49 protein-coding genes, 1 tRNA gene and 2 pseudogenes (2 of these 52 cut by a window edge) are annotated in these 57,671 nt (G+C 69.1%); 29 read left to right on the top strand and 23 right to left on the bottom strand.

Annotated elements, in window-relative coordinates; genetic code table 11:
- The 4 genes in view from ACWCP8_RS14485 to ACWCP8_RS14500 are tightly spaced (at most 22 nt apart) and all read left to right on the top strand, a layout consistent with a single transcriptional unit that may run on beyond the window.
- Positions 1-776, top strand: the final stretch of a protein-coding gene (locus ACWCP8_RS14485) for a thiamine pyrophosphate-binding protein (RefSeq protein WP_451116182.1). The gene continues 886 nt to the left of window position 1, outside the view; 776 of the gene's 1,662 nt are visible here — the last part of the coding sequence; its start codon lies off the left edge, out of view; the stop codon is at positions 774-776.
- Complete coding sequence (locus ACWCP8_RS14490) at positions 773-1,738, top strand: PDR/VanB family oxidoreductase (protein WP_352264422.1); 966 nt, start codon at positions 773-775, stop codon at positions 1,736-1,738. Before ACWCP8_RS14485 ends, ACWCP8_RS14490 begins: the two co-directional genes overlap by 4 nt.
- A 22-nt stretch (positions 1,739-1,760) precedes the next feature.
- The gene (locus tag ACWCP8_RS14495; protein WP_030972714.1) at positions 1,761-1,982 is read left to right on the top strand and encodes a recombinase-like helix-turn-helix domain-containing protein; all 222 of its coding nucleotides are present in this window, start codon (positions 1,761-1,763) and stop codon (positions 1,980-1,982) included.
- A gap of 7 nt (positions 1,983-1,989) precedes the next feature.
- On the top strand, positions 1,990-3,063 hold the full coding sequence (locus ACWCP8_RS14500; protein WP_352264424.1) for an aromatic ring-hydroxylating dioxygenase subunit alpha: 1,074 nt from the start codon (positions 1,990-1,992) through the stop codon (positions 3,061-3,063).
- A gap of 167 nt (positions 3,064-3,230) precedes the next feature.
- Here ACWCP8_RS14500 and ACWCP8_RS14505 read toward each other — a convergent pair whose 3' ends face one another.
- A complete protein-coding gene (locus ACWCP8_RS14505) occupies positions 3,231-3,773 on the bottom strand; it encodes a MarR family winged helix-turn-helix transcriptional regulator (RefSeq protein ID WP_352264426.1) in 543 nt (180 codons plus the stop codon).
- A gap of 163 nt (positions 3,774-3,936) precedes the next feature.
- Here ACWCP8_RS14505 and pepN point away from each other — a divergent pair, with 163 nt between their 5' ends.
- The 3 genes from pepN to ACWCP8_RS14520 all read left to right on the top strand — a co-directional run bounded on the left by pepN (position 3,937) and on the right by ACWCP8_RS14520 (position 9,490).
- Positions 3,937-6,441, top strand: a complete 2,505-nt coding sequence (pepN, locus tag ACWCP8_RS14510; RefSeq protein WP_451116185.1) for an aminopeptidase N — start codon at positions 3,937-3,939, stop codon at positions 6,439-6,441.
- A 230-nt stretch (positions 6,442-6,671) separates the two neighbouring features.
- Positions 6,672-8,072, top strand: a complete 1,401-nt coding sequence (locus ACWCP8_RS14515) for a pyridoxal phosphate-dependent decarboxylase family protein (RefSeq protein WP_355993367.1) — start codon at positions 6,672-6,674, stop codon at positions 8,070-8,072.
- Positions 8,069-9,490 (top strand): lysine N(6)-hydroxylase/L-ornithine N(5)-oxygenase family protein, encoded by a 1,422-nt coding sequence (locus ACWCP8_RS14520; protein ID WP_352264430.1) that lies wholly within the window; start codon positions 8,069-8,071, stop codon positions 9,488-9,490. The genes ACWCP8_RS14515 and ACWCP8_RS14520 overlap by 4 nt, the downstream gene beginning before the upstream one ends.
- Positions 9,491-9,554: 64 nt before the next feature.
- Here the strand turns inward: ACWCP8_RS14520 and ACWCP8_RS14525 are convergent, their stop codons facing one another.
- The gene (locus ACWCP8_RS14525; RefSeq protein WP_451116188.1) at positions 9,555-11,354 is read right to left on the bottom strand and encodes a bifunctional metallophosphatase/5'-nucleotidase; all 1,800 of its coding nucleotides are present in this window, start codon (positions 11,352-11,354) and stop codon (positions 9,555-9,557) included.
- Between the two features lie 373 nt (positions 11,355-11,727).
- On the opposite strand from ACWCP8_RS14525, the gene pyk reads away from it, so the two are divergent.
- Positions 11,728-13,161: a pyruvate kinase gene (gene pyk / locus ACWCP8_RS14530; RefSeq protein WP_352264434.1), complete on the top strand. Its 1,434-nt coding sequence runs from the start codon at positions 11,728-11,730 to the stop codon at positions 13,159-13,161.
- 8 nt (positions 13,162-13,169) lie between these two features.
- On the opposite strand, the gene ACWCP8_RS14535 is transcribed toward pyk, so the two are convergent.
- A complete protein-coding gene (locus ACWCP8_RS14535) occupies positions 13,170-13,958 on the bottom strand; it encodes a helix-turn-helix domain-containing protein (protein WP_352264435.1) in 789 nt (262 codons plus the stop codon).
- 85 nt (positions 13,959-14,043) lie between these two features.
- Positions 14,044-14,127 (bottom strand) — tRNA-Leu (locus ACWCP8_RS14540).
- 101 nt (positions 14,128-14,228) lie between these two features.
- On the opposite strand from ACWCP8_RS14540, the gene ACWCP8_RS14545 reads away from it, so the two are divergent.
- On the top strand, positions 14,229-14,888 hold the full coding sequence (locus ACWCP8_RS14545) for an ANTAR domain-containing response regulator (protein ID WP_352264437.1): 660 nt from the start codon (positions 14,229-14,231) through the stop codon (positions 14,886-14,888).
- A gap of 73 nt (positions 14,889-14,961) precedes the next feature.
- Here the strand turns inward: ACWCP8_RS14545 and ACWCP8_RS14550 are convergent, their stop codons facing one another.
- The 8 genes from ACWCP8_RS14550 to ACWCP8_RS14585 all read right to left on the bottom strand — a co-directional run bounded on the left by ACWCP8_RS14550 (position 14,962) and on the right by ACWCP8_RS14585 (position 24,568).
- The gene (locus ACWCP8_RS14550; RefSeq protein WP_267005712.1) at positions 14,962-15,678 is read right to left on the bottom strand and encodes an ABC transporter ATP-binding protein; all 717 of its coding nucleotides are present in this window, start codon (positions 15,676-15,678) and stop codon (positions 14,962-14,964) included.
- Positions 15,675-16,568, bottom strand: a complete 894-nt coding sequence (locus tag ACWCP8_RS14555) for an ABC transporter ATP-binding protein (RefSeq protein WP_352264730.1) — start codon at positions 16,566-16,568, stop codon at positions 15,675-15,677. The genes ACWCP8_RS14550 and ACWCP8_RS14555 overlap by 4 nt, the downstream gene beginning before the upstream one ends.
- Positions 16,569-16,576: 8 nt before the next feature.
- Positions 16,577-18,361, bottom strand: coding sequence for a branched-chain amino acid ABC transporter permease (locus tag ACWCP8_RS14560; RefSeq protein WP_355993358.1), 1,785 nt, complete (start codon positions 18,359-18,361; stop codon positions 16,577-16,579).
- A 5-nt stretch (positions 18,362-18,366) separates the two neighbouring features.
- A complete protein-coding gene (locus tag ACWCP8_RS14565; protein ID WP_328889563.1) occupies positions 18,367-19,299 on the bottom strand; it encodes a branched-chain amino acid ABC transporter permease in 933 nt (310 codons plus the stop codon).
- A 106-nt stretch (positions 19,300-19,405) separates the two neighbouring features.
- Positions 19,406-20,629 (bottom strand): branched-chain amino acid ABC transporter substrate-binding protein, encoded by a 1,224-nt coding sequence (locus ACWCP8_RS14570; protein WP_352264443.1) that lies wholly within the window; start codon positions 20,627-20,629, stop codon positions 19,406-19,408.
- Positions 20,630-21,134: 505 nt separating this feature from the next.
- On the bottom strand, positions 21,135-21,515 hold the full coding sequence (locus tag ACWCP8_RS14575) for a hypothetical protein (protein WP_352264444.1): 381 nt from the start codon (positions 21,513-21,515) through the stop codon (positions 21,135-21,137).
- 173 nt (positions 21,516-21,688) lie between these two features.
- Positions 21,689-22,159: a PaaI family thioesterase gene (locus tag ACWCP8_RS14580; protein ID WP_267005716.1), complete on the bottom strand. Its 471-nt coding sequence runs from the start codon at positions 22,157-22,159 to the stop codon at positions 21,689-21,691.
- A gap of 108 nt (positions 22,160-22,267) precedes the next feature.
- Positions 22,268-24,568, bottom strand: a complete 2,301-nt coding sequence (locus ACWCP8_RS14585) for an FdhF/YdeP family oxidoreductase (RefSeq protein WP_451116193.1) — start codon at positions 24,566-24,568, stop codon at positions 22,268-22,270.
- 156 nt (positions 24,569-24,724) lie between these two features.
- Between ACWCP8_RS14585 and polA the strand changes: the two genes are divergently transcribed.
- Positions 24,725-27,433, top strand: coding sequence for a DNA polymerase I (gene polA, locus ACWCP8_RS14590; RefSeq protein ID WP_451116195.1), 2,709 nt, complete (start codon positions 24,725-24,727; stop codon positions 27,431-27,433).
- 87 nt (positions 27,434-27,520) lie between these two features.
- On the opposite strand, the gene ACWCP8_RS14595 is transcribed toward polA, so the two are convergent.
- Positions 27,521-28,393, bottom strand: coding sequence for a DUF4184 family protein (locus ACWCP8_RS14595; RefSeq protein ID WP_451116197.1), 873 nt, complete (start codon positions 28,391-28,393; stop codon positions 27,521-27,523).
- Positions 28,394-28,591: 198 nt separating this feature from the next.
- Here ACWCP8_RS14595 and ACWCP8_RS14600 point away from each other — a divergent pair, with 198 nt between their 5' ends.
- The 3 genes from ACWCP8_RS14600 to ACWCP8_RS14610 all read left to right on the top strand — a co-directional run bounded on the left by ACWCP8_RS14600 (position 28,592) and on the right by ACWCP8_RS14610 (position 31,560).
- On the top strand, positions 28,592-30,256 hold the full coding sequence (locus ACWCP8_RS14600; RefSeq protein WP_451116199.1) for a lytic transglycosylase domain-containing protein: 1,665 nt from the start codon (positions 28,592-28,594) through the stop codon (positions 30,254-30,256).
- Between the two features lie 143 nt (positions 30,257-30,399).
- Positions 30,400-30,537 (top strand): SPW_0924 family protein, encoded by a 138-nt coding sequence (locus ACWCP8_RS14605; protein ID WP_313936762.1) that lies wholly within the window; start codon positions 30,400-30,402, stop codon positions 30,535-30,537.
- A 12-nt stretch (positions 30,538-30,549) separates the two neighbouring features.
- The gene (locus ACWCP8_RS14610; RefSeq protein WP_352264454.1) at positions 30,550-31,560 is read left to right on the top strand and encodes a DUF3068 domain-containing protein; all 1,011 of its coding nucleotides are present in this window, start codon (positions 30,550-30,552) and stop codon (positions 31,558-31,560) included.
- Here ACWCP8_RS14610 and hrpB read toward each other — a convergent pair.
- Positions 31,547-34,054, bottom strand: a complete 2,508-nt coding sequence (gene hrpB, locus ACWCP8_RS14615) for an ATP-dependent helicase HrpB (RefSeq protein WP_451116202.1) — start codon at positions 34,052-34,054, stop codon at positions 31,547-31,549. The genes ACWCP8_RS14610 and hrpB overlap by 14 nt on opposite strands.
- Before the next feature lie 102 nt (positions 34,055-34,156).
- Positions 34,157-34,969 carry a class I SAM-dependent methyltransferase gene (locus ACWCP8_RS14620; RefSeq protein ID WP_352264458.1) on the bottom strand — a complete coding sequence of 271 codons (813 nt, stop codon included), beginning with the start codon at positions 34,967-34,969 and terminating at the stop codon, positions 34,157-34,159.
- 397 nt (positions 34,970-35,366) lie between these two features.
- Here ACWCP8_RS14620 and rpsA point away from each other — a divergent pair, with 397 nt between their 5' ends.
- Complete coding sequence (gene rpsA, locus ACWCP8_RS14625; protein WP_352264460.1) at positions 35,367-36,881, top strand: 30S ribosomal protein S1; 1,515 nt, start codon at positions 35,367-35,369, stop codon at positions 36,879-36,881.
- A 95-nt stretch (positions 36,882-36,976) separates the two neighbouring features.
- On the opposite strand, the pseudogene ACWCP8_RS14630 reads toward rpsA, so the two are convergent.
- Positions 36,977-37,932, bottom strand: a pseudogene (locus ACWCP8_RS14630) (right-handed parallel beta-helix repeat-containing protein).
- 338 nt (positions 37,933-38,270) lie between these two features.
- Here ACWCP8_RS14630 and ACWCP8_RS14635 point away from each other — a divergent pair.
- From ACWCP8_RS14635 to ACWCP8_RS14650, 4 genes are all read left to right on the top strand, one after another.
- Positions 38,271-39,794, top strand: coding sequence for a flavin monoamine oxidase family protein (locus ACWCP8_RS14635; protein WP_451116361.1), 1,524 nt, complete (start codon positions 38,271-38,273; stop codon positions 39,792-39,794).
- Positions 39,795-39,877: 83 nt separating this feature from the next.
- Positions 39,878-40,816 (top strand): PAC2 family protein, encoded by a 939-nt coding sequence (locus ACWCP8_RS14640; protein ID WP_267005726.1) that lies wholly within the window; start codon positions 39,878-39,880, stop codon positions 40,814-40,816.
- Positions 40,817-40,906: 90 nt separating this feature from the next.
- Complete coding sequence (gene coaE, locus ACWCP8_RS14645) at positions 40,907-41,509, top strand: dephospho-CoA kinase (RefSeq protein ID WP_352264462.1); 603 nt, start codon at positions 40,907-40,909, stop codon at positions 41,507-41,509.
- 68 nt (positions 41,510-41,577) lie between these two features.
- Entirely contained in the window at positions 41,578-41,946 is a 369-nt protein-coding gene (locus ACWCP8_RS14650) for a tetratricopeptide repeat protein (RefSeq protein ID WP_267005728.1), read from the top strand.
- Positions 41,947-42,015: 69 nt separating this feature from the next.
- Here the strand turns inward: ACWCP8_RS14650 and ACWCP8_RS14655 are convergent, their stop codons facing one another.
- A complete protein-coding gene (locus ACWCP8_RS14655) occupies positions 42,016-42,318 on the bottom strand; it encodes a DUF6343 family protein (protein WP_382831768.1) in 303 nt (100 codons plus the stop codon).
- 54 nt (positions 42,319-42,372) lie between these two features.
- Here ACWCP8_RS14655 and ACWCP8_RS14660 point away from each other — a divergent pair, with 54 nt between their 5' ends.
- From ACWCP8_RS14660 to ACWCP8_RS14670, 3 genes are all read left to right on the top strand, one after another.
- Positions 42,373-43,491, top strand: a complete 1,119-nt coding sequence (locus tag ACWCP8_RS14660; RefSeq protein WP_352264466.1) for an ADP-ribosylglycohydrolase family protein — start codon at positions 42,373-42,375, stop codon at positions 43,489-43,491.
- 65 nt (positions 43,492-43,556) lie between these two features.
- Positions 43,557-44,252 (top strand): class I SAM-dependent methyltransferase, encoded by a 696-nt coding sequence (locus ACWCP8_RS14665; RefSeq protein WP_451116205.1) that lies wholly within the window; start codon positions 43,557-43,559, stop codon positions 44,250-44,252.
- A gap of 117 nt (positions 44,253-44,369) precedes the next feature.
- On the top strand, positions 44,370-44,798 hold the full coding sequence (locus ACWCP8_RS14670; RefSeq protein WP_451116207.1) for a DoxX family protein: 429 nt from the start codon (positions 44,370-44,372) through the stop codon (positions 44,796-44,798).
- 30 nt (positions 44,799-44,828) lie between these two features.
- Here the strand turns inward: ACWCP8_RS14670 and ACWCP8_RS14675 are convergent, their stop codons facing one another.
- A complete protein-coding gene (locus ACWCP8_RS14675; protein ID WP_352264471.1) occupies positions 44,829-45,176 on the bottom strand; it encodes a hypothetical protein in 348 nt (115 codons plus the stop codon).
- A gap of 193 nt (positions 45,177-45,369) precedes the next feature.
- On the opposite strand from ACWCP8_RS14675, the gene ACWCP8_RS14680 reads away from it, so the two are divergent.
- The 3 genes from ACWCP8_RS14680 to ACWCP8_RS14690 all read left to right on the top strand — a co-directional run bounded on the left by ACWCP8_RS14680 (position 45,370) and on the right by ACWCP8_RS14690 (position 50,666).
- Positions 45,370-46,293, top strand: coding sequence for a slipin family protein (locus ACWCP8_RS14680; protein ID WP_352264473.1), 924 nt, complete (start codon positions 45,370-45,372; stop codon positions 46,291-46,293).
- A gap of 108 nt (positions 46,294-46,401) precedes the next feature.
- Positions 46,402-49,371 carry a DEAD/DEAH box helicase gene (locus ACWCP8_RS14685; RefSeq protein WP_451116210.1) on the top strand — a complete coding sequence of 990 codons (2,970 nt, stop codon included), beginning with the start codon at positions 46,402-46,404 and terminating at the stop codon, positions 49,369-49,371.
- Complete coding sequence (locus tag ACWCP8_RS14690; protein ID WP_451116212.1) at positions 49,368-50,666, top strand: SWIM zinc finger family protein; 1,299 nt, start codon at positions 49,368-49,370, stop codon at positions 50,664-50,666. The genes ACWCP8_RS14685 and ACWCP8_RS14690 overlap by 4 nt, the downstream gene beginning before the upstream one ends.
- 49 nt (positions 50,667-50,715) lie before the next feature.
- Here ACWCP8_RS14690 and ACWCP8_RS14695 read toward each other — a convergent pair whose 3' ends face one another.
- Positions 50,716-51,024, bottom strand: a complete 309-nt coding sequence (locus ACWCP8_RS14695) for a hypothetical protein (protein WP_451116214.1) — start codon at positions 51,022-51,024, stop codon at positions 50,716-50,718.
- Between the two features lie 199 nt (positions 51,025-51,223).
- Entirely contained in the window at positions 51,224-51,640 is a 417-nt protein-coding gene (locus ACWCP8_RS14700) for a DUF3574 domain-containing protein (protein WP_451116363.1), read from the bottom strand.
- A 320-nt stretch (positions 51,641-51,960) separates the two neighbouring features.
- On the opposite strand from ACWCP8_RS14700, the gene ACWCP8_RS14705 reads away from it, so the two are divergent.
- Both ACWCP8_RS14705 and ACWCP8_RS14710 read left to right on the top strand, forming a co-directional pair.
- Entirely contained in the window at positions 51,961-52,692 is a 732-nt protein-coding gene (locus ACWCP8_RS14705) for a DUF7873 family protein (protein WP_451116216.1), read from the top strand.
- A 32-nt stretch (positions 52,693-52,724) separates the two neighbouring features.
- Positions 52,725-52,810, top strand: a pseudogene (locus tag ACWCP8_RS14710).
- A gap of 290 nt (positions 52,811-53,100) precedes the next feature.
- Here the strand turns inward: ACWCP8_RS14710 and ACWCP8_RS14715 are convergent.
- On the bottom strand, positions 53,101-53,754 hold the full coding sequence (locus ACWCP8_RS14715; RefSeq protein WP_352264484.1) for a cysteine peptidase family C39 domain-containing protein: 654 nt from the start codon (positions 53,752-53,754) through the stop codon (positions 53,101-53,103).
- Positions 53,751-54,962: a pyridoxal phosphate-dependent aminotransferase gene (locus tag ACWCP8_RS14720; protein WP_352264486.1), complete on the bottom strand. Its 1,212-nt coding sequence runs from the start codon at positions 54,960-54,962 to the stop codon at positions 53,751-53,753. Before ACWCP8_RS14720 ends, ACWCP8_RS14715 begins: the two co-directional genes overlap by 4 nt.
- Positions 54,963-55,048: 86 nt before the next feature.
- Here ACWCP8_RS14720 and ACWCP8_RS14725 point away from each other — a divergent pair, with 86 nt between their 5' ends.
- From ACWCP8_RS14725 to ACWCP8_RS14735, 3 genes are all read left to right on the top strand, one after another.
- On the top strand, positions 55,049-55,717 hold the full coding sequence (locus tag ACWCP8_RS14725) for a winged helix-turn-helix transcriptional regulator (protein WP_352264487.1): 669 nt from the start codon (positions 55,049-55,051) through the stop codon (positions 55,715-55,717).
- Between the two features lie 111 nt (positions 55,718-55,828).
- On the top strand, positions 55,829-56,344 hold the full coding sequence (locus tag ACWCP8_RS14730) for a cupin domain-containing protein (RefSeq protein WP_352264489.1): 516 nt from the start codon (positions 55,829-55,831) through the stop codon (positions 56,342-56,344).
- 127 nt (positions 56,345-56,471) lie between these two features.
- Positions 56,472-57,119 (top strand): uridine kinase, encoded by a 648-nt coding sequence (locus tag ACWCP8_RS14735; RefSeq protein WP_451116219.1) that lies wholly within the window; start codon positions 56,472-56,474, stop codon positions 57,117-57,119.
- A 30-nt stretch (positions 57,120-57,149) separates the two neighbouring features.
- Here the strand turns inward: ACWCP8_RS14735 and ACWCP8_RS14740 are convergent, their stop codons facing one another.
- Positions 57,150-57,671, bottom strand: partial view of a carbohydrate kinase family protein gene (locus ACWCP8_RS14740; RefSeq protein ID WP_451116221.1) — the 3' portion only. It continues 375 nt past the right edge of the window; 522 of the gene's 897 nt are visible here — the last part of the coding sequence; its start codon lies off the right edge, out of view; the stop codon is at positions 57,150-57,152.

Below are 57,671 nucleotides of genomic sequence, written 5' to 3' on the forward strand. Positions count from 1 at the left end.
TCGACCCGGCCGCCCCCGGTCGCGTCTACCCGGCCACCTGCGCCCTGCGCGGCGACGCGGCCGCCGTCCTCACAGCCCTCCTGGAACGCATCAGCAGCAGCGGTACGGAGACGGACTGGCCGGCCCGCGTACGCAAGGCCCGGAACGACGCCCGCAGCGCACAGCGCCACGCGATCGGCCCGCAGGCCGCAGTCAACGACGCGATCCGCGACGCCTGCCCGCCCGCATCCGTCATCGCCCGCGACGTCACCATCCCCTCCTCCACCTGGGGAAACCGGCTGCTGGAAATCACCGACCCGGCGACCAACGTCTTCCCCCGCGGCGGAGGCATCGGACAAGGCCTCGCCATGGGCATCGGCGCCGCACTCGGCCGCCCCGACACCCCCACCGTCGTCATCGCAGGCGACGGCGGCCTCGCCGTCCACCTCGGCGAACTCCTCACCCTCGCCCAGGAGAGGCCCCGCCTCACCCTCCTCGTCTTCAACGACGGAGGCTACGGCGTCCTGCGCAACATGCAGGACACCCACTTCCCCCGCCGTTCCGGAGTCGACCTCACCACCCCCGACTTCGCCGCGCTCGCCGCCGCCGTCGGACTCCCGTACGCCCGGATCGCCACCGAAGCCGACGCAGGCCCCGTCATCAAGGAAGCCACCGCCTCCGACGGCCCCACCCTCGTCGAGATCGACCTCGCCGCACTCGGTCCGATGAACACGCCGTTCACCCCGCCCGTCAAGCTCCCCTCGACCGCCACCGGACAAGGAGGCGACCCGCGATGACCACCACCGGACAAGAACCCCAGCTCGACCTGCTCGTCCACCGCATGACCTGGGAAGCCGACGGCGTCCTCGGCATCGAACTCACCCACCCGGACGGCACCCCCCTCCCCGCCTGGACCCCCGGCGCCCACATCGACGTACACACCGGCGGCCACATCCGCCAGTACTCCCTGTGCTCCGACCCCGCCGACCCCACCCACTGGCGCATCGGCATCCTCAAGGAACCCGCATCCCGCGGCGGCTCCGCCCACATCCACACCCAGCTGCGGCCCGGCCAGACCCTCCGCGTCCAAGGCCCGCGCAACCACTTCGAACTCGACGCCGACAACAACGCCGGAAGCTTCCTCTTCATCGCAGGCGGCATCGGCATCACCCCGATCCTCGCCATGGCCCGCGAAGCGGCCCGCCGCGCCATCCCGTGGCGCCTCGTCCACGGCGGCCGCACCCGCACCTCCATGGCCTTCGGTGCCGAACTCACCGCACTCACCGAACTCCCCGGCGGATCAGTCGAGTTCGTCCCCCAGGACGAGCAGGGCCACCTCGACCTCGACGCCCTCCTCGGCGACCTCCCCGCAGACACCCAGGTCTACTGCTGCGGACCGGAACCCCTCCTCGCCGCCGTCGAGGAACGTTGCCCCACCGCCCGCACGGAACGCTTCGCCGCCCCGACGGCAGCCCCCCGCGACGGCGAGGACACCGGCTTCGACGTCGTCTGCTCCCGCACCGGAACCACCGTCCAGGTCGGCCCCGACACCTCGGTCCTGGACGCACTGGAAGGGGCCGGAATCTCCGTACCCTCCTCCTGCCGCGACGGCATCTGCGGCACCTGCGAGACCAAAGTCCTCGAAGGCACCCCCGACCACAGGGACTTCCTGCTCTCCGACAGTGAGAAGGCCGCCGGCGCCTCGATGATGCTCTGCGTCTCCCGCGCCTGCACCCCGCGCCTCGTCCTCGACCTCTGAACCACCCCCGAAGGGAGCCGACATGACCACCCCGCAGTACCTCAACCCCCACCAGGCACGCACCGCCGACCCCACGCCGTACGAGAAGAAACTCGCCGCGGTGATCGAGGACGTCTTCGGCAGCGGCGCCCACGACCTGCCCGGCCTCGTCGCCGGACTCAACGCCCGCGACCTGCCCGCCCCCGACGGCAACCCGTGGACCGAGGACACCTTCCGCACCGAGATGCGACGACTGGGAGCGTGAAACGACCATGACCACCGACACCGCAACACACACGGGCGAGACCACCCGGCCCTCCGAAGTCGCCCGCCCCGGCAACCGCACCGCCGACCGCCTCTTCACCACCGGCATACGCAACCAGTGGTACGCCGTCTGCCCCTCCGACTCCGTCCCCGCCGGCGGCATGAAGCGCCTCACCCTCCTCGGCGAGGAATGGCTCCTCTTCCGCCGCGCCGACGGCACCCTCCACATGCTGGAGGACCGCTGTCCCCACCGCGGCGCCCGCCTCTCGCTCGGCAAACACCTCGGCGACCGGATCGCCTGCTGGTACCACGGCGTCCAGGTCGACGGCACCGGCACCGTCGCCGCCGTACCCGGCCTGCCCGGCTGCAACCTCGAAGGCAAACAGCTCGTCGCCGCACCCCACGTCATCGAGGCCGGCGGCGCGATCCTCGCCTACTTCGGCGACAACGAACACCCCGAACCGGCCCCCCTCGTCCTGCCGGAACAGCTCACCGACCCCGACGTCTCGGCCTTCCTCTGCTACGCGGAGTGGAACGTCAACTGGCGCTACGCCGTCGAGAACCTCCTCGACCCCATGCACGGATCGTTCCTGCACCGCGACTCGCACAGCATGTCCGAAGGGCAGACCACCGCGCGCTTCCGGATCCGCGAGACCGAACGCGGCTTCTTCTTCGAGAAGACCGACCAGAGCGGCGTGAACTTCGACTGGGTCGAGCTCTGCCGCACCGGCATCGACTGGGTCGACCTGACCATCCCGTACCCGCCCACCGCCGGCCCCGGCGGCCCGTTCGGCATCGTCGGCATGGCCACCCCCATCGACGAGGACCGCTGCGCCGTCTTCTTCTGGCGCTACCGCCGCGTCACGGACTGGCAGCGCGACACCTGGCGCTTCCTCTACAAGACCGTGCTGGAGGACCGCCACTGGGACGTCCTCGAACAGGACCGGATCATGCTCGAAGAGCTCCGCAGCGACGCCGACCAGGCGGAGAACCTGTACCAGCACGACCTGGGTGTCGTCCGCGTCCGCCGCATGTACCGCACGGAAGCAGAGGCCCAGGCCCAGGCGAACACCACCGGCTGAGCCGCCTCGAACACAAAGATGTCCTCGATCGCCGGACGGGCCTGATTACCGAGCCCGTCCGGCGATCGAGGTTCACGCACGGGCCGGTCCGGGCAATTCCGAACCGTCCGGCAAATCGGTCCCATCCGGCGATCGATGACAAAGCGGGCCACGGATGCCCCCCCGCCCTACCTCTCCTCGCCCGCCCCCTCCTCCGCCGCCAGCACGGACCGCTCCAACTTCTCCAACAACCGCGCCAACTGCCGGCACTCCGCAGGAGTGAGCCCCGCCAGCATCCGCCGCTCGTTCTCCAAATGCTCCGAGAACAGCTCGTCGATCGTCGACAGACCCTCGTCCGTCAACCGCGAATGCACCACCCGACGGTCCTGCGGATCCCGCTCCCGCAGAATCAGCCCGTCCTTCTCCAGCCGGTCGATCCGCAACGTCACCCCGGCCGAACTGATCAGCCCGGAATCCGCCAGCTCACCCGCCGTACGACGGAACGGCGCACCCGCCCTGCGCAACGCGGTCAGCACATCGAACCCCGCCATCGACAGGCCCTTGCGCTCCACCGGCCGCGAAATCGCCGCGCTGTACCGCAGGAACGCCCGATGCAGCCGGCCGAACACCTCCAGCGGAGCCGTATCCAGATCCGGCCGCTCCCGCCGCCAGTCCTCGACGATCGACGCCACCGCATCCTGCCGCGTCGCGGAAGCCGTCTTCTTCGCCATCCCGGGCACCCTCCGTGCAGGAACACAATGGGTAAGAATCTTAGCCCTCAAAGGCCACCCGCAGCCGCGCAGCCACCCACCTGCACCGCACCCCGCCCACCGCGCACTCAGCCCTGCGAGAACCCCACTGCGGGCCCCGTACGCCATGCGGCAGCATGGATCCATGTCCGTACTGACGCGCAACGAAGCGCAGACCCGAGCCCAGTTCCTCGACGTACACCGGTACACGATCGACCTCGATCTGACCACGGGTGAGGACACCTTCGACTCCCGCACCGTCATCCAGTTCACCGCACTCGCGGCCGGGGACACCTTCGTCGAACTCAAGCCCGCCACCCTGCGCTCCCTCAGCCTCGACGGACACCCCCTCGACCCCGCCGACCTCACCGAGAACCGGTACCCCCTCACCGCACTCACCGCCGGTCCGCACGAACTGCGCATCGACGCCGCCATGCGCTACTCCCGCACCGGTGAAGGCATGCACCGCTTCACCGACCCCACCGACGGCGAAACGTACCTCTACACCCAGCTCTTCATGGAAGACGTCCAACGCGTCTTCGCCGCATTCGACCAGCCCGACCTCAAATCCGTCTTCGGCCTCACCGTCACCGCCCCCGAAGGCTGGACCGTCCTCGGCAACGGCATCTCCGAACACACCGGCAACGGCCAGTGGACCATCGCCCCCACACCCCTGATCTCCACCTACCTCGTCGCCGTCGCCGCAGGCCCCTGGCACTCCGTCACCACCGAGCACGCCGGACTGCCCTTCGGCATCCACTGCCGCCGCTCCCTCGCCCCCCACCTCGACGCCGACGCCGACGAAATCCTCGACATCACCCGCGCCTGCTTCGACCGCTACCACGAGAAATTCGACGAGCCCTACCCCTTCGACTCCTACGACCAGGCCTTCGTCCCCGAATTCAACGCCGGCGCCATGGAGAACCCCGGGCTCGTCACCTTCCGCGACGAATTCATCTACCGCTCAGCCGTCACCGACACCGAACGCCAGACCCGCGCCATGGTCATCGCCCACGAAATGGCCCACATGTGGTTCGGCGACCTCGTCACCCTCGCCTGGTGGGACGACATCTGGCTCAACGAGTCCTTCGCCGAATACATGGGCTACCAGACCCTCACCGAAGCTACCCGCTTCACCGACACCTGGGTCGACTTCGGCGTAGCCCGCAAGGGCTGGGGATACGACGCCGACCAACGCCCCTCCACCCACCCCGTCGCCCCCGACCCCGCTGCCGTCCCCGACACCGCATCCGCCATGCTCAACTTCGACGGCATCTCCTACGCCAAGGGCGCATCCGCCCTGCGCCAACTCGTCACCTGGCTCGGCGAAAAAGACTTCCTCACCGGCATCAACACCCACTTCGCCCGACATAAATTCGCCAACGCCACCCTCGCCGACTTCATCGACAACCTCGCCTCCGCCACCGACCGCAACGTCCACGCCTGGGCCGAACAATGGCTCCGCACCACCGGCGTGGACACCCTCACCCCCCACGTCGACGAATCCGACGGCGCCTGGTCCGTCACCATCGACCAGCACGGCCACCGCCCCCACCGCATCGCCGTCGGCGCCTACGACCACGCCCTCGACACCCAGCCGGGACCCGACCGCCTCACCCTGCGCGACCGGTTCGAACTCGACGTCCCCCACAACAACACCGCCAAGATCCACACCGGGCGCCGTCCCGCCCTCGTCGTCCCCAACGACCACGACCTCACCTACGCCAAGGTCCGCCTCGACCCCGAATCATGGAACACCGCCCTCCACACCCTCTCCGGCATCCCCGACGCCCTCACCCGAGCCGTCATCTGGAACACCGCCCGCGACATGGTCCGCGACGGCGAACTCCACCCCACCACCTACCTCCGCACAGCCCGCACCCACCTCCCGCACGAAACCGACCTCGCCCTCGTCCAAGGCGTCCTCACCTTCGCCGACACCCAGATCACCCGCCGCTACACCACCCCCGACAACCGCCCCGCCGCCCACGCCACCCTCACCGACCTCTGCCGCGACCTCATCCGCCGCACCGAGGACGGCACCAACCCCGGCCTTCGCCTCACCGCCGTACGCCACCTCATCGACGCCACCACCCAACCCGACACCATCCAGGACTGGCTCACCAACGGCAGCGTCCCCGGCGGCCCCGAACTCGACCCCGAACTCCGCTGGCGCATCCTCACCCGACTCGCCGTCCTCGGCGCCACCGACGAAACCACCATCGCCACCGAACTCGAACACGACCCCAGCGCCACCGGCCAGGAAGGCGCCGCCCGCTGCCGCGCCGCCCTCCCCACCCCCGAAGCCAAAGCCACCGCCTGGCACAGCCTGTTCAACGACGACACCCTCTCCAACTACCTCTTCAGCGCCACCGCCCAAGGCTTCTGGCAACCCGAACAGGCCGACCTCGTCCACAGCTACGTCCCGCGCTACTACCCCGAAGCCACCGCACTCGCCGCCCGCCGCGGCCCCGCCATCGCCGAAGCCGCAGGCCACTACGCCTTCCCCCACTACGCCATCGACACCGACAACCTCCACCACGGCGAACAAGCCCTGAACGACCCCACCCTCATCCCCGCCCTCCACCGCAAACTCACCGACCAGATCGACGACCTGCGCCGAGCCCTCGCCGTACGCAACGCCCTCTGACCCACCACACCGCGACACCCACACACCGCAGCACCCGTGCCCGGCGCCACCCCCACCACAAGGGGAGACGCCGGGCACACCCATACCACCGGCACCCCCGACAACCCCCCCACCCCCCACCGCCCGTCCCCCTTTCGGGTTCAGATCACCAGGCTCACCGGCCGCGCCACCAGAAACCCGGACAAGCTGGCATGTCCACCCATGCGCGCACCCGAAAGGCCCCACCACCCATGCCCACCCCACCCCTCGCCGGATCCACCACCGGACCCGACGCCCTCCGCCCCCTCCTCGACACCGTCCTCACCGCACTCCACGACGGAGCCCACCAACGAAACGGCCCCATCCCCGCCGGCGGACCCCCAACCATCACCCCCCGCATACGCGCCGCCACCCACCCCGTCATCCCCGACCACGGCACCGGCCCCCACCACGCCCTACGCACCCTCATCACCGCACTCGCCCAAGGCTCCGCAGACCCCGCACACCCCCACTGCGCAGCCCACCTCCACACCCCACCCCTCGCCCTCGCCACCGCGGCCGACCTCGCCGCCTCCGCCCTCAACCCCTCCATGGACTCCTGGGACCAAGCACCCGCCGCCTCAACCCTCGAAGCCGACACCACCACCGCACTCGCCCACGAGATCTACCCCCACCACCCCCACCCCGACGCCCTCATCACCACCGGCGGCACCGAAGCCAACCAACTCGCCCTCCTCCTCGCCCGCGAACGCCACGGCCCCGTACAAACCATCTGCGCCACCAACGCCCACCACAGCATCAACCGCGCCACCTGGCTCCTCGGCCTTCCCGAACCCCTCACCATCCCCGCCCCCACCGGGGTCATGGACCTCACCGCACTCGAAGAAACCCTCACCCGACACCACCACCAACGCCTCCTCGTCACCGCCACCGCAGGCACCACCGACACCGGCCGGATCGACCCCCTGAACGACATCGCCGACCTCTGCACCACCCACGGCGCCGAACTCCACATCGACGCCGCCTACGGCGGCCCCCTCCTCTTCAGCCCCACCCACCGCACCAAACTCCACGGCCTCCACCGCGCCCACAGCGTCACCCTCGACCTCCACAAACTCGGCTGGCAACCCGCCCCCGCAGGCATCCTCGCCGTCCCCGACCACCACCACCTCCAAGCCCTCCACCACCAAGCGCCCTACCTCAACGCCGACGACGACACCGAAGCCGGCCTCCCCGACCTCCTCGGCCGCTCCCTACGCACCACCCGCCGACCCGACGCCCTCAAAATCGCCGTCACCCTCCAAGCCCTCGGCCGCAGCGGACTCGCCGACCTCATCGACCGCACCATCAACACCGCCCACCACCTCGCCGACCTCATCACCCACACCCCCACCCTCGACCTCTACGACCGCCCCACCATCACCACCGTCCTCTTCCGCCCCACCAACACCGACGACCACACCGTCGCCACCATCCGCCGCACCCTCCTCACCAACGGCCAAGCCGTCCTCGGCCGCGCCCACACCCACAACGGCCTCTGGCTCAAAGCCACCCTCCTCAACCCCCACACCACCCCCAACGACCTCCAAACCCTCCTCGACCACGTCACCCACCTCACCCACGACCTCAAGAAAGGCAACACACCCCGATGACCGACCGACCCAACCCCAACCCCGACCAGCCACACGACCTCGTCGGCATCGGCATCGGCCCCTTCAACCTCTCCCTCGCCGCCCTCGCCCATGGCATCCCCGGCAACCCCCACCCCCTCGCCGCGACCTTCTACGAACAACGCCCCGCCTTCCACTGGCACCCCGGCCTCCTCATCGACGGCGCCAGCCTCCAAGTCCCCTTCCTCGCCGACCTCGTCACCCTCGCCGACCCCGCAAGCCCCTGGACCTTCCTCAACTACCTACGCAGCCGCGACCGCCTCTTCCCCTTCTACTTCGCCGAGCGCTTCCACATCCAACGAGCCGAATACGACGCCTACTGCCGCTGGGTCACCGACCAACTCCCCGGACTCCACTTCAGCCACCAGGTCGACGCCGTCCGCTGGAACCCCGAACGCCAACTCTTCGAAGTCGACTTCACCCAACTCGACACCCACGGCGAAGCCGAAGCCCTCGGCCGCGCCTACACCCGCCACATCGCCCTCGGCATCGGCACCGAACCCTTCATCCCCGACCCCCTCAAACCCCTCGCCGACGCCGAAACCGTCCCCGTCATCCACTCCGCCGACTACCTCCACCACCGCCGACAACTCCTCGAAGCCGAACACATCACCGTCATCGGCTCCGGCCAGTCAGGCGCCGAAATCTTCCTCGACCTTCTCCGCGCACGCCCCGCCGGACACGAAAAACTCCACTGGCTCGCCCGCACCCACGCCTTCGCCCCCATGGAGTACTCCAAACTCGGCCTCGAACACTTCACCCCCGACTACAGCCGCTACTTCCACGCACTCCCCGAACACGTACGCGACGAACTCGTCCCCCACCAATGGCAACTCCACAAAGGCATCGACGCCGACACCATCGCCGCCATCCACGACGAGCTCTACCGCCGCACCCTCCACGGCGGCTGGCCCGACACCACCCTCACCCCCGGCGTCCACGTACGCACCGCAGGCCGCCTCGCCAACACCCGCGTCGAACTCCACCTCGAACACACCCAACAAGGCACCCGAACCCGCCTCACCACCGACGCAGTCGTCCTCGCCACCGGCTACCGCGAACGCCCCCTCGACCGCATCCTCACCGGCCTCGCCCCCCACATCCGCCGCGACACCGGGGGACGCCCCCGCATCGACGACCACTTCCGCCTCGAACTCGACCCCACCGTCACCGGCAACGTCTACGTACAGAACGCCGAACGCCACACCCACGGAGTCGGCGCCCCCGACCTCGGACTCGCCGCCTGGCGCAGCGCCACCATCCTCAACAACCTCACCGACACCAACGCCTACCCCCTCCCACAACGCACCGCCTTCACCACCTTCGGCCTCACCCCCCAGAACACCCCAAAAATCCCCCACCAACACCCCGGCCTCATCCCCCTCGTACAAGGCAACTGACCCACCGCACAAAACAGAAGCGGCCGCCTCCCGGAAAGGAGACGGCCGCTCAACCAAAGAACCGCTAGAACACCGGCTTACCGTCCCGCGTCAGCCGCCAGTCCACCGAAGCGAACTGCGAACCGTCCACCGAACCCTTCGCCTGCACCCACGCAATGATCGTGTTGCGGATCTCCTCCGAATTCGCCCACAACTGCTTCGCACCCGGCACATGCGGGAAGTTACCGCCACCGCTCGCCCGATAGTTGTTCACAGCCAGCACGAACTGAGCCGCCGGATCGATCGCCTTGCCCTCGAACGACAGATTCACAATCCGCGAACCATTCGGCTTCGCAATGTCGATGTCATACGCCAGACCCGACACCGCGTCATAGTTGTAGTCCGGCGTGTTGTCCGCATTCGTCAACTTCGCCGTATCCACCGGAACGTCAGCCGCCGTCTGCACGTAATACCGCGCCGAGAACTCCAGGTAGTCCTTGATCTGCGCACCCGTCAACAACCGGGCCTCAAGCGTGTTCTCGAACGGATACAACCCCGCCGCATCCTTGATCGTCACATCGCCGGCAGGAATCTGCGCCGTACGCGAGAAACACGACGCCTGCGACAGCACCGGAAGCGACGCATACTCACCACCAGCCAGAGCAGCCTTCACCGTCTCCGCCTGAACCACATTGATCAGATCAATGATCGGCTCGTCCTTCCACGCCGCCTCCGCCGTCGTCATCGCCATCGTCGACGTACCGATGACCTGGTTGACGTACGCCACGACCTTCTTGTGCTCGTCGGCCAGCAGACCAGTGATCTTCGGGTCCTCAGCCACCGTGTTGGAGTTCAGCACCTTCGAACCCGCACGCTCCACCACCCAGCGGCCCTTCTCCCACACCAGATCGAAGTCGAACAGCGTCAGCCGCTGCCCCCACTTCAACGGCTCTGAGAGCACCACCTTCTTGCCCGTCTCCTTGTTCTCCACGAAGTACTCGGGGATCTCCAGATGCGCATGGCCGACCAGAATCGCATCGATACCCGGCACCTGCTCCGCCACCAGAGCCGCCGCGTTCTCCACATACGGAACCTGATCACCGTACGACGACGTCCCACTGGTCCCCGAGTGCGCCGACACGATCACGACATCCGCGCCCATGGACCGAAGCCGCGGCACAAACTTCGCCGCCTGCTCCTCCAACCCCGGGAACACCATCTTGCCGCTGACATTCGCCTTGTCCCAGATCGCGATCCCCGGATTCGTCAGACCCAGAATCGCCACGTTCACATCCGGACCGTGCGGCGTGCGCATCTGCTTGATCACATACGGAGCGAACGCCGGCCGCAACGTCTTCGCATCCAGCGCGTTCGCACCCAGCAGCGGGAAATCACACTGCTCCTCGAACTTCCGCAGCACCGGAATGCCGTAGTTGAACTCATGGTTGCCCAGCGCCGCCGCGTCGTACCCGATCGCGTTCATCGCCTGCGCCATCGGATGCACCGGACCACGCTTCGCCGTGATCGGATCGATCTTCGCGTAGTAGTACGACAGCTGCGTGCCCTGGATCGTGTCACCCGCATCGATCATCAGGGTGTTGTGCCGGCCCTTCTCCGCACGGACCTGGTCCACCAGCGTCGAGATCTTCGCCAGACCCACATCGTTGTGCGCCTTGTCGTCGAACTCCTTGTCCGTGAAGTAGTCCCAGTTGAAGACATTCCCATGCAGATCGGTCGTGCCCATCACCGTGAACGAATACCGCTTCGGCGGACGCCCATCACCACGACCACGAGCCTCGGCAGGCACAGCCACACCCCCAGCCATCGCCACGCCGGCCCCGGCCGCAGCCGAAGTGCCCAGGAACGTCCTACGGTTCAGCGGCATCTCTACTCCCACAGATCAGATCTCGCAGTACACAACGCGCGTAGATAATGACCCATCAGCCGCACCCGGCAACACCCCTCGCAGGTTTCTATCTGATGACCACACGAGTCACACCCCGATGCGACCGTGGACCCATCGACCCCCACGCCAGCCCCTACGAGCCCCCGCCCTCGACCCCGACCCCCAACGACACACCGTCCACGCCCAGGTGAACGCCCGCATTCACCAAGGCACCCCCAAAACTCTGAACAGAATGCTCATCAGAGCGCCCCCGTGCACAATTCAACACTTGTCAATAACCCTTCACCCAAAGGTTGTTGAGACGACACGCAGGCCCAATTCGCTACCCGTAGGTAAGGTCTAGGCTCAAACCATGCGCCGAGCAAAGATTGTCTGCACCCTGGGCCCAGCCACCGACACATACGAGCAGATCAAGGCACTCGTCGAAGCCGGAATGGACATCGCCCGCTTCAACCTCAGCCACGGCTCCTACGCCGATCACGAACAGCGCTACCGCCACGTGCGCAAAGCCTCCGACGAAACCGGACGCAGCGTCGGCATCCTCGCCGACCTTCAAGGCCCGAAGATCCGCCTCGGCCGCTTCCGCGAAGGCCCCGTACTCCTTGAACGCGGCGACACCTTCACCATCACCGTCGAACCCACCGAAGGCGACCGCAACACCTGCAGCACCACCTACGAAGGCCTCCACACCGACGTCACCACCGGCGAACGCATCCTCGTCGACGACGGCCGCGTCACCCTCGAAGTCACCCACGTCGACGGCCCCCGCGTCCACACCACCGTCATCGAAGGAGGCATGGTCTCCGACAACAAAGGCCTCAACCTCCCCGGCGTCGCCGTCTCCGTCCCCGCACTCTCCGACAAAGACATCGAAGACCTCCGCTGGGCCCTGCGCACCGGCGCCGACATCATCGCCCTCTCCTTCGTACGCAGCGGACAAGACATCGACGACGTCCACCGCATCATGGACGAAGAAGGCCGCCGCCTTCCCGTCATCGCCAAAGTCGAAAAACCCCAGGCCGTCGAGAACATCGACGACATCGTCGCCGCATTCGACGGCATCATGGTCGCCCGCGGCGACCTCGGCGTCGAAATGCCCCTCGAACAAGTCCCGATCGTCCAGAAGCGCGCCATCAAACTCGCCAAGCGCAACGCCAAACCGGTCATCGTCGCCACCCAGATGCTCGACTCGATGATCGACAACTCCCGGCCCACCCGCGCCGAAGCCTCCGACGTCGCCAACGCCGTCATCGACGGCACCGACGCGGTCATGCTCTCCGGCGAGACCAGCGTCGGCAAATACCCCATCGAAACGGTCCGCACGATGTCCCGCATCGTCGAAGCAGCCGAGGAAGACATCCTCGCCAAGGGCCTGCCCCCGCTCACCGACCGCAACAAGCCCCGCACCCAGGGCGGCGCGGTCGCCCGCGCAGCCGCCGAGATGGGCGACTTCCTCGGCGCGAAGTTCCTGGTCGCCTTCACCCAGAGCGGCGACACCGTCAAGCGACTCTCGCGCTACCGCTCACCCATCCCACTGCTGGCCTTCACCCCGGACCCGGCCACCCGCTCCCAGCTGAACCTCACGTGGGGCGTCGAGACCTTCCTCGGCCCGCACGTCGACTCCACGGACGCGATGGTCGCCCAGGTCGACGAGGAACTCCTGCGGATCGGCCGCTGCGAGAAGGGCGACGTCGTGGTCATCACGGCCGGCTCCCCGCCCGGCGTCGCGGGATCGACGAACCTGGTACGCGTGCACCACATCGGCGAGGACGACAGCCCCAAGTAGATCGGTCGTCAGTGCTTCGGCCCGACGTGAGCGTCCATGAGCGCGACGGACGCCCGTCGGGCGACGGAGATGTTGTATTTCTTGCCTGCGCGCGTGCAGTGCTTCCACTCGACGCCCAGCTTGTCGAGGGTGTCGGTGTAGAGCTGCCTGATGTCGTCCGAGACGTTGGTGAACCAATACCTCGGGTACTCGTAGCGCTTCTGCTCGCCACCGACGATGCGGGTGGTCCAGTTGGTGATCCGGCAGCCGTCGGAGTGGATGAGCCCCCGGATGAATGCCCAGGGATTCGCATCGACGATGTTCTGCTGCCAGGGCTCCAGAGCGATGTCGCGTTCGTGCTTCTTCCCGCGCCCGTGCTGTGGGAACAGGCAGAGAAGGTGCTTCGAGTAGACCTTGATGTTGTGGCAGCCCGTCTTACGGACCCGGCAGGTGGCGTTGTGCGGGAACACATCGCGCATCGCGGCCTCGGCCTCGTCCTGAATGCCGGGCCAGGAGTCGTCCAGAGTGATCATGAGGCTGGGCACTCGATGCTGCGAATACTGGCTTACATGGCCGTCCCCCAGGTAGAGGCCCAGAAGGTACGCATAGGCGATTGCGTCGAGATCGACGCCGTCACACCGATGGCACTTCGGGTTGTGTGACCCCGGACACTCGCCCCGCTTGGAGCGATCAACATGGAGCCAGTACGAGACGGTGCCGCGAGGCACATTCAGCTGACGTGCGACGTCCGCGCCCTTTGCGCCGGACCGGAGGAGGTTGAGCGCCTTCTGGCGCACTTCTATGCCGTGAAAGTTCACACCACTACCCTGCGTGACAAGCTGTGGCAGTGAGCAGCAAAAAGCGGATGTTCACGAGAACGTGAACATCCGCTTCGGTACTGAGTGCCCAGTGTGGGATTCGAACCCACATGCCCAAAGGGCACGGCATTTTGAGTGCCGCGAGTCTAACCAGTTCCTCCAACCGGGCAAGTTAAGGGAGCTAGGCAGCAGTGTACCGGTTCCCTGTACGCCCGCGCCGCTAGGTAGGCTCTTGGCAGCAGCACATGCCCGGCCGCAACGAGGAGCCCCGTGACCACGCCCGAGTCGCCCCAGCCCGTCGCCGACGACGACAAGTCGCACGTCCCGCCGCTGACGACCCGCGTCGTCATCGCCGAGGACGAGGCTCTCATCCGCCTCGACCTCAAAGAGATGCTCGAAGAAGAGGGCTACGCGGTCGTCGGCGAGGCCGGAGACGGCGAGAAGGCGGTCGAGCTCGCCCGGGAGCACCGGCCCGACCTCGTGATCCTCGATGTGAAGATGCCGATCCTCGACGGCATCTCCGCCGCCGAGCGCATCGCCGAGGAGTCCATCGCGCCCGTCCTGATGCTCACCGCGTTCTCGCAGCGCGACCTCGTGGAGCGGGCCCGGGACGCCGGGGCGATGGCGTACCTCGTGAAGCCGTTCAGCAAGAGCGACGTGGTGCCGGCCATCGAGATGGCCGTGTCCCGGTTCGCGGAGCTGAAGGCGCTGGAGACCGAGGTCGCGGATCTTGCGCAGCGGCTGGAGACGCGGAAGCTGGTGGATCGGGCGAAGAGCATTCTGCAGACGGATTACGGGCTGTCGGAGCCGGCTGCGTTCCGGTGGATTCAGAAGACGTCGATGGATCGCCGTCTGTCGATGCAGCAGCTCGCCGAGGCGTTGATCGAGGACGCCGAGGAGAAGCGGCGGGCGTCGAAGGACGGCGAGTAGTCGCGTAGGTACGTACGGAAGAGGCCCGCACCCCGGATCGATCGGGGTGCGGGCCTCTTCCGTACGAAGGGGGTCAGTCCTCGCCGAGGTACGCCTTGCGGACGGACTCGTCGTGGAGGAGGTCCGCGCCGGTGCCGGAGAGGACGATGTTGCCGACCTCCATGACGTGACCCTGGTCCGCGAGGGAGAGTGCGGCCTGGGCGTTCTGCTCGACGAGCAGGATCGTGGTGCCCGCTGCCTTGAGTTCGACGATGGTCTCCATGATCTTCTGCATCATGATCGGTGAGAGACCCATGGAGGGCTCGTCGAGCATGAGCAGTTTGGGCTGGGACATGAGTGCGCGTCCCATGGCGAGCATCTGCTGCTCGCCGCCGGAGAGGGTGCCTGCGGCCTGCTTCCTGCGCTCCCCGAGGATGGGGAAGAGGTCGTAGGCGCGCTGGATGTCCTTTTCGATGCCTGCCTTGTCGGAGCGCAGGAATGCTCCGAGTTTGAGGTTTTCGGCGATCGTCAGCCGGGGGAAGATGTGGCGTCCCTCGGGGGAGTGGGCGAGGCCCAGGGAGACGATCTTGTGGGCGGGGATGTTGGTGAGTGGTTTGCCCTCGAAGCGGATCTGGCCGCCGATGGGCTTGAGGAGGCCGGAGAGGGTGCGCAGGGTGGTGGTCTTGCCGGCGCCGTTGGTGCCGATGAGGGTGACGACCTGGCCGGCTTCGACGGTGAAGGAGATGCCTTTGACGGCTTCGATCTTGCCGTAGGCGACCTTGAGGTCTTCGACCTCGAGCAGTGCGGTCACTGGGCGTTTCCTTCCGTGCTGGTGTTGCTCTGTGCTCCGGAGGCTTCGGCGGCCTCGACTTCGGCGACTTCTTCGGCGCCGGGGGCGCCCTCGAAGGGGGTGCCGAGGTAGGCGGCGATGACACGGTCGTCGCCCTGGACGACTTCCGAGGTTCCCTCGACGAGCTTTTCGCCTTGGACGAGGCAGGCGACGCGGTCGCACAGGTTGAAGATGAAGCGCATGTCGTGCTCGATGACGAGGACGGCGATGCCCTGGTCCCGGATGGCGAAGATGAGCTCTTCGGTGACGCGGGTTTCTTGGGGGTTCATGCCGGCGGTGGGCTCGTCGAGGAGGAGGAGTCCGGGGTCGCTGGCGAGGGCGCGGGCGATCTCCAGCTTGCGCTGGTCTCCGTAGGGGAGGTTGCGCGCGAGGTGGTCGGCCTTGTCCTGGAGGCCGGTGAACTCGAGGAGTTCCATGGCGCGTGCGTGGGATGCGGCTTCGGCTTTTTTGAAGCCGGGGCCGCGCAGGAGGGCCGACCAGAGGCCTTCCTTGGTGCGGGTGTGGCGGCCGACGAGGACGTTTTCCAGGACGGTCATGTTGGCGAAGAGCCGGATGTTCTGGAAGGTGCGTGCCACGCCGGCTTTGGTGACCAGGTGTGGTTTGGGCGGGAGTACGGAGCCCTTGTAGCTGACGGTGCCTTCGGTGGGGATGTACAGCCCGGTGAGGCAGTTGAAGAAGGTGGTCTTGCCGGCGCCGTTGGGGCCGATGAGGCCGACGATTTCGCCTGCGTTGACGGTGAAGTCGACGTTGCGTACGGCGGTGAGTCCGCCGAATCGCATGGTGACTCCGGTGGCCTCAAGGACGGGGGTGCCGGGCTTGGGGTCGCCTTCGGTGATGGTGTCGGTGGTCATTTCGGCTGTCACGCCCCCGCCTTGGTGATGCCGGCGCCGGTTTCTTCGGACTGCCGTGGTTCTGGTACGTCGATGGGGTCGGTCTCGTGGTATTCGAGTTGCTGTCGCTTGTTGGCGACGACCCCTTCGGGACGGAAGCGCATCAGGAGGATGAGCGCGAGGCCGAAGAAGAGCAGCTGGTAGTCGTTGAGGAACTGCAGCTTGGTCGGGATGACGTACAGCAGCGTGGCGCCGAGCAGGGGTCCGGTGATGGTTCCCATGCCGCCGAGGATGACGGCGGCGAGGAGGAACGCGGAGCTGGGCGGTACGGGTCCGGCGAAGACGTACATCTCGGGGACGACGGTGTGCTGTACGTGGGCTTGTACGGTGCCGGCGAGGCCGGCGAGGGTGGCGCCGAGTGCGAAGGCGATGAGTTTGACGCGGAAGCCGTTGATGCCCATGGCGGTGGCGGCTGTTTCGTCTTCGCGGATGGCGACCCAGGCGCGGCCGATGCGGGAGTTGCCTGCGCGGGCGAAGATCGTGACGACGAGTGCTGTGCAGAGCAGCATCAGCCAGAAGTAGTTGGCGTAGGAGCCGAGGGTGAAGCCGCCGATGGTGTGTTCTGCGCCGAAGTCGTATCCGAAGAAGTCGAGGTCGGGGATGTTGGGGACGCCGTTGGGGCCGTTGGTGACGCTGGGGCCGGAGGTGCCGTCGAGGTTGCCCATGGTGATTCGGAAGATTTCTCCGAAGCCGAGGGTGACGATGGCGAGGTAGTCGCCGCGCAGTCGCAGGGTGGGGGCGCCGATGAGGACGCCGAAGATCAGCGATGCGGCGGCGCCGGTGAGGGCGGCGGCCCAGAACGGGAAGGTGACGCCGAAGGTTGAGGCGGTCGATCCGGAGACGAGGGCGGCGGTGTAGGCGCCTACGCCGAGGAAGGCGACGTATCCGAGGTCGAGCAGTCCGGCGAGGCCGACGACGACGTTGAGGCCGAGGGCGACGGTCGCGAAGATCAGGATGCTGACGGCGAGGAGGGTGAACTCGTCGGTGTTCTGGGTGAACGGGAAGGCCGCGGCTGCCGCGAAGGCGGCGATGACGGTGACCTTGCGGTGTTCGGTGGTGAGTGCCTTGAGGCGGGCGCTCAGTCCGGAGCGGGAGAGCGTGGCGACGCCGAAGGCAGCGAGGATCAGGAAGCCGACGAATTGTTCGCTTTCGGCCTGGAGTCCGTAGGAGGCGACGAACAGGCCGATGGCGAATGCGGCGGCGATGACGAGGATTTGGGCCCAGGAGGGGAGTGTCTTGGGCCGGGCGAGCTTGGTGCCGCCGATGCCGAATACCGCGGCGAGGGCCTTCTTGAGGCCGCTGCTGGCGGGGTCGGTGTCGCGGTGGAGCGGCAGTCCGAGTGCGGCGAGCAGGGTGATGAGGGAGGCTGCCGCGGCGACGAATCCGCCGGGTTCCAGGTTGGCGATGCCGCCGAGTTCCTGGGCGATGGCGATGACGGTGTACCAGGTGGTGCCGAAGGTGCCGAGTGCGATGAGCAGCAGGGCGTTGTTGCTGCCTGCGGGGTTGAGCCAGCCGAAGCCGCGTACGCCGTGGCCTGCGAGGGCGAAGAGCAGGGTGAGGGCGGCGCCGACGAGGGTGATGACCTGGAGGCCGCCGGGGTAGCCGGTGACGGTGAGGTTGCCGGGGAATTCGTCGGTCCATGTCCAGGCGAGGAAGGTGCTCGCGAGGGTGGCGATGGCTCCGACGGTGGTGGCGATTCGTGCGCCGGCCTCGGGGAGCGGGATGACGGGGGTGGTCTCGTGAGTGTTTGTCATGGGTATCACGCCCTGTCCGCGACACGTTCGCCGAGCAGGCCTTGTGGCCTGACCAGGAGGACGACGATGAGCAGGACGAACGCCCAGACGTTGGCCCAGGCTCCGCCGCCGAGCTTGTCCATCCCGGGGATGTCCTGGATGTACTGGATGGAGAGGGCTTCGGCGAGGCCGAGTACGACGCCGCCGAGCATGGCGCCGTAGATGTTGCCGATGCCGCCGAGGACGGCTGCGGTGAAGGCCTTGAGGCCGGCGATGAAGCCCATCTCGTAGTTGATCTGGCCGTACTTGAGGCCGGAGGAGACCGCTGCGACCGCGGCGAAGGCGGCGCCGATGGCGAAGGCCATCACGATGATGCGGTTGGTGTTGATGCCCATGAGCTGGGCGGTGTCGGGGTCCTGTGCGGTGGCCTGCATGGCGCGGCCGGAGCGGCTCTTGGCGACGAAGACGCCGAGGGCCAGCATGCACAGGGGTGCGGCGACGAGGAGGAAGAGGTCTGCGCGCTGGATCTGCAGGTTGTCGGTGATCTTGAAGGCGTCGCCGGTGAATTCGGGGAAGCTGCGGGCCTTCTTGGCGTCGGGGTAGAAGCCCCAGACGATCTGCTGCAGTGCGATGGAGAGACCGATTGCGGTGATCAGCGGGGCCAGGCGGGGCGCGGTGCGCAGTGGCCGGTAGGCGAATCTTTCGGCGGCGGTGGCGATGGCCACCGAGGCTATGACGCCGCCGATGAGCATGAGCGGGATGGCCATCCACAGGGCTGTTCCGCTGGGGAGCCAGAGGTAGATGGTGAGGGCGCCGAAGCCCCCGATCATGAAGATCTCGCCGTGGGCGAAGTTGATGAGCTGGACGATCCCGTACACCATGGTGTAGCCGATGGCGATAAGGCCATAGAGGGCACCGAGGGTCAGGCCGTTGGCCAGCGTTTGCGGCAGTTCGTGCACCGCAGGCCTCCGATGAGCGTGTCGGATATGACACCGCGCGAGGGCGCTGTTGCGCCCTCGCGCGGTCTGGTTCAAGTAGTGCGGGTCGAGCCGGGTGCTGCGGTGGTCAGTCCTTGAAGGTCTCGCTCTTCACGGACACCCACTCGCCGCCCTTGACCTCGTACACGGTGAGCTGCTTGTTGGTGGTGTCGCCGTACTGGTCGAAGGCGACCTTGCCGGTCACGCCGTCGAAGGAGACCTTGGCCATGGCCGCGGTGATCTTGGCGCGGGCGTCGTCGGGCAGCTTGCCGTCGTTGTCGGCGACGACGGACTTGACGGCCTGGATGATGGACCAGGCGGCGTCGTAGGAGTAGCCGCCGTAGGCCGCGTAGGGGTCCTTGTAGCCGCCTGCGGAGTAGTCGGCGATGAACTTCTTGGCGGTGTCGAGCTGCTCGACCGGGTAGCCGACCGAGGTGGCGAGGTCACCGTCGTTGGCGACGCCGGACGCCGAGATGAAGGCGGGGTCGTAGATGCCGTCGCCACCCATGGCGGGGATCTTTGCTCCGGCCTTCTTGATCTGGTCGGAGAGGAGGCCGCCCTCGGGGTACTGGCCGCCGAAGTAGACGGAGTCGGCGCCGGAGTTCTTGACCTTGTCGGCGGTGCTGGAGAAGTCGGTCTCCTTCACCGTGATGTGGTCGGTGCCGACGACCTTGCCGCCGAGGCGCTCGAACTCCTTGGAGAAGATGGCCGCGAGGCCGGCGCCGTAGGTCTGCTTGTCGTCGACGACATAGACCTTCCGCTTCTTCGCGTCGTTGTAGTAGTACTGCGCGGCGAAGCGGCCCTGGATGACGTCCGTGGTGGCCGTACGGAAGTAGGTGTCGAAGGGGCGCTTGAGGTCGCCGCTGCCCCAGTTGTCGCCCTGGCTGAGCGCCGGGTTGGTGTTGGCCGGCGAGACCTGGGTGAGGTGGGCCTTGGCGAAGTCGCTCTGCATCGACTGCGATACGCCGGAGTTCAGCGGGCCGACGACGCCGAGGACGTCCTTGTTGGCGACGAGCTTCACGGCGTTCTGGTGACCGGTGGCCGGTACGGCCTGGTCGTCCAGCTCCTGGATCTTGAAGGTGACGCCGGGGACTTCTTTGTTCTTGTTCGCCGTCTTGGCGGCGAGGTCCACGGAGTTCTTGATGCCCTGGCCGAGGGCGGAGAGCGAGCCCGTGAGCGGGGCGTCCACGCCGATGATCACGGTGGTGTTCTTGTCGCTGCCCTTGTTGTCGTCGCGCGAACCGCAAGCGGTCAAGGTAAGAGCACCGGTGGTCATCACAGCGGTGAGAATGATCAAGGAACGGTATCGCACGGTGAATCCTTTCCCAGGCGCGGCCCCCTCTGCTGAGGTGCCGTTGCACTCGCCGGGCCGTGCTGGTGCGTGGAAGCGCCGCGATCTCAGTCGCGCCCGGCGGCGCGGTGACTGGCCGTGACTCTAGGCGGAGGTGGAGGGGTAGGGGACCAGGGAACGGAAGGATGTGACTGTCTTGTTATGCCATGGGTGAGTCCGAGGGGGTGATGTGCGGCTTTTCGTAGGGACGCCGATGACCACATGCTGAGAACGCGCAGTTCGGTTAAGGGGCTTGGGGCGATCATGGTGCTGTCACGGGGTGGTGCGCCGGGCGGGTCGGGGCGGGGTCTTCTGCATGCATGAGTTGGGTTGCACCACCTTGATTCCCTATTGCGCCCTTGTTACGGAGTGTTACGTGCGGGAGCAGGGGTTCGGCTTCGGGCGGTGCGGGGGGTGAGTGGTCGGGTTCGCGTCAAGAGGTGGGATGCGGAGGTTGTGGGCTCCCGTGGTGGAGGTCCGGTGTGGCTCAGGTCGGCGGGCGCCAGTTCTCGGAGCTTCCGGTGGCGCCGTGTTGGGCGGTGCACCGCTCGCGCGTCTGACGTTCGATCAGTTTCTGTGCGGCGGCTGTGCCGTGGCGTTTTTGCTCGATTCGGGCGGCTCTGACCACGTTCTCGTGGAGGGCGTACTGCTCGTTGGAGAGACCCTTCTGTTCCCAGTCGATGCCGGACTGTGGACTGCCCTTGAGGGTTTCGAGAGCCCAATAGGTGACCAGGCGGGTGCAGATGTCGGCGGGGGTGCTGGGCTGTGCGGCCGGGGCGCGAGGGGGGTCGGAGCAGCCGGAGAGGGCCGCGGCGGTGAGGAGCGCGGCGAGGGTGAGCGCGGCCGGACGGTGCGACACGTGGCGCATGCAGGCAATTTAGGTCGTCACGGGCAGTCACGCAACAGGTCGCGCACGGCTGGTGGGCCCATGTGCAGGGAGGGTCCGGACGCGCCACTGCCCGGCCGGTGCGCGGGGTGCGTGCCGGCCGGGCAGCGAGGTGGTGGTGCCCTGGTGCGGGTGCCGTCGGTTTGCGTGGTGCGTCAGGCGGCTGCGGGCTTGGGGGCGTCGCGGAGCATGCAGGTGAGGCGTGCGGTGCAGACGCGCTTGTCCTGTTCGTCGGTGATGACGATCTCGTACGTGGCGGTGGAGCGGCCGCGGTGTACGGGGGTGGCGACGCCGGTGACGAGCCCGCTCCGTACCCCTCGGTGATGGGTGCAGTTCAGGTCGACGCCGACGGCGAGCTTGGTGGCGCCGCCGTGGAGCATGCTGCCGACGGAGCCGAGGGTCTCGGCGAGGACGGCGGAGGCGCCGCCGTGCAGGAGTCCGTAGGGCTGGGTGTTGCCTTCGACGGGCATGGTGCCGACGACGCGGTCCGCGGAGGCTTCGACGATCTGGACGCCCATGCGTTCGCCGAGGTGGCCGGCGGAGAAGAGGGCGGGCAGATCGACGCCGAGTGCGGCGTACTCGTCGATGATCTCCTGGGGGAACTTGGGTGCGGTGTGCTCGCCCATGGGGTCCGGCTCCGATCGTCTGCGGTGGTTCATAGCTTTATTGCTGTGTGCATCGTTCTTATCAGACGACTGAGCGAACGCTTAGCGGGATGTGGGTGAGAATTCTCCCTATATGTCCTGTTCTTGGACGCTCCGGCCCTGGATGTTCTCGAAGCGGATGACGACGGACTTGCTGGCGGGGGTGTTGCTGGTGTCGGCGGTGGAGTCGAGGGGGACCAGCACATTGGTCTCGGGGTAGTAGGCGGCGGCGCAGCCGCGGGCGGTGGGGTAGTGGACGATGCGGAAGCCGGGTGCCCGGCGTTCGGTGCCGTCCTTCCATTCGCTGACGAGGTCGGTGTATGCGCCGTCGGCAAGGCCGAGGGTGCGGGCGTCGTCGGGGTTGACCATGACGACGCGGCGGCCGCCCTTGATGCCGCGGTAGCGGTCGTCGAGGCCGTAGATCGTGGTGTTGTACTGGTCGTGGGAGCGCAGGGTCTGCAGCAGCAGCCGGCCTTCGGGGAGTTCGGGGTATTCGACGGGGGCCGCGGTGAAGTTGGCCTTGCCGGTGGCGGTGGGGAAGCGGCGGGAGTCGCGCGGTGGGTGCGGGAGGGTGAAGCCTCCGGGGTGGGCGACGCGGGCGTTGAAGTTCTCGAAGCCGGGGACGACGCGGGAGATGCGGTCGCGGATCGTGGCGTAGTCCTTCTCGAACTCTTCCCAGTTGGTGGCGGATTCGGGGCCGAGGACGGCGCGGGCGAGACGGGCGACGATGGCGGGTTCGGAGAGCAGGTGGGGGCTTGCGGGGGCGAGGTTGCCGCGTGAGGCGTGGACCATGCTCATGGAGTCCTCGACGGTGACGAACTGCTTGCCGCTTGCCTGGATGTCCTTGTCGGTGCGGCCGAGGGTGGGCAGGATCAGGGCGCGGCGGCCGGTGACGGCGTGCGAGCGGTTGAGTTTCGTGGAGACGTGGACGGTGAGGCGGGCTCGGCGCATGGCGGCTTCGGTGACGTGGGTGTCCGGGGTCGCCGCGACGAAGTTGCCGCCCATGGCGAAGAAGATCTTTGCGTCACCGTCGCGCAGGGCCTGGATGGAGCGGACGACGTCGTAGCCGTGGTGGCGCGGTGAGGTGATGCCGAATTCCTTGTCGAGGGCGTCGAGGAATTCGGGTGAGGGGCGTTCGAAGATGCCCATGGTGCGGTCGCCCTGGACGTTGGAGTGGCCGCGGACGGGGCAGACTCCGGCGCCGGGGCGGCCGATGTTGCCGCGCAGCAGAAGGAAGTTGACGACTTCGCGGATGGTGACCACGGAGTGCTTGTGCTGGGTGAGGCCCATGGCCCAGCACACGATGGTGCGCTTCGAGGCGAGGATCATGGTGAGGGCCTGCTCGATGGTGGCGCGGTCGAGGCCGGTGGCGGTGAGGGTCTCGTCCCAGTCGGCGGCGCGGGCGGCGGCCGCGAACTCTTCGTAGCCGTGGGTGTGTTCGGTCACGAATGCGTCGTCGACGGCGCCTTCGGTCTCCAGGATCATTTTGTTGAGGAGCCGGAAGAGGGCCTGGTCGCCGCCGATGCGGATCTGCAGGAACAGGTCGTTGAGTGCGGTGCCCTTGATCATGCCGTGGGGTGTCTGGGGGTTCTTGAACCGTTCCAGCCCGGCTTCGGGCAGCGGGTTCACCGAGATGATCCTGGCGCCTGCGGCTTTGGCCTTCTCCAGGGCGGAGAGCATCCGGGGGTGGTTGGTGCCGGGGTTCTGTCCGGCGACGATGATCAGGTCGGCGTGGTGGAGGTCTTCGAGGGAGACGCTGCCCTTGCCGACGCCGATGGTTTCCATGAGTGCGGAGCCGGAGGACTCGTGGCACATGTTGGAGCAGTCCGGCAGGTTGTTGGTGCCGAATTCGCGGGCGAACAGCTGGAGCAGGAACGCGGCCTCGTTGCTGGTGCGGCCGGAGGTGTAGAAGAGCGCTTCGTCGGGGGAGTCGAGGGCGCGCAGTTCCTCGGCGATGATGTCGAAGGCGTGTTCCCAGGTCACCGCTTCGTACCGGTCGGCGCCTTCGGGCAGGTACATCGGCTGGGTGATGCGGCCCTGCTGGCCGAGCCAGTACCCGCTGCGGCCGGCGAGGTCGGCGACGGGGTGTGCGGCGAAGAAGTCCGGGGTGACGCGGCGCAGGGTGGCTTCTTCGGCGACGGCCTTGGCGCCGTTCTCGCAGAATTCGGCGGTGTGCCGTTTGTCGCCCTCGGGCCAGGCGCAGCCGGGGCAGTCGAAGCCGTCCTTCTGGTTGACCTTGAGGAGGGTCTGGGCAGTGCGGCGGATGCCCATCTGCTGCTGGGCGATGCGCAGGCTGTGGGCGACGGCGGGAATTCCGGCGGCCGAGTGCTGGGCCGGTTCGACGTGTGGTGCGTCCTGGACCGGGTCACCGGTGGGCGGCTTGGTGGCCATTGTGCTCCCCTTTGAGCCAGCTGCGAACCTGCGCGGTGTCGCTGCATGCGTTTCTGTGGTTGTTCCTGTCTTCGATCGTGTCACGCGGCGCGGGGCGTGTGCCGGGTGAGTGGTCTGCGGTCCGGATTGTCAGTGGTCCGTGGCAGGATCGGGGGCGTGGCTGAGACGGCATCGAAGAAGACGGCAGACAACCGACCGCGCCTGCTCCTGATGGACGGGCACTCCCTGGCGTACCGGGCGTTCTTTGCGCTGCCTGCGGAGAATTTCACGACGGGGGCGGGGCAGCCGACGAACGCGGTGTACGGCTTCGCGTCGATGCTGGCGAACACGTTGCGTGATGAGGCGCCCACGCATTTCGCGGTGGCGTTCGATGTTTCGCGCAGGACGTGGCGGTCGCAGGAGTTCCCCGAGTACAAGGCGAATCGTTCGAAGACGCCGGACGAGTTCAAGGGGCAGGTCGAGCTGATCGGCGAGCTGCTGGACGCGATGCACGCCGATCGTTTCGCGGTCGACGGCTTCGAGGCGGACGATGTGATCGCCACGCTGGCGACGCAGGCGGAGGCGGCCGGGTTCGAGGTGCTGATCGTCACCGGTGACCGGGATTCGTTCCAGCTGATCACGGACAACGTCACGGTGCTGTACCCGACGAAGGGCGTCTCGGAGCTGACGCGGTTCACTCCGGAGAAGGTCGAGGAGAAGTACGGGCTGACGCCGCAGCAGTACCCGGATTTCGCGGCGCTGCGCGGGGATCCGTCGGACAACCTGCCGGGTATTCCGGGCGTCGGGGAGAAGACGGCGGCGAAGTGGATCAACCAGTTCGGTTCCTTCGACGACCTCGTCGCGCGTGCGGACGAGGTCAAGGGGAAGGCCGGGCAGAACTTCCGGGACCATCTGGAGTCCGTGAAGCTGAACCGGCGGCTGACCGAGATGGTCCGTGACGTGGAGCTGCCGAAGACTCCGCAGGATCTGGAGCGCGCGCCGTACGACCGCTCGGCGGTCACGGGTGTGCTGGATGTGCTGGAGATCCGTAACCCGAGCCTGCGAGAGCGGCTGCTCGCCGTGGACCCGGGGGCTGCGGAGGACGAGGCTCCGGCGCCTGCTGCGGGCATCGAGCTGGAGGGTGCGGTGCTGGCCGCGGGCGAGCTCGCGCCGTGGCTGGCCGAGCACGGCGGGCAGCCGCTGGGTGTCGCCACGGTCGACACCTGGGCGCTGGGCACCGGCAGTGTTATGGAGATCGCGCTGGCCGCGGCCGGTGGGGCGGCGGCATGGTTCGACCCGGCGCAGCTAGACGAGGCGGACGAGCGGGCGTTCGCCGCGTGGATCTCGGACGCCGGGCGGCCGAAGGTCATGCACAACGCGAAGAGCGTGATGCGGGTGTTCCCCGAGCACGGCTGGCAGGTCGAGGGCGTCACGATGGACACGGCGCTGGCCGCCTATCTGGTCAAGCCCGGCCGCCGTTCGTTCGCGCTGGACGCGCTGGCGGTGGAGTACCTGGGCCGGGAGCTGGCCCCCGCGGCGGCGGACGGGCAGCTGGCGTTCGGTGCGGACGACCAGGCGGAGGCCGATGCGCTGATGGCGCAGGCCCGCGCGGTCCTGGACCTCGGGGAGGCGTTCACCGCCCGGCTGAAGGAGGTCGGTGCGGCCGAGCTGCTCCACGACATGGAGCTGCCGACGTCCGGGCTGCTGGCCCGGCTGGAGCGGCACGGCATCGCGGCCGACCGCGAGCACCTCGAATCGATGGAGCAGCAGTTCGCCGGCGCCGTGCAGCAGGCGGTGAAGGAGGCGCACGCGGCGGTGGGCCGCGAGTTCAACCTGGGCTCGCCCAAGCAGCTCCAGGAGGTCCTCTTCGGTGAGCTGGGCCTGCCCAGGACGAAGAAGACGAAGACCGGTTTTACGACGGACGCGGACGCGCTCGCGTGGCTGGCCGCGCAGACGGAGCACGAGCTGCCGGTCATCATGCTGCGCCACCGCGAGCAGGCGAAGCTGCGGGTCACGGTCGAGGGCCTGGTCAAGACGATCGCGGCGGACGGCCGTATCCACACCACGTTCAACCAGACGGTGGCGGCGACCGGCCGGCTCTCGTCGACCGACCCCAATCTGCAGAACATCCCGGTCCGCACCGACGAGGGCCGGGCGATCCGGCGCGGCTTCGTCGTCGGCGACGGGTTCGAGACGCTGATGACGGCCGACTACAGCCAGATCGAACTGCGGGTGATGGCCCACCTGTCGGAGGACGCGGGCCTGATCGAGGCGTTCACGTCCGGCGAGGACCTGCACACCACGGTCGCGTCGCAGGTCTTCGGCGTCGACAAGTCCGCCGTCGACCCGGAGATGCGCCGCAAGATCAAGGCCATGAGCTACGGACTGGCGTACGGGCTCTCCGCGTTCGGTCTCTCGCAGCAGCTGAACATCGAGGCGGGCGAGGCGCGCGGCCTGATGGACACGTACTTCGAGCGGTTCGGCGGTGTCCGTGACTATCTGCACCGGGTGGTGGAGGAGGCCCGGGCCACCGGCTACACGGAGACGGTGTTCGGGCGTCGCCGCTACCTCCCGGACCTGAACAGCGACAACCGGCAGCGCCGCGAGACGGCCGAGCGGATGGCGCTCAACGCACCGATCCAGGGCACGGCGGCGGACATCGTCAAGGTCGCCATGCTCCATGTCGACCGGGCACTGACCGACGCGAAGCTGACGTCGCGGATGCTGCTCCAGGTCCACGACGAAATCGTGCTGGAGATCGCCAAGGGCGAGCGCAAGCAGGTCGAGGAGATTCTGCGCCACGAGATGTCGACGGCGGTGCAGCTGCGTGCCCCGCTGGACGTCTCGGTCGGTGTCGGCGCGGACTGGGAGTCCGCGGCGCACTGACGCGGCACCCGCCGCGGCGCCCGCACGCGCAGGGGTGTGCCGGCGGGCTTGTCATCAGGTCTGTCCGGCCCGGCCGGCCGGACACCCTCAGGGTCTGTCCGGCGGGCTTGTCATCAGGTCTGTCCGGTGGCCGGGTGGTGCGGTGGCGGTGGGTGGCTCGTCCCGGGGCCGGGCCCGGAGCCGTATCCACGTTCCGTACAGCACCAGGCCGACCGCAAGGCCTGCTCCGGCGCCGAAGCAGGCGGTCGGGATGATGTCCAGCGGTGTGTCGATGTGCCCGAAGTACGCGTACCAGCGGGCGCACCGGTGGACGATGCCGAGCAGTACGCAGACGCTCAGCAGGGCGCCCGCGCACCACCGTGCCGGGCGGTCGAGGACCGGTACGGACGGTGGGACGGGCCGCGCCCCGGTCCGTCGCAGCCCGGACGCGGTGAACCGGACGAGCACGGTCAGTGCCACCGCCGAACTGCCGTACTGCACGCACTGGAACACCGGAAAGCCACCGACGTTCTCGTTGAGGACCGGCACCAACCGGGTGCCCCACCGGTCGTGATGGGTGAACGCGTCCCACACCACGTGTGTGCCCGCCCCGACGGCCGCCGACACGACGAACCACGCGCCGTCCCGCACCCCCCACGGGCCCTGCCGCTCTCCGCGCACGAAGGTGTGCACGCGTCCCTGCCAGGGCCCCGGCAGCAGCGCCACCAGCGGTTCGCGCAGCAGCAGCCACAGCGCCACCACGGCCGCGGTGATCAGGACGTCCACCGTGAACACGCCCCACACGGCATGGGTGACCTGCCCGAACTCCATTGCGCCCGGGATCGCCGTATCCGCGTAGTACGTCACGTCGGGGGCGAACGAACCCGCGACGAGCGCCGAAGCGAACAGCGGCCCGCGCGCGGTGCCGTTGCGTCGGACGACCGGCAGCACGGCAGCCGCGTGGCTGAGGGTGAACGGCATGGCCGCAAGTATGCGCGAGCACTGTGGTGCGGATCCGATGGACACCCGACACCCGCCGTTCAACTTGCAGTCCGGAACGTGAAATACCAATAAAAATCGGTCAGGTCACTGTGTTCGGGCGGCGCAAGTTGCCGTAGGGTCGCCTGAGTCCTCGCGCTGGGGAGCGCGGGCAGCCGTCGATGGGGAGGGACCAGACGTATGGCAGCGCAATTCGGTCGCCGACTGCGCCGAGGGGCGACCACCACTGCGGTGGCCGCAGTTGCTGTGGCGGCGCTCTCCGCCTCACAGGGCCCCGGCGCAGTGCTTGCATCGGACGGTGGCGGCGGTGACCAGCGCACAGCCGGGTCCGCACCGTCCGACGACAGCGCGGCCACCGGCAACTCGCCGTACTACACGGACCTGCCGCCGCTGGTCACCCCCAACAAGCCCGGTACGTCGACCAGTCTGCCGATCACCAGCAGTGCGGAGTCCGGCATACCGGCCTCGGTCCTGGCTGCGTACAAGAAGGCCCAGCAGTCCATCGCGAGCAGCGACGCGGCCTGCCGGCTGCCGTGGCAACTCCTCGCCGCGATCGGCAAGGTGGAGTCAGGCCAGGCCCGCGGCGGCCGGGTCGACGCGAACGGCACCACGTTCTCCCCGATCCTAGGCCCGGTCCTCAACGGCCAGGGCTTTGCGATGATCAAGGACACCGACAACGGGGCGTACGACGGGGACTCGACGCACGACCGTGCGGTCGGCCCGATGCAGTTCATCCCGTCGACATGGGCGACGTGGGGCCAGGACGGCAACGACGACGGCCGCAAGGACCCCAACAACATCTATGACGCGGCGCTCGCCGCCGGGCACTATCTCTGCGCCGGCTCCCGCGATCTGGCGATCGCGGCCGATCTCGACCGGGCGGTCCTCAGCTACAACCACTCGAACGAATACCTCCGTACGGTCCGCTCCTGGTTCGACTACTACAAGCGCGGCACGCACGAGGTCCCCGACGGCACCGGCGTCGTCCCGCCGCCCCTCGACGGTGGTACGGACCCGAGCCCGAACCCCGGAACCTCGCCGTCCCCGACCCCGCCCGCGAAGCCGAAGCCGAACCCGAAGCCGTCGAAACCGGGCGGCGGTTCGACCGATCCGAAGCCCTCCACCCCGCCGCCCACCCCGCCGCCCAAGCCGTCCCAGACCCTCGCCGGTGTGGAGAACGCGGGCACCGGCGCGCTGACCGCCACTGCGGGCGACGCGTTCGCCGAGCGGGTCAAGGTGCGGGCGAAGAACAGCCTCGGCGGATCCCTCGCCAAGGTGTCCGTGACGTTCACCATCGCCGGTGACACGGACGCCCGGTTCGAGGGCGGGAAGAACGCGGTCACCCTGGCCACCGGATCCGACGGCACGGTGACCGCACCGGTGCTGCAAGCGGGCGAGACAACGGGCGAGTTCACGGTCCGCGCCATCGCCACCGGCCGCTCGCTGCCGGCCGTCACCTACACCGCGACCGTCACCGCCCGGCAGGCCGACGCCATCGCCAGGACCGACGACAAGGCACTGACCGCGGCGCCCGGAGCCGAGTTCGCCGACGCCGTCGAGGTCAAGGCCACCTACAAGGGTGCGATCGCGTCCGGTGTCGCCGTCACCGCCACGATGATCACCGACGGGGACGCTCCGGCCGAGAGCGACAAGGGCCCGTACTTCAGGGACGCGGACGGCAACACGGTCCGCACCCTGACGGAGCTGAAGACCGACGCCGACGGCACGCTGCAGCTCCCGAAGATCTACGCCGACGACACCGCGGGCACGTACAGGCTCCGCCTGACCACCGAGGGCGGCGCCACAGTCGTCATCGAGCTCACGGTCGAGGCCCCCGCCGCCTGACGCCCCCGCCCGCGTTCACCGAGCAGCCCCTGTGCCACCACCCGGCACAGGGGCTGCTCCACGTGTTCTCATCTCGCGCCTGCGTTGCTACGGTGCCCCAATCCTGACGACCCATCAGATCAGCGCTCTCCGGGAGGCCGAGCATGCGTGCCGTCATCGCCGCCGCCATCGGGCTGGCCGCGGCCCTCGCCCTCGTGTTCACCATCAGCGCGATCGGCGCACCGCCCGGCGAGACCTCGCCCCGACCCCTGCTGACCACCGTCCCCGGCCCCAAGAAGTAGAGGGAGGGCGCCATGCGCCGCCGAGCCGGCCTCGTACTCCTGGCCTTCGCCGTGTTCTTCGCCGCCCTGTCACCCCTGCTGCGCTGGTACGCCTTTCCGAGGCTGGCGAAGATTCCCCCGAGCCAGTACCAGGAGATGGTGCTGGAGGCGAAGCCCGCCACCCTCCTCGACTACAACGACGGCATGAAGGTCAAGCAGGTCCCCAAGGTCACCATCGTGCAGACCCTCAAGGGCAATGTGGAGGCGTCCGAGAAGATCGAGCGCAGCGCAGGCCGCGACGTCGTCGTCTGGGACGGCCTCAGCTACGTCGTCGACCCGAACGGCAGGATGGTCTCGGAGATCCCCGAGCGCTACATCTTCGACGCGCACAGCCAGGCCCCCGTCCACGCCACCGGCGAGATGGTCGACGGCGACCCGGTGAAGCGCCAGGGCATCGAGTTCAAGTGGCCGTTCCTCACCCAGAGGCGCGACTACGAGTACTTCGACGCCCAGAGCCGCACCACCTCGCCCATCCACTACAAGGGCACCCGGAAGTTCCGCGGCATGGACGTCTACTACTTCGAGCAGACCATCCCGTGGACCGAGGTCCCGATGCCGAAGAAGATGCCGATCAAGGGCGTCACCGCCGAGCAGGTCGCCAAGACGGGCATGACCCGCTGGTACACCACCAAGAGGATGTTCTGGGTCGACCCGGTCACCGGCGCGCCCGTCAACGGCGAGGAGATCCACAAGGAGGAGCTGCGCAACGCGAAGGCGATGGGCATGCCCCAGGACACGGTGACCGCGTTCGCCGGGCACGTGAAGATGCGCGAGGACTACATCGAGTACACCGTCGCCCTGGTGAAGTCCCAGCGGGCGCTGATCCTGCTGCTCACCTCGTACCTGCCGTGGGGCTTCCTGGTGCTCGCCGCCGGGCTGCTCACGCTCGCGCTGTGGCTGGAGGCGCGGTCCCGGCGGCCGGGCGGCCGGCTGCCGGAGCCGGCCGCCGCACCCGCCCCGGATCCGGCGCCTACTCCCGCCTGAGCCGTGCCGACGTGTACCGGGTCGCCTCCACCGTCGTCGGGTCCTCCGGCCACGGATGCTTCGGGTAGCGGCCGCGCAGCTCCGCCCGCACCGCCCGGTATCCGTCCCGCCAGAACGACGCCAGATCCGCGGTGACCGCCGCCGGGCGGCCCGCGGGGGAGAGCAGATGGACGAGGACGGGCACCCCGGCCACCCTAGGTGTCTCGGTGAGACCGAACAGCTCCTGGAGCTTCACCGCAAGTACGGGCTGCTCGCCGCCGTACTCCACCCGGATCCGCGACCCGCTGGGCACCTCGATGCGCTCCGGTGCCAGCTCGTCCAGCCGGGCCGCCTCGCCGGTCGCCCACGGCAGGAGCCGCCGCAGCGCCTGCCCGGCGTCGATCCTCGCCAGGTCGGAACGGCGGCGGGCCCGGGACAGTTCGGGCTCGAGCCACTCCTCGGCACGGGCCAGCAGCGCACCGTCCGACACATCCGGCCACGGGGTGCCCAGCGCCCGGTGCAGAAAGGCGAGCCGCTCGCGCAGCTGTCCGGTCTCCCGGCTCCAGCGCAGCAGCCCGAGCCCCTCGCGCCCGAGCCCGTCCACCAGCGCCGCCCGCACCAGCTCGGGCCTCGGTTGCTTCAGCGCGCGCACCGACAGTTCGACGGCGCCCAGCCGTTCCACCGAGCGCGCCACCACATCGCCGTCCACCCAGCGGACCTCCTCACCGGAGAACCGCAGATGCCCGGCGGCCAGCCGCGCCGTGTCCTCGTCGATGACGGCGGCGAGCCGCACCCGGGCGGACGGCGCGTGCGCCGGCCGGTCCGCGACCGCGACGGCCAGCCATGGCGCACTGCGCAGCCGCGACCCGTCCCGCAGCTCCGCGCCGGTCCCCGACGCCATCAGGAAGGCCCCTTCTCCGCGGGCCCGCGCCACCCGCTCCGGAAACGCCAGCGCCGCCACCAGGCCGACGGCCGCATCGTCCGAACCACCCCGGCCGGAACCCTCGCCGCTGCTCTCGATGGACGACGACAGCCGCCGTACCTCCTGCCGCCAGCGCGCCGCATAGCCGTCCCCGCCCCGTCGTGCGGTACGCAGTGCGGCCGCCAGATCGTCCCCGTACTCCCGCGGCGGCTCCTCGCTCAGCAGCGCCACCACCTCGGCCGCCCGGCGGCCGCCGACCTCGGCCGCACCGTCCAGAAGCGCCCGCGCGAGCCGCGGATGCAGACCCAGCCGGGACATCCGTACGCCCCGGTCGGTCACCCGGCCGTCCGCGTCCACCGCGCCGACCGCCGTCAGCGTCTCGCGGGCCGCGCCCATCGCGCCGGCCGGCGGCGGATCCAGGAGCGCCAGACCCGACGCGTCCGGATCGCCCCAGCACGCCGCCTGCAGCGCGAACGCCGCCAGATCGGCCACCTTGATCTCCGGCGACGGGAAACGGGCCAGCCGCCCGTCCTCCCCCTGCTCCCAGCACCGGTACACCGCGCCCGGGGCCTCACGCCCCGCCCGGCCCGCCCGCTGCCTCCCCGCCGCCTGCGAGGCCCGTACGGTCGTCAGCGCGCTCAGCCCGCGCGCATGATCGGTACGCGGCTCCCTGGCCAGGCCCGAATCGACGACGATCCGCACCCCCGGCACCGTCAGCGACGACTCGGCGACGGAGGTCGCGAGCACCACCCGGCGGCCTTCCGACGAACCCGCCAGCACGGCGTCCTGCACCGCCGCCGGAGCCCGCCCGTGCACCTGCAGAACCTCTGCGGGCACCCCGGCCAGTTGTCCCGCGACGCGGCCGATCTCACCGACGCCCGGCAGGAAACACAGCACATCACCGTCCCGCTCGGCGAGCGCCCGGCGCACCACCGAGGCGACATGCGTCAGCAGCGCCGGGTCGACCCGCATCCCGTGCGGCGGCCTGACCGGCCTCACCGGCGGGGCCCACACCACCTCCACCGGGTGCGACACGCCCTGCGCCTCGACCACCGGTGCGTCGCCGAGCAGTCGGGCCCAGCCCTGCGCGTCCGTCGTCGCCGACGCGGCGACCAGCCGCAGATCGGGCCGGATCGCCTCCCGTACATCGAGGAGGAACGCGGCGACCGTGTCCGCGTCCAGATGCCGTTCGTGGCACTCGTCGATGATCACCGCATCGACCCCGGCGAGCTCCTGGTCACGCTGGAGCCGTTGCAGGAGCACGCCGGTGGTCACGACCTCCACCACCGTGTCGCGCCCCACGACACGCTCCCCGCGCACGGTGAACCCGACGCGCCGCCCGGTCTGCTCCCCGAGGAGCCACGCCATCCGCCGTGCAGCCGCCCGGGCAGCGATCCGGCGCGGCTCGGCGACCACCACACGGCGCGCCGGGCCACCGCCGACCAGGCCCGCGAGGACCAGCGGGACCAGCGTCGTCTTGCCGGTGCCGGGCGGTGCGCAGAGCACCGCGACACCCCGGTCGTCGAGCGCCTGCCGGAGCGCGGGCACGGCGGTACGGACGGGCAGCCGGTCGAGGGCGTCGGTACGGATCACGCCCCCAGTCTCGTACGACCGGCGCCCGGTACCGCACGGCGGGCGCCCAGTCCCCTACGACCCGGCCGGCGCACGGTCCCGTACGCCGTGCGGCAGGAGTGCTCAGTCGCGTACGCAGACGAAGATTGCCGTGCCCGGGATCAGGTTTCCGCGCAGCGGGGACCAGCCGCCCCACTCCTGGTCGTTCCAGGCCGGCCACTCCGGCTCGACCAGGTCGACCAGCCGGAACCCGCCGGCCACCACGTCCCGCACCCGGTCGCCCACCGTCCGGTGGTGCTCGACGTACACGGCGTTGCCCTGCTCGTCCTGTTCGACGTACGGAGTGCGGTCGAAGTACGAGGCGGCGACCGACAGGCCCTCGGGGCCCGGCTCGTCGGGGAACGCCCAGCGGATCGGGTGCGTCACCGAGAAGACCCAGCGGCCCCCCGGGCGCAGCACCCGGTGCACCTCGCGGAAGACCTGGACCGGGTCGGCGACGAACGGCACCGCACCGTAGGCGGAGCAGGCCAGGTCGAAGGAGCCGTCCCGGAACGGCAGCATCCCGGCATCCGCCTCCACGAGCGGCACCCCGCCGCCGATCCGCAGTGCGTGCTGGAGCTGGCGGTGGGAGAGGTCGAGGGCGACAGGGCGGGCCCCGCGGGCCGCCAGCCAGCGCGAGCACTGCGCCGCGCCCGCGCCGATCTCCAGGACGGCCTGGCCGCTCAGCGACTCGGCGGGGCCGAGCAGACCGGCGTCGGCCTCGTCGAGACCCTCCGGACCCCAGACGAAACGGTCGTCGCCGAGGAACGCGCCGTGGTCGCTCTGGTACTCGTCGGCGTGCCGGTCCCACCAGCCGCGACTGGCCCGGCTGCTCTCCGCTTTCCCGGCGCTGCGGCGTGTCGCTTCGGGTTCGGCGGTGTAGATCTCTTGGCTCATCGTGTCCGTCGTTGTAGTTTGCCTTCACCCCGTTGCACGCGGTACGTACCTTGGGGGTACTTGTGAGTACGGAACCGTACTCACGCAACACGGCCGGGGCCGATGTGGCCTCGGAGAACAAGAATTGTGTCGGATTTGGGCCTTTATGCCCCGGGTGTGCGCCTTCGCGCATTGACCCTGCCCGGCTGCCCCCGTATGCTACAAGTTGCGCTGCGAGCCTGCGCGCCTCAGACCTAGCAGGCCGCGCTTGCGTCTGTTGTATGTCCCCTCGGTTCACGAGGCGCCTCCCGCTCGCGGGTCGGGCGTTTCCCAGGCTGTCCGGCTTCTGCAGAGGCGATACGGGCTCTCGGCGTAGCAGTACCTACGACTCACTGTCCGTACCGGAGCCCTTTCCCACATGACGAGCAGCACCGAGACCACCGCCACCACTCCGCAGGTTGCGGTCAACGACATCGGCGACGCGGACGCGTTCCTCGCGGCGATCGACGAGACGATCAAGTACTTCAACGACGGCGACATCGTTGACGGTGTCATCGTCAAGGTTGACCGGGACGAGGTTCTCCTCGACATCGGTTACAAGACCGAAGGCGTCATCCCGAGCCGCGAGCTCTCGATCAAGCACGACGTCGACCCGAACGAGGTCGTCAAGGTCGGCGACGAGATCGAGGCCCTGGTTCTCCAGAAGGAGGACAAGGAAGGCCGCCTGATCCTCTCGAAGAAGCGCGCTCAGTACGAGCGTGCCTGGGGCACCATCGAGAAGATCAAGGAAGAAGACGGCATCGTCACCGGTACCGTCATCGAGGTCGTCAAGGGTGGTCTCATCCTCGACATCGGCCTCCGCGGCTTCCTCCCGGCGTCGCTCGTCGAGATGCGTCGTGTCCGCGACCTTCAGCCCTACGTGGGCAAGGAGCTCGAGGCGAAGATCATCGAGCTGGACAAGAACCGCAACAACGTGGTCCTGTCCCGCCGTGCCTGGCTCGAGCAGACCCAGAGCGAGGTCCGTCAGACCTTCCTCACGACCCTGCAGAAGGGCCAGGTCCGCTCCGGCGTCGTCTCCTCGATCGTCAACTTCGGTGCGTTCGTGGACCTCGGTGGCGTCGACGGTCTCGTGCACGTCTCCGAGCTCTCCTGGAAGCACATCGACCACCCCTCCGAGGTTGTCGAGGTCGGCCAGGAAGTCACCGTCGAGGTTCTCGACGTCGACATGGACCGCGAGCGCGTCTCGCTGTCGCTCAAGGCGACGCAGGAAGACCCGTGGCAGCAGTTCGCCCGTACGCACCAGATCGGGCAGGTCGTTCCCGGTAAGGTCACGAAGCTCGTTCCGTTCGGTGCGTTCGTGCGCGTCGACGAGGGCATCGAGGGTCTGGTCCACATCTCCGAGCTGGCCGAGCGCCACGTGGAGATCCCGGAGCAGGTCGTCCAGGTCAACGACGAGATCTTCGTCAAGGTCATCGACATCGACCTCGAGCGTCGTCGCATCAGCCTCTCGCTGAAGCAGGCCAACGAGTCCTTCGGTGCCGACCCGGCGTCGGTCGAGTTCGACCCGACCCTGTACGGCATGGCCGCGTCCTACGACGACCAGGGCAACTACATCTACCCCGAGGGCTTCGACCCCGAGACCAACGACTGGCTCGAGGGCTACGAGACCCAGCGCGAGGCGTGGGAGACGCAGTACGCCGAGGCGCAGCAGCGCTTCGAGCAGCACCAGGCCCAGGTCATCAAGTCCCGCGAGGCCGACGAGGCCGCTGCGGCCGAGGGCGCTGCTGCCCCGGCCGGCGGTACCCCGGCTGCTACCGGTGGCACCGGTGGCGGCGGCTCGTACTCCTCGGAGTCCGCGGACACCTCCGGCGCCCTGGCGTCGGACGAGGCCCTGGCTGCCCTGCGCGAGAAGCTGGCGGGCGGCCAGAGCTGACGCTCTGACCCTCCGGTCGGTCATCGACTGCAGTAGCTGACAAGTGAGGCTCGCTCCCTTCGGGGAGCGGGCCTCATTCGTTTCCGCGGCCGGGGTTAAGGCGTGACCGTGATGTTGGTCAGGCCGTTGCCGCCGGTGACCGTGTTGCTGTTGTAGACGGTGGTCGGGCAGCTCGCGCTGTAGTGGGTGACGTTGAAGGCGATCCGCTTGTCGCCCGTGGAGCCGGACAGGTCCGAGGTGTTGTCGCGGAACACGGTGCCGCAGCCCCAGCCGCTCTGCTGGGTGTGGGTCTCGTAGCCGTTGTTGGTCGTACGGGAGCCCGTGTTGCCCTCGACCAGGACGTCATTGCCCTTCACGTCGACCCAGGAGTCGTCGTAGTTGGCGCCGGTCAGTCCGCTGCCGTCGAAGGTGTTGCCGATGATCTTCGCTCCGGTGGTGCCTTCCTTGATGTCGACGTTCTCGCCGCCGACGCCCGGCCCGATCGTGTTGTTCAGGATCTGCACCTGGTCGCTCCGGTCGGTGAGATCACCGGCCGTGCCGACGTAGATGCCCTCGCCCATGCCGCGGCCGCCGTGCCCGGTGTCGTAGATCCGCGAGTTCTTGATGACGCCGTTCGCGCTGGACTTACGGAAGTGCACACCCTCCATGTCCAGGTCGTGCACGGTCACCGAGTCGATGACGACGCCGTTGGCGGCGTCGGCCATGATGCCCTTCTGGCCGCCGGTGACGCCCTGGACGGTCCAGTAGGAGGCACCGTTGAGGTGGAGCCCGTAGCCGCCGCCTGCGGTGAGGACCGCCCCGGCCGAACCGGTGAGGGTGATCCGGGCGGAGGCGGTGCCGGGGACGGCCGCCTTGAAGTTGCCGGTGTACGTGCCGTCGGCGAGCCGGATCGTGTCGCCGGGGACCGCTGCGGCCAGGGCTGTCTTGAGCTGGGCGCGGTGCTCACGTCGATGACCGTGGCAGCGCCGGCGGCGGTGGCGGAGGCGAGAGTCAGGCCTCCGGTGACGAGCGCCGTGGCCAGCAGGGCGGGGAGCGGCGTGCGGGTGCGCATGGGGGTGCCTTCCCGTCGAAAGAGTGCGAGACGTTCTCGTACATGAATATGGGGCGCATGTCTGAACGTGCTGCCCAATGACGGTAGGGATGGGACGTGTTCCTGTCAAGGTCTGGACCATTGTTCGCCGGCTGCCGTCGCGCGGTGAACAGAGAGAAACGTGCGGGATACACGAGTAACTGACGGGCCGTAACACGCGCTTGTCAGGATCCCGGCAACGTCAAGATCTGAACGGGAGCCGGGACATGACGCACACTTCGAACAACTCGCCCGTGGCGACGGGCGCGAGCCGCCGCAGCTTTCTGCGCCAGGTCGGGATCACCGGTGGGGCGGGCGCAATGTTCGCGACCATGGGTGCCCTCGGCCTCGCCCCCACTGCCCAGGCCGCACAACGCGAATCCGCCTTCCATGCCCCGAGCAGGGGCGACTTCACGCTGAAGGGGAAGGGGGCGGCCAAGATCGTCGTCGTCGGCGGCGGCATCGCCGGACTCGCCGCCGCGTACGAGCTGGGCAAGGCCGGCTACGACTGTACGGTCCTGGAGGCGCGGAGCCGTACCGGCGGGCGCAACTTCACTGTGCGCGGCGGCGATTCCACCACCGACACCTATGGAAACCGGCAGACCGCCCGCTTCGGCGACGGGCAGTACATGAACGCGGGACCCGCCCGGATTCCGCAATGGATGGTCACCCTCGACTACTGTCGCGAACTCGGCGTCCCCATCGAGGTGTTCACCAATGTGAACGCCAACGCCTATATCTTCAACGAGAAGGCCGGTATGAAGGCGCCGGTCCGCTACCGCACCGCCAAGGCCGATGTGTACGGCTATGTGGCCGAACTCCTCGCCAAGGCCACCGACAAGGGCGCCCTCGACCGGCAGATCACCGTGGACGATCAGGAGCGACTCCTGGAATTCCTCAAGGACTTCGGAGACATCGGCGACACGCTCGACTACACCGGCAGCGCCCGGCGCGGATACCGCGTCGACCCCGCTGCCGCCGGAACCCCCGGCGAGGAACTCGGCTCCGTACCGTCCGCCTCCGAGGTCTTCGCGAGCGGCGTCGGACGCTACTTCTCCTTCGAGTTCGAGTACGACCAGGCCATGCTGATGTTCCAGCCGATCGGCGGCATGGACCGGATACCCGCAGCCCTCACCCGGGCGATAGGTGAGCGCAGGATCCGCACCGGAGCCGCCGTCAGCAAAATCACCGACACGGCTCACGGCGTCACCGTCACGTACACCCAGGGCGGACACACCCGCACCATCGACGCGGACTACTGCATCGCCGCCCTGCCGCCCAACATCCTCGCCAAGACCGCCCACAACCTCGGCCCCGCCGTACAGACCGCGCTGGAGGCCTGCAAGCCGTCCTCGGCCGGCAAGATCGGCCTGGAGTACCGCAGCCGCTGGTGGGAGACCGACCACCGGATCTATGGCGGCATCACCGAGACCGACATGGATCTGTCGCACATCTGGTACCCGTCGTACGGTCACAACGGCGCGCGCGGCACTCTCATCGGGTACTACAACTACGGTGCGCAGGCCGACGCGTACGCCGCACTCACCCCGAGCGAGCGGGAGGTGCGTGCCGTCGCCCAGGGCGTGAAGATCCACGGCGAGAAGTACCGCACGGAACTTGCCTCGTCCTTCTCCCACCACTGGCGCCAGACTCCGCACCTGGAGGCCGCCTGGCACTCGCTGGCCGGTGGCCCCGACGCCCCCGTCTTCGCGCCGCTCAACCAGGCCGCCGGACGCGTCTACTTCGCCGGTGACTACCTGAGCTACGCCGACGCCTGGCAGCACGGCGCCTTCAGTTCCGCACGGAAGGCGGTCACCGCACTGCACACGCGCGTCCTGGCGTAAACACCCTGTGAAAGGGCACGTGCAGGGAATGCCCGTGCCCTTTCGGACGTTCTTCCCTAGGAATACGAGGAGGAGCGGTAACCGTGCCTGATCCGCAGAGTTTGTACGAATGGGAGCCGAAGGGCCTGGCCGTCGTCGACATGGCGCTCGCCCAGGAGTCGGCCGGCCTGGTCATGCTCTACCACTTCGAGGGATACATCGACGCGGGTGAGACGGGCGAGCAGATCGTGGACGGTCTGCTCGAATCGCTGCCGCACCAGGTGGTGGCCCGCTTCGACCACGACAGGCTCGTCGACTACCGCGCGCGGCGCCCGCTGCTGACGTTCAAGCGCGACCGCTGGTCGGGGTACGAGACCCCGACGCTGGATGTCCGGGTGGTCCAGGACGCCACCGGGGCGCCCTTCCTGCTGCTGTCCGGGCCCGAGCCGGACGTGGAGTGGGAGAGGTTCGCCGCAGCCGTCGAGCAGATCGTCGAGCGGCTGGGCGTCCGCCTCTCCGTCAACTTCCACGGCATCCCGATGGGCGTCCCGCACACCCGCCCGGTCGGCATCACCCCGCACGGCAACCGCACGGACCTGATGCCGGGCCACCGCAGCCCGTTCGACGAGGCGCAGGTCCCCGGCTCCGCCGAGGCACTGGTGGAGTACCGGCTGATGCAGGCCGGACATGATGTCCTCGGTGTCGCCACCCATGTGCCGCACTACGTCGCACGCTCCGCCTACCCGGACGCCGCGCTCACCGCGCTGGAGGCGATCACGGCCGCGACCGGACTGGTCCTGCCGAGCATCGCCCACTCGCTGCGCACTGAGGCACACCGCACACAGACCGAGATCGACCGCCAGATCGACCAGGGCGACGAGGAGCTCGTCTCGCTCGTCGAGGGGCTCGAGCACCAGTACGACGCGATCGCGGGCTCCGAGACGCGCGGCAACCTGGTCGCGGAATCGGTCGACCTGCCGTCCGCCGACGAGATCGGCCTCGAATTCGAGCGGTTCCTCGCCGAGCGGGAGGGCGACGCCTGACGGATCGGCGCGTGCGATGCCGCGACCGGCCGGCGGGTGCGCCATGACCGGGCCATGACCGGCCGGGGGTCGCACACTAGGCTGCCGACCATGCTGAAAGTGGGCCTGACCGGCGGCATCGGCGCCGGCAAGAGCGAAGTGTCACGGCTGCTGGTCTCGTACGGGGCTGTGCTGATCGACGCCGACAGCATCGCGCGCGAGGTCGTCGAGCCCGGGACCCCCGGACTCGCGGCCGTCGTCGACGCGTTCGGCGCAGGCATCCTCACCGCCGACGGCACCCTGGACCGGCCGAAGCTCGGCTCGATCGTCTTCTCGGACGCCGACCGGCTCGCCACCCTCAATGCGATCGTCCACCCGCTCGTCGGTGCCCGCTCCGCCGAGCTGGAGCGTGCCGCAGGCCCCGACTCCGTCGTCGTCCATGACGTCCCCCTCCTCACCGAGAACGGCCTCGCCCCCCTCTATGACCTGGTCGTGGTCGTGGACGCCACCCCGGAGACCCAGCTCGACCGGCTCGTACGGCTGCGCGGAATGACGGAGTCCGAGGCCCGCGCCCGGATGGCCGCGCAGGCCACCCGCGAGCAGCGACGCGCCGTCGCCGATCTGATCATCGACAACGACGGGCTGCTCGATGCGCTGGAGCCGCAGGTCCGCAAGGTCTGGGCGGAGCTGACCCGGCGGGCGGCCACCGGCTGACCACCGGACCGGAATACCGGTACCCGGCCGGACGTTGGAAAGCCGGAAGCGAAGGGAAGGATGCGAGCGTGCCCGAGAGGACCCCGGAAACCCACGTCATCGACTTCCGCGCGGCCGAACGCCTGCTGGCCGCGCGCGATCCACGGGGTGCGGTCAAGCTTCTGGACTCGGTGATCGCAGCCCATCCGGAGAACACGGCCGCCCGCCTGCTGCGGGCCCGCGCCTTCTTCGCTGCCGCCCAACTACGCCCTGCCGAACTCGAATTCGAACTCGTTCTGGAGCGCGAACCGGACAACGCGTTCGCGCACTTCGCGCTGGCCCGCACCTTTCAGCGCTCCGGCCGCTCGGAGGCGGCCGTTCGCCATTTCCGGCTGGCCGCCGCCCTCGACCCGAACCCGGAGTACCTGCGGGCGGCCCGCTTCGACGCGGGCGCCTGACGGCCTCGGCCCGTCGCGGGTAGCTGCGCCGGAACCGATGCGTACACGCGCCGGAACCGCACCGTGGCTTCAGTGTCCGTACCGACCGCGTCCGCCGTGGTCCGGCTCGTACGGGGGGATGTTGCGGCCCGGCTGGTAGTGCGGGCCCTGGTGGATGTGGTGGACGATCACCACAAGATCCACCAGTGTCAGCAGAAGCAGCAGCCCGCAGGCCACGGCCCAGCCCGGACGGTCGACCAGGGAGAAGGCCGTCAGGCCGAAAACGGCCCAGGCCATGCCCCATAGACTCAGGCACAGCCGCAGTCGCAAGGGGCTGCGTGCAGTCATCGGTTCGTTACCGGTACGCATGGCGATCGCCTCTCCTACCAGGATGGACCCACGACTGCGGTTTTGAAGCACGTCGAGACAGATTGTGGGGGAACGTCCGTGAACGGGACACCATGGCGGAACAGCGCCGCCCGCAGGGCCCGGGTCCGAGGGTCGCTGCTGGGCGGTGCGATCGGGGACGCACTGGGCAACCCGGTGGAGTTCCTCTCGCTCGCCGGCATCCGCAGGGCGTACGGAGAAGACGGCGTCCGGGGGCTCGTCGCGGACGCGGACGGGGCCGTCGGCCGGATCACCGACGACACGCAGATGACCTTGTTCACCGCCGAAGGATTGATCAGGGCGCACTCCCGGGCGATGTCGAAGGGCATCGGCGGCGCCGAGACCGCCCTCGTACGCAACGCCTATCTGCGCTGGCTCGACACCCAGAACCACCCCGCACCACCGGCCCGCGGCGGGGACGACCCCGTACGGACCGGGTGGCTGCGGCAGCAGCGCTTCCTGTACGCGCGCCGTGCCCCCGGCAACGCCTGCCTGACCGGTCTCGCCGCCGAGCACATCCCCGACCCCACGGGTCCGCTCGGCCGGCCCGGGCCGGTCAACACCGGGTCCAAGGGATGCGGCACGGTGATGCGGTCCGCGCCCTTCGGCCTGATCGGTGAGGGAGCGGAGACCGGCTTCGGGCTGGCGTACCGGTGCGCGCAGATCACCCACGGGCACCTGACCGGTGCGTACGCGGCCGGTGCGTTCGCCGCGATCATCGCCCATCTGATGGAGGGCGACTCGATGGCGGGCGCCGTGCTCCGGGCCCTGGAGCTGCTGGCCCGCCACCCGGGACACGAGGAGACGACGGTGGCGCTGCGCGCGGCCGTCGACCTGGCCGCGCAGGGCGCGCCGACCGCCGAGAAGGTGGAGTCACTGGGCGCGGGCTGGGTGGCCGAGGAGGCCCTCGCCATTGCTGTGTACTGCGCCCTGGTGCTGCCGGACGCCGACCAGGTCGCTCGGGCGCTGCTGCTCTCGGTCAACCACTCGGGCGACAGCGACTCCACCGGTTCGGTCTGCGGAAATCTGCTCGGCGCCCGCCACGCAGACGTGCAACTCCCGCCGTCCTGGCTGGTGCTGACGGAGGGGCGGGGAGTGATCGCCGAGCTGGCCGACGACCTGTGTCTGGAGTTCGAGCAGGCGGTGGAGTGGCCGCAGGAACGCTATCCGGTGTGCTGACGGGTCTTTCCCCGGCCCCCGCCCGGACCGGGAACGGTGCCCAACGGCCGTTCGTTCGGCCGTACATGAGCGGATCAGTGGTGCGTGAGGGATATTCGGGGACCGGGCCCGGCTCGATCACGCCGGACGGCTGCGCGGTCGAGCTGTACGCGCGGCTGTCCGTCGGGGCCGAACCGGACGTGATCGAGGCGGCGGTACCCGCCGGTGCGAGCATTCTGGAGCTCGGCTGCGGGGCGGGCCGGGTGACCCATCCGCTGGTCGCACGCGGCTTCGAGGTCACGGCCGTGGACGAGTCGGCGCAGATGCTGGAACACATTCGGGGCGCGCGCACGGTGCGGAGCCCCATCGAGTCGCTCGAGCTCGGCGACGAGACGTTCGACGTGGTGATGCTGGCGTCGTTCCTGGTGCACACGAGCGAGCACCAGGCGCGCGACGCCATGCTGCGGACCTGCCGGAGGTACGTCAGGGACGGCGGCGTCGTACTCCTTCAGCGCGAGGGCGCCGACTACCACACCGATCTGCCGCGGGAGCGGGTCGATCCGGCTGGATACACCGTGCGGATCGTCTCGGCGGACCCCGTCGGCGACGGGGTGAACTCGGTGCACGCGGAGTACATCTTCGACGATGCGCGATGGACCCAGACCTTCCTGTCGCGGGAGCTGACGAAGGAACAGTTCGAGGGACACCTGGAGGCGGCGGGACTCGCCGTCGACCGCTGTCTGACGGATGACGGGGTGTGGGTACGGGCTGTGCCCAGGTAGTCGCCGGGGCGACGGGAACCGAGAAGACCGGCCGTCCGGGATGCGATGAGTTCCGGACCGCTGCGGGGTCTTTCCTTGCGTACGCAACACCACGCGACGCTTCCCGAGGAGACCCAGATGTCCGAGACCACGACGAACACCACCACCACTGGGGCGACCGTGGCACGCAGCCGGGGCGCGGTCGCGCTCACCGTCGCACGGGTCGTGCTCGCCCTGTTCTTCGCCTTCAGCGCGTTCGCCAAGCTGATCGCCCATGAGTCCGCGATCGAGTCCTTCGACCGGATGGGCTGGAGCCATGGCGCGATGTACCTCGTCGGAGCCCTGGAGATGGCGGGCGCCATCGCCCTGCTGGTGCCCCTGCTGTCCGGGGTGGCGGCGATGGCCTTCGTCGGGCTGCTGGCCGGAGCGTCCATCGTCCAGCTCACGCTGCTCGACCCGGTGAACGCGATCATGCCGGCGCTGCTCATTGTGCTGGTCGTCCTGATCGCCCGCGACCGGCAGGACAGTACGTCACAGCTGATCGCGCTCGTGCGTCGGCGCGCTTAGGGACTCGGCGGGGCGTGCGCCCCGCGCCCGTCAGTGGACCGTGCTGAAGCTGCGCCAGGGGAGAGCGCTCGGCGGATTGACGTCGGCGAGCGTCGTGGCGACATATGTCGTCCCCGGACCCGTGCAGTCGGGCGTGCGGTACAGGATGATGTCGATCAGGGTCCCGTTCAGCACTTCTTTGGCGCCCGCCGGAGCGAGCCGGTGGCAGCCCTTCACAGAGGGGCTGTTCACCATGATCACGGCGTCCCGCTCGGTGACGTAGGTGACCGGCCCGACCGCGGTGCGGCCGAGGCCGGAGCAGCCCGCGACGGTGAAGGTCAGGAGCGCGGTCCCGGCGGCGATGCCGAAACGGCGGCGTCGGTGATCGATCACGGGCATGGGCGGGTCCTCGTCTGTGTCGTCCGGCTCATCTGTACCGCTAGTCACGCTGCCCGCTCCCGGCCGCCCCGGCATCCGGTGCGCGGCCTGCCGGGTGACCGTGGATCGGACCCATGTTCGCCTGGTGTTCATATGGGGCATAACGTGGTAATAGCGGCAAGAGCCGCATGTGTCCGGCTGGCAGGGGGCCGTCATGGTCCAAGAACTGATGGTCGCCGTAGTGACGGCGGCGTCCGTGGGGGCGGTCTATGTGGCCGCGGCTGCGAAGGTCGTCAAGCAGTACGAACGGGGCGTCGTGCTGAGGCTGGGCAGGCTGCGCAACGATGTGCGCGGACCCGGATTCACCATGGTGCTTCCCGGTATCGAGCGGCTGCACAAGGTCAACATGCAGATCGTGACGATGCCGGTGCCCGCACAGGACGGCATCACGCGGGACAACGTGACGGTGCGGGTGGACGCGGTCATCTACTTCAAGGTGGTCGACGCGGCCAGCGCGGTCGTGGAGGTCGAGGACTACCGGTTCGCGGTGTCGCAGATGGCGCAGACATCCTTGCGCTCGATCATCGGCAAGAGCGACCTGGACGATCTGCTGTCCAACCGGGAGAAGCTGAACCAGGGGCTGGAGCTCATGATCGACAGTCCGGCCGTGGGGTGGGGCGTCCAGATCGACCGGGTGGAGATCAAGGACGTATCGCTGCCGGAGACGATGAAACGCTCCATGGCGCGTCAGGCCGAGGCCGACCGGGAGCGGCGCGCGCGTGTCATCAACGCGGACGCGGAGCTCCAGGCATCGAAGAAGCTGGCCGAGGCGGCGAAGGAGATGTCCTCCCAGCCGGCCGCGCTCCAACTGCGACTGCTGCAGACCGTGGTCGCGGTCGCTGCGGAGAAGAACTCCACGCTGGTGCTGCCATTCCCGGTGGAGCTGCTCCGCTTCCTGGAGCGGGCGCAGCAGCCCGTATCGACGCAGGAGCAAGCGCAGCTCCAGCCACAGCCTCAGCAACAACAGCCCGAGCAACAACCGTCGCAGCAGCCACAGCAGTCGCCGCCTGTGACGCCCGCACCCACCCCCTCCGGGCCCACGCGGGTCACTCGCTCCAAGCCGCTGGCCAGGCACTGACCTGCGCGAATACCGGCGCGAGACCGGTTGTCGGACCCCCCGCCTAGACTCGCAGAGACAGAGAGATCGAGAGGATCGGACGATCAAGGGCGGGACGGGAGGGGAGCGATGACCTCGGCACCACACGTACAGCAACAGACGCAGGACGCGGCAACTGCCCGCCTCCTGCGTTGTGCTGCCGTCTTCCTGCCCGCCCCACTGCCGAGAGAGGGACGCGTCGCCTTCTGGGACCCGGACGGCGGACCGCTACCGGCGATCGGCGGCGCCCACGAACAGACTCCGGCCGAGACCACCGAGATCACGGTGGTACGACGCCACGGACAGCAGGACGACGTCCGCCGCCGGACGGTACCCGCCGTGCTGCTGCCCGTCGCCGATGCCGTGCCCCTGCTGGCTCGCGCCCGGCATCAGCAGTCCGCCCACCCGGCCGCGCGCTGCTGGGGCGCGGCCGCACTCCATGCGCTCAACCTGGTGGCGCGCGGCAGGCTGGTCCCCGGCCTGACGGCCGACGACCACGACGCCTGGCGGGCCGGACCGCGCGACGCCGAGGACATCGCCCATCTGCGGGCGGTCGCCGCCGCCATGCCGCCCGAGGCCTACGCCGTCCCGCTCCCTGACCGCACACCGCTCCGGCTCCCCGACCCCGAGTCGCTGCTCGGCGCCTTCGTCGACGCGGTCGCCGACACCCTGCCCCGGACGCCCGCCGCGGCGTACGCGACGGGTGCCCCCTTCGCGGCCCGCGAGGCCCAGCATCTGCCCCGGGCCCGCGACTGGGCCGTCGAGGTCGCGGCCGGTCTGGACGCGGGGGTACGGGTGTCGCTCCGCCTCGACCTGTCGGCGTACGAGCTCTTCGACACGGCCGACACCTACGGCAACCCCGACGCCGGGGACGCGGCCGACGGAACCGCTGCCGGTACCGACGGGCCCGAGGCCTCCGGTAGCTCCGCGGAGGTCCAGCCGGGCGCCGCCCGGCACGCCGCCGCGGCGATCACGCAGGTGCACAGCCTGGCCGACCCGACGTACGTCATCGACGCCGCCACACTGTGGAACGGCGGCGGAGGAGAGCCGTTCGGCCCCCGGGCCAGGATCGACGCCGTGCTCGCGCTGCGCCGTGCCGCCCGAGTCTGGGCGCCGTTGGAGCGGCTGCTGGACCAGCCGGTCCCCGATGTGCTCGCCCTGACCGAGGACGAGCTGTACGAGCTGCTGAGCGACGCCGGGGCGCGGCTGACGCAGGCCGGGGTGAGCGTCCACTGGCCGCGCGAACTCGTCCGTTCGCTGACCGCCGCCGCAGTGGTCCGGCCCGCACCCGGCTCGGCCACCGACGGCACCTCGTTCTTCGACGCCGAGCAGCTCTTCGCCTTCAACTGGCAGTTGTCCCTCGGCGACGAACAGCTCACCGAGCGGGAGATGGACATCCTCGCGGAGGCCCACCGGCCGGTGGTGCGCCTGCGGGACCAGTGGGTCGTCGTCGACCCCGCGCTCGTACGCAAGGCGCGCAAGCGGGAGCTCGGGCTGCTCGATCCGGTGGACGCCCTCGCCGTCGCGCTGACCGGCAGCGCGGAGGTGGACGGCGAGCAGGTCGAGGCGGTGCCGGCCGGTGCCCTCGCCGAGCTCCGTACCCGCATCCTCGCCGATGACACGGCCGTCGCACCGCCGCCCGGGCTCGACGCCACGCTCCGCGACTACCAACTGCGCGGCCTGGCCTGGCTGGACCGCATGACATCGCTGGGCCTCGGCGGCTGCCTCGCCGACGACATGGGACTCGGCAAGACCATCACCGTCATCGCCCTCCATCTGCACCGCACGCACCCCGCACCCACCCTGGTGATCTGCCCCGCCTCCCTCGTCGGCAACTGGCACCGCGAGATCAACCGCTTCGCCCCCGGTGTCCCCGTGCGCCGCTTCCACGGCACCGGCCGCACGCTCGACGACCCCGACGGCGGCTTCGTCCTCACCACGTACGGCACGATGCGCTCCAGCGCGACCCAACTCGCCGCCCACAGCTGGGGACTTGTCGTGGCCGACGAGGCGCAGCATGTGAAGAACCCGCACTCCTCCACGGCGAAGGCGCTGCGCACCATCCCGGCACCGGCCAGGATCGCGCTCACCGGCACCCCTGTGGAGAACAACCTCTCCGAGCTCTGGGCCCTGCTCGACTGGACCACCCCCGGACTGCTCGGCCCGCTCAAGGCGTTCCGTGCACGGCACGCCCGGATCGTCGAGAACACCGGCACCGCGGCAGGACTCGGTAACGACGACGCGGTCGAGCGTCTTTCCCGGCTGGTCAGGCCGTTCCTCCTGCGCCGAAAGAAGTCCGACCCGGGCATCGCCCCGGAGCTGCCGCCCAAGACGGAGACCGACCACCCGGTCTTCCTCACCCGCGAACAGGCCACGCTCTACGAGGCGGCGGTGCGCGAGACCATGGCGTTCATCGAAGCCTCGGAGGGCATCGCCCGCCGCGGTCTGATCATGAAGCTGCTGGCCTCGCTCAAGCAGATCTGCAACCACCCGGCGCAGTATCTGAAGGAGGAACCGACCCGCCTCATCGGCCGCTCCGGCAAGCTCGCCCTGCTCGACGAGCTGCTCGACACGATCCTCGCCGAGGACGGCTCCGTGCTGATCTTCACCCAGTACGTGACGATGGCCCGGCTCCTCTCCGCGCACCTCGCCTCGCGCGCCGTCCCCTCCCAGCTGCTGCACGGCGGTACACCGGTGGCCGAGCGGGAACGGATGGTGGACCGCTTCCAGTCCGGCGAGGTACCCGTCTTCCTGCTCTCCCTCAAGGCGGCCGGCACCGGGCTGAACCTCACCCGCGCCGCCCACGTCATCCACTACGACCGCTGGTGGAACCCGGCCGTCGAGGAACAGGCCACGGACCGTGCGTACCGCATCGGGCAGACACAGCCCGTCCAGGTGCACCGGCTGATCGCGGAAGGCACCGTCGAGGACCGGATCGGCGAGATGCTGGCGGCCAAGCAGGCCCTGGCCGACGCGGTCCTCGGCACCGGAGAGACCGCGCTGACCGAACTCAGCGACCGCGACCTCGCCGATCTCGTCGCGCTCCGGAGGCCGTCATGAGCCCCCGCTCCCAGCCCTCGTCCCCGTCGTACGTCAGGGCCCGCCCCGGCCCCGACGATCTGCGGCGCACCTTCGAGGCGGTTCCGCCCCGCACGTCCCACGGCGACGAACCGTTCGCGGACACCTGGTGGGGGCGGTCCTGGGTGGCGGCGCTGGAGTCCCTGCCGATGGACGAGGGCCGGCTCGCCCGCGGCCGTGCCTACGCGGACACCGGCCATGTCGCCGCGATCACCGTCACCCCCGGCCGCGTCGTCGCCTACGTCCAGGGCAGCCGCCCCCGTCCGTACCGCGCCGAGCTGCGGCTGCGCCCCCTCACCGACACCGGCTGGGACACCTTCCTCGACGCCGTCGCCGCCCGGCCCGATCATCTCACCGCGCTGCTCGCCAAGGAGATGCCGCACACCCTCGTCGACACGGCGGCCGAGGCGGGCACCGGACTGCTGCCCGCCGCGAACGACCTCGACCCGAGCTGCTCCTGTCCCGACCACGGCTGGCCGTGCAAGCACGTCGCCGCCCTCTGCTACCAGATGGCCCGCCTGCTGGACACCGACCCGTTCGTCCTCCTGCTGCTGCGCGGCCGCGGTGAGCGCGAACTCGTCGAGGAGCTGGGCCGGCGCAGCGCGGCGCACGGTGCCCGGGAACGCCCCACGGCCCCCACCACCCCCTCCGTACCGGCGCGCGAAGCCCTGGCCGACCGCTTCCTCCCGCCGCTGCCCGCCCCGCTCCCGGTACCGTCGCAACCCGGCCAGCCACCCTCGTACCCGCCGCTGCCCGGCGCCCGCGACCCGCTCTCCCTCGACCATCTGGCCACGGACGCGGCCGCCCGCGCGCATGCCCTCCTCACCACCGGCCAGGACCCCCTCTCCGGGCTCACGCCCTGGCAGGACGCCGTCCGGCTGGCTGCGGCCCGCCCCACCGCCGGACTCACCGCCACCACCCGCGCCCTCTACCGGGAACTGGCTTTCGCCACCGGCCGTACCACCACCGACCTGGCCCGCGCCGTCGCCGCCTGGCGCCAGGGAGGCGCCGCGGGCCTGGAGGTCCTGGAAACGCCCTGGGACCCCCCGGCCGGCCCCTTCGACCGGGCCCGCCCCGCCCTCGCGGTCGCCGACTTCCCCCGCTTCCAGCCCTGGCGCAACCACCTCACGCACCCCGGCGGCACAATTCAGCTCCGCTTCGGCCACGACGGCCGCTGGTACGGCTATGAATCGGACCGGGGCAAGGACGACTGGTGGCCCCGTGCCATGCCGGACGTGGACCCGGTGGGCACCCTCACGGCGCTGCTCGACCGCTGACCACCGGCCTACCCCGGCCCCACCTCATAGCGGTCCTCGACTCCGGCTGTCAGCTCCGCAGATAGACGAAGAGCGCGATCAGAATCACCGTGACGATCGGGAGAACGATCAGCCGCCCCTTTCGGAACGACTCGTTCTCGTGGTGGGCCAGGCCGAGGTCGGCGCCGTGCGCCGACGCCAGATGCTCCCCGGCCATGTCGGTGATCCTTTCCATGGTGAGGAGCGACGGCGACCAGTCACAGTGCGCACAGACAACGAAGTCGCGGTACGGGTTGTACTGGAAATTCCGCTCGATATTGACCGTGAAGACCTGACCGTCCGCCCGTGCAGCAGTGAAGTGGCGTATCGGCGTACCCATGTGATTGCTCCCTGCTTCACATATCCCGCGCATCCGGAATCCTGGCCGCGGCACAGTATCGGATCGGACATGGAGCACCTGGGAGTGGTCCGGCATGACGGGTGAACTGGTTCTCCGGTGCGGTGGTCTGGGGGCTGGTCGTCGCCTGAAAGCAGCCGGCGTGCAGGTCGGCTGCGGCCGGGGGGCGACTCGGGTGTCGTCAGAAGTCGGCGGTCGTGCGCTCTTCCAGCCGGGCCACCGAGTCCTGGGCGTAGGCGTTCTCGTACGCGTTGCGGATCCGCTCGATCTGCTGGTCGCGCAGCCGTGCCTCGGTCGCCGGGTAGAGCAGGATCAGTTCGTAACTGCGCTCCCGCTCGATCACCCCGTGGGAGTCCCGCCACTGACCGCGGCCGTCCTGGATGGTCAGGCCCCTCGGGAAGCGCGGGGTGACTTCCTCGTCGACGAAGACCAGGAACTGCCGGTCGGTCACATCCGGCCCGCCGTCCGGGCGTTCCGTACCGAAGAACAGCCGGGTCTCGATATAGGCCTTGCCGCGGGCGGCGACACCCGATGCAGCGGACTTCGAGGCGGTGGGCGATCCATTGCCCAGTGTGGCGTAGGCGACGGGTGTGCCCATGGCCAGTACGGCGAGGGCGGTGGCCGCCGCGGTCAGCGCACTGTGTTGCTTCAAGCCGCGCCGACTGTCACCGGCGTCGGTGCTCTCGTTGCTCTGGTGGCCGGCCGAGTGGGGGAGGAGCGGCAACGGAGGGGCCTTTCGGAGGGGGCGGGCGCGGACTGCGCGCGGCTCACTGTGGCAAGCGGCCCCCGCCGGAGAACGGCAGGACATGGGCATCGGGTGGAAACCACCCGTACCGGTGAAGGCAGCTGCGCGGGAGGCGGAGTACGGCCGCAAAAACCCTTCGTACGGGGCGGATTGCCGGTGCTGACTTCCTCGACGTGGCGAAACTCAATCAGATCATCGCAGTGGAGAAAGGCGTCAAGTCCAAGGCTCACCAGGACCTGACGGCGGCGCATCACGGCCTCCAGAAGGTCGGGCTGCTGGCCGGGATCTCCCGGACCTATCAGCCGAAGGACGAAGAGGGTGAGCAGCTTCCGCCGGAGTCGACACTGGTGCAGATCAAGGCCGAGGACGTGCTGCGGGACACCGCGGCGACGCTGACCCGGCTCTTCGATGTGACCGCCACGAAGGACTGGGCGAACTGTGCGGCCCGCGCGGATGTGAAGGTCGACGGCCGGGTGCTCGTCGCCGATGTGCCGGTGTCGTATCTGCTCTTCCTGGAGAAGCAACTGACGGACATCAACACGTTTGTGCGCAAGCTGCCGGTGCTCGACGCCGCCGAGGCGTGGACGCAGGACCCGTCGACGGACTCCTGGAAGACCGAGCCGGTCCGGACGCTCCGTACGAAGAAGGTGCCCCGCAACCATGTGAAGGCGGAGGCCACCGAGAAGCACCCGGCGCAGGGCGAGGTGTACTACGAGGACGTTCCGATCGGTTACTGGACGACCGTGAAGTTCTCCGGGGCTCTTCCGGCGCGGCGCATCAATGAACTCCTGGACCGGGTGGAGAAGCTCCAGCAGGCCGTGAAGTTCGCCCGCGAGGAGGCCAACGGCGTGGAGGTCACCGACCAGCGGGTGGGTGATGCGGTATTCGGTTACCTCTTCGGGTAGCCGACCATGGATTCCCCGGCCGCATTGTCACGGCCGGGGTGCGCGAGGAGCGCAAGCTGAAACTGAAGCTTGTCGTGACGACGCGGTTCCGGTGGAGGTTCGAGTCCTCCCCCCGGCATTCGGGCCGCACCGATTCGGTCGGTGCGACCGCACGGGCCGGGGTGGCCCAAATGGCAGAGGCAGACCGCGATCAATCTCAGACTCTTGCTCCAGACTCAGCATTCGCCGCCGATCGCCGGATCAAACGGGCTCGGGCCCATGCGCGTCGAGATGTTGGTTCGACTCCAACCCGCGGAGCTTCGATCTGCGGTCGTCTAAAGGAAGGACGCGGCGACATTACGACTGACCCGGGCTCTTAAAAGTGCCGGCGTGCCGAATGGGCGGCATCACTCAGGGCCCGGGGGCCGGCTACGCCCCCGGGCCCGCTCCCGTTTCCGGCCCCTGATGCGCGTCGCCGGCGAGCGATACCCCGCGCCCGGCGAAGAATCGCTCGAAGTCCGTCAGGGGCAGTTCCGCGGCCCGAGTCGTGGCCGTCGTGCCCGACGGGTTGTGGAAGTGCACGCCGCCGCCGTCAGGCGTACGGGACGTCACCAGCACCAGATGACCGCCCCGGCCCGGAGCGGGTCGCTCCGGATACCGGATCCCGTAGTGCACCGACGCCATCACCGTCCGCCTCTCGTCCAGCAGGGCCACGATCTCGTCCGTCGACAGGTGGCGGTGGACGGTGGCTTCGAGGCCGTGCACCTCCCGCGCGTACTCCGCGAAGGGCGCGTAGACCAGGCCCCGGATCGCCCCCTGCGCATCCTCCGTGTACGCGCCGTACTTGAGCGCCCCGTCACGCAGGGCGAACAGCGGCGGGGCGCCGGCACCGAGCGCCATGCGCAGACAGGTCACACCGCACAGGTGACCTGCCCAGCGCGCGTACTCGGCGGGTGAGCCCGCCCCGGAGTCCGCCCAGCCCGGGTCGTCGGCCGGATCGAGTCCGCCCTCGACGATCGGGCCGACGAGCCCGGGCGAGGCGAACTGCGTATGGACGGGCAGCCGGCAGGCGGGGCAGGTCACTGACGATATCCGTTCAGGAAGCGGCCGATGCGGCTGATCGCCGCGTCGAGATCGTCAGCGTACGGGAGGGTCAGGATCCGGAAGTGGTCGGGACGCGGCCAGTTGAAACCGGTGCCCTGCACCACCTGGATCTTCTCGCGCAGCAGCAGATCGAGGACGAACTTCTCGTCGTCGACGATGTTGTGCACCTTCGGATCGATGCGCGGGAACGCGTACAGCGCCCCCTTCGGCTTCACGCACGACACCCCTGGGATCTCGTTCAGCTTCTCCCAGGCCCGGTTGCGCTGCTCGTACAGCCTGCCGCCCGGTGCCACCAGCTCACGGATGGACTGCCGGCCGCCGAGCGCGGCCTGAATGGCGTACTGGGCGGGCGCGTTCGGGCACAGCCGCATGGAGGCGAGCATGGTCAGGCCCTCCAGATAGTTGGCGGCGTGCTGCTGCGGCCCCGACACCACCATCCAGCCGGAGCGGAACCCTGCCACCCGGTACGTCTTGGACAGACCGCTGAAGGTGAGGCAGACCAGGTCGGGGGCGAGGACCGCCACACTGTGGTGCTCGGCGTCGTCGTACAGGATCTGGTCGTAGATCTCGTCGGCGAGGACCAACAGACCGTGCCGGCGGGCCAGGTCGAGGATGCCTTCGAGGATCTCGCGCGGGTAGACGGCGCCGGTCGGGTTGTTCGGGTTGATGATCACGACGGCCTTGGTGCGGTCGGTGATCTTCGACGCCATGTCGGCGAGGTCCGGGTTCCAGTCCGACGCCTCGTCGCAGGTGTAGTGCACGGCCTTGCCGCCCGCCAGAGTGACCACCGCGGTCCACAGCGGATAGTCGGGCGACGGGATCAGCACCTCGTCGCCGTCCTCCAGCAGTGCCTGTACGGACATGGAGATCAGCTCGGACACCCCGTTGCCGAGGAAGATGTCGTCCACCCCGACATCGGTCAGGCCGATCGCTTGATAGCGCTGCGCCACCGCGCGGCGGGCGGAGAGAATGCCGCGCGAATCGCTGTAGCCGTGAGCCTGCGGGAGCATCCGGATCATGTCCTGGACGATCTCCTCCGGCGCCTCGAAACCGAAGAGCGCGGGGTTGCCCGTGTTGAGGCGGAGCACGCTGTGGCCCGCCTCCTCCAGGGCGTTGGCGTGCTCGATGACCGGGCCCCGGATCTCGTAACAGACCTCGTTGAGTTTGCTGGACTGCCGGAATTCCATGCGGTGGCCTCCCCTACCTGATTGCGATACTTGGTTTTACCAAGTTCGGGCTTGGAAAGTCCAACAACATGTCTAGACTGCGTCGCATGCCACGTCAGCAGCAGCCGCCCGCACGCTCAGCGCGCCGCCGAAGTTACGACCAGTTCTGCGCCACCGCCCGGGCCCTCGACTCCGTCGGAGACCGGTGGACCCTGCTGATAGTCCGTGAACTGCTGGCCGGACCACGCCGCTACACCGATCTGCACGCCGATCTTCCCGGCGTCAGCACCGACGTCCTCGCCTCCCGCCTCAAGGACATGGAACAGAGCGGCCTGGCCACCCGTCGGCGGCTGCCCCCGCCCGCTGCCGCCTCGGTGTACCAACTGACCGAGCGAGGTCACGCGTTGCTGCCTGTCCTTGCCGCGCTCGCCGAGTGGGGCGCGCCCGCGATCGGCGAACGGCGGCCGACGGATGCGGTGCGGGCCCACTGGTTCGCGCTTCCGCTGTTGCGGGTGCTGGACGGGCTGGCTCACGAAGGAGTCGTCGAAGTCCACCTCGACGAGGGGGAGTTCCACGTACAGTTGGGTGGACCGGCCGGCGGTGAGGGGGTGTACGGGGACGGGCCCGCCGCTCACGCCGACGCCCGGATCACGCTCGACGTCGAGCTCTGTCTCGCGCTCGGGCGGGGCGAGTGCACGCTCGCCGAGGCCGTGAAGGACGGACGGATCGAGGTCGTGGGCGAGGGGCCGCTGGCCGGAGAGCTTCGGGGCGAATGACCATCACGTGACTGTCGTGCGACCGTCGTGTCCGGATGATTCCGCGTGTCAACTCCCCGGTAACGTGGGGGCATTTGGGATGTCCTTGACGTCGAGGCGGAGAGGGTTCGCATGAGGATCGGCAGACAGCAGGAACGGCGGGAACGGCAGGACCAGTACGGGCAGCAGGTGCGATTCGGCAAGGCCTTGGTCAGCGGTGGCTGTGTGGCCGCGCTCGGCTTCGGACCCCCGGCGGCCATGGCCGCGCCCGGCAGCGGAGTGAGCGGCACGGTGGTCGCGAAGGGCACGTCGACCGGGAAGCTGAAGGTCAAGACGCCGAAAGGCCGGACGGATGTGACCTTCCGGACGATCACCGTGGAGCCCGGCGGCTCCACCGGCTGGCACACCCACAGTGGTCAGGTGATCGCCGTCGTCCAGTCGGGGACGCTGACCCGCATACTGGACGACTGCTCGGTCGAGGTGATGGCCGCGGGCACGTCGTTCATCGAGCCGTCCGGCGCCCACCGCCCCCACATCGGACGTAACCTGGGCACCGAGCCGGTCGTGCTCTGGGTGACCTATCTGCTGCCCGAGGGCAGTGCGCTCTCCGACGACGCCGATGCGGTGGACTGCGGCGCGAAGAAGTGACCTGGCGCGAGACGATCGCCCACCGCCGCCGGCTTTCGGTCGGCGAGCGTCTCTCCGTACGCCTCCGGAACCGGGGATGCCGCGCGCTCGGCGCCGACGCACGGGTGCCGGGAGCGATGATGGACAGGTGCGACTAGAACCGATCACCTGGGAACGGCTGGCCGAAGCGGTGGCCGCGCACGCCGACGGGCTGAGGCCGGCCGACGGCGGGCCGTGGCTCAAGGTCGCCGTCGACGGCGCTCCGGCCGCCCGCACCGGGGAGCTGGCGGAGCGTGTCGCCGAGGCGCTGCGGATTCGTGGTCGTGCGGTGTTCGTCGTGTCCACTGAGGGGTTCCTGCGCCCGGCGAGTCTGCGGTACGAGTACGGCAAGGAGGACCCCGACTCGTACTTCGACAGCTGGTTCGACACGGGTGCGCTCTGGCGCGAGGTCTTCGGGCCGCTGGAGGCGGGCGGCAGCGGGCGCGTGCTGCCCGATCTCTGGGACCCGGCGACGGACCGGGCCACCCGCAGCCCGTACCAGCAGCTCCCGGAAGGCGGTGTGCTGGTGGTGCATGGGCCGTTGCTGCTCGGGCACTGGTTCCCGTTCGACGCGAGCGTCCACCTGCGGCTCTCGCCGGGCGCGTTGCGGCGGCGTACCGAGGAGGGCGAGCGGTGGACTCTGCCCGCCTTCGCGCGGTACGAGGACGAGGTGGCGCCCGCCGGGCGTGCGGACACGGTCGTCCGGGCCGACGATCCGCTCCACCCGGCCTGGACCGGTCTGTTCCGGGAGAGTTAGAGGCTGTCCTGCCGGGAAGAGGCTTCGACGTCACGTACCGGGGCGGCCGCCGACCGTTGTGACCGCTTCGGCCCCCGACCGGCAGCCCGCCGCCGCGGCCGTGGCATCGTCCGCCCCGGCCAGTCGCGCCGCAAGGAACCCTCCGGTGAAGGCATCGCCCGCCCCCGTCGAGTCCACCGCTCCTCGCACCGGGACGGCAGGAACGCGCCCGGTCACCCTCCCTCCGGTGGCCAGCAGGGCCCCCTCCTTGCCCAGGGTGACGACGACCTTCGGAACCAGAAGGCTCAACTTGGCCGCGGCGTCGGCTGTTTCGGGGAGGCCGGTGAGCAGCCTGGCTTCGTCCGCATTCGGCAGCAGCAGCTCCGTCCCCTCCACGGCCGTCAGGAACGGGCCGACGCCGAGCTCGGCGAGGAAGCCCACGGAGGCGGGGTCCACACTCGCCGGGATGGAACGCCGCCCGGCCTCCCGCAGGGCGAGCAGGGCCGTCGCGCGACTCGTGGCGGCGAAGAGGAGGTAGCCGGAGACATGGAGATGCGCGATGCCGTCGAGCAT

Source organism: Streptomyces sp. NPDC002206 (assembly GCF_053593595.1).

Bases quoted from the DNA above. Each gene is read 5' to 3' on its own strand.
- ACWCP8_RS14490 (WP_352264422.1), top strand. From the start codon at position 773: ATGACCACCACCGGACAAGAACCCCAGCTCGACCTGCTCGTCCACCGC.
- ACWCP8_RS14495 (WP_030972714.1), top strand. From the start codon at position 1,761: ATGACCACCCCGCAGTACCTCAACCCCCACCAGGCACGCACCGCCGAC.
- ACWCP8_RS14500 (WP_352264424.1), top strand. From the start codon at position 1,990: ATGACCACCGACACCGCAACACACACGGGCGAGACCACCCGGCCCTCC.
- ACWCP8_RS14505 (WP_352264426.1), bottom strand. From the start codon at position 3,773: ATGGCGAAGAAGACGGCTTCCGCGACGCGGCAGGATGCGGTGGCGTCG.
- pepN (WP_451116185.1), top strand. From the start codon at position 3,937: ATGTCCGTACTGACGCGCAACGAAGCGCAGACCCGAGCCCAGTTCCTC.
- ACWCP8_RS14515 (WP_355993367.1), top strand. From the start codon at position 6,672: ATGCCCACCCCACCCCTCGCCGGATCCACCACCGGACCCGACGCCCTC.
- ACWCP8_RS14520 (WP_352264430.1), top strand. From the start codon at position 8,069: ATGACCGACCGACCCAACCCCAACCCCGACCAGCCACACGACCTCGTC.
- ACWCP8_RS14525 (WP_451116188.1), bottom strand. From the start codon at position 11,354: ATGCCGCTGAACCGTAGGACGTTCCTGGGCACTTCGGCTGCGGCCGGG.
- pyk (WP_352264434.1), top strand. From the start codon at position 11,728: ATGCGCCGAGCAAAGATTGTCTGCACCCTGGGCCCAGCCACCGACACA.
- ACWCP8_RS14555 (WP_352264730.1), bottom strand. From the start codon at position 16,568: ATGACCACCGACACCATCACCGAAGGCGACCCCAAGCCCGGCACCCCC.
- ACWCP8_RS14560 (WP_355993358.1), bottom strand. From the start codon at position 18,361: ATGACAAACACTCACGAGACCACCCCCGTCATCCCGCTCCCCGAGGCC.
- ACWCP8_RS14575 (WP_352264444.1), bottom strand. From the start codon at position 21,515: ATGCGCCACGTGTCGCACCGTCCGGCCGCGCTCACCCTCGCCGCGCTC.
- ACWCP8_RS14580 (WP_267005716.1), bottom strand. From the start codon at position 22,159: ATGGGCGAGCACACCGCACCCAAGTTCCCCCAGGAGATCATCGACGAG.
- ACWCP8_RS14585 (WP_451116193.1), bottom strand. From the start codon at position 24,568: ATGGCCACCAAGCCGCCCACCGGTGACCCGGTCCAGGACGCACCACAC.
- ACWCP8_RS14595 (WP_451116197.1), bottom strand. From the start codon at position 28,393: ATGCCGTTCACCCTCAGCCACGCGGCTGCCGTGCTGCCGGTCGTCCGA.
- ACWCP8_RS14600 (WP_451116199.1), top strand. From the start codon at position 28,592: ATGGCAGCGCAATTCGGTCGCCGACTGCGCCGAGGGGCGACCACCACT.
- ACWCP8_RS14605 (WP_313936762.1), top strand. From the start codon at position 30,400: ATGCGTGCCGTCATCGCCGCCGCCATCGGGCTGGCCGCGGCCCTCGCC.
- ACWCP8_RS14610 (WP_352264454.1), top strand. From the start codon at position 30,550: ATGCGCCGCCGAGCCGGCCTCGTACTCCTGGCCTTCGCCGTGTTCTTC.
- ACWCP8_RS14620 (WP_352264458.1), bottom strand. From the start codon at position 34,969: ATGAGCCAAGAGATCTACACCGCCGAACCCGAAGCGACACGCCGCAGC.
- rpsA (WP_352264460.1), top strand. From the start codon at position 35,367: ATGACGAGCAGCACCGAGACCACCGCCACCACTCCGCAGGTTGCGGTC.
- ACWCP8_RS14635 (WP_451116361.1), top strand. From the start codon at position 38,271: ATGTTCGCGACCATGGGTGCCCTCGGCCTCGCCCCCACTGCCCAGGCC.
- coaE (WP_352264462.1), top strand. From the start codon at position 40,907: ATGCTGAAAGTGGGCCTGACCGGCGGCATCGGCGCCGGCAAGAGCGAA.
- ACWCP8_RS14665 (WP_451116205.1), top strand. From the start codon at position 43,557: ATGAGCGGATCAGTGGTGCGTGAGGGATATTCGGGGACCGGGCCCGGC.
- ACWCP8_RS14670 (WP_451116207.1), top strand. From the start codon at position 44,370: ATGTCCGAGACCACGACGAACACCACCACCACTGGGGCGACCGTGGCA.
- ACWCP8_RS14675 (WP_352264471.1), bottom strand. From the start codon at position 45,176: ATGCCCGTGATCGATCACCGACGCCGCCGTTTCGGCATCGCCGCCGGG.
- ACWCP8_RS14680 (WP_352264473.1), top strand. From the start codon at position 45,370: ATGGTCCAAGAACTGATGGTCGCCGTAGTGACGGCGGCGTCCGTGGGG.
- ACWCP8_RS14685 (WP_451116210.1), top strand. From the start codon at position 46,402: ATGACCTCGGCACCACACGTACAGCAACAGACGCAGGACGCGGCAACT.
- ACWCP8_RS14690 (WP_451116212.1), top strand. From the start codon at position 49,368: ATGAGCCCCCGCTCCCAGCCCTCGTCCCCGTCGTACGTCAGGGCCCGC.
- ACWCP8_RS14695 (WP_451116214.1), bottom strand. From the start codon at position 51,024: ATGGGTACGCCGATACGCCACTTCACTGCTGCACGGGCGGACGGTCAG.
- ACWCP8_RS14700 (WP_451116363.1), bottom strand. From the start codon at position 51,640: ATGGGCACACCCGTCGCCTACGCCACACTGGGCAATGGATCGCCCACC.
- ACWCP8_RS14720 (WP_352264486.1), bottom strand. From the start codon at position 54,962: ATGGAATTCCGGCAGTCCAGCAAACTCAACGAGGTCTGTTACGAGATC.
- ACWCP8_RS14725 (WP_352264487.1), top strand. From the start codon at position 55,049: ATGCCACGTCAGCAGCAGCCGCCCGCACGCTCAGCGCGCCGCCGAAGT.
- ACWCP8_RS14730 (WP_352264489.1), top strand. From the start codon at position 55,829: ATGAGGATCGGCAGACAGCAGGAACGGCGGGAACGGCAGGACCAGTAC.